Annotated in this window: 56 protein-coding genes and 1 tRNA gene (1 of these 57 cut by a window edge); 24 read left to right on the forward strand and 33 right to left on the reverse strand. The window is 69.3% G+C overall.

From position 1 onward, the window contains the following. Positions 1–403 precede the first annotated feature (403 nt). From LXT21_RS42350 to LXT21_RS42360, 3 genes are all read left to right on the forward strand, one after another. Entirely contained in the window at positions 404–742 is a 339-nt protein-coding gene (locus LXT21_RS42350; protein WP_254043941.1) for a hypothetical protein, read from the forward strand. A gap of 235 nt (positions 743–977) precedes the next feature. Further along, a complete protein-coding gene (locus LXT21_RS42355) occupies positions 978–1,757 on the forward strand; it encodes a hypothetical protein (protein ID WP_254043942.1) in 780 nt (259 codons plus the stop codon). A 551-nt stretch (positions 1,758–2,308) separates the two neighbouring features. Next, positions 2,309–2,608 carry a helix-turn-helix domain-containing protein gene (locus LXT21_RS42360; protein WP_254043943.1) on the forward strand — a complete coding sequence of 100 codons (300 nt, stop codon included), beginning with the start codon at positions 2,309–2,311 and terminating at the stop codon, positions 2,606–2,608. Positions 2,609–3,901: 1,293 nt separating this feature from the next. On the opposite strand, the gene LXT21_RS42365 is transcribed toward LXT21_RS42360, so the two are convergent. Together LXT21_RS42365 and LXT21_RS42370 are read right to left on the reverse strand one after the other, a co-directional pair. Then, a tRNA-Gln gene (locus tag LXT21_RS42365) sits at positions 3,902–3,973 on the reverse strand. Positions 3,974–4,191: 218 nt separating this feature from the next. After that, positions 4,192–4,599 (reverse strand): MarR family winged helix-turn-helix transcriptional regulator, encoded by a 408-nt coding sequence (locus tag LXT21_RS42370; RefSeq protein ID WP_254043944.1) that lies wholly within the window; start codon positions 4,597–4,599, stop codon positions 4,192–4,194. Between the two features lie 92 nt (positions 4,600–4,691). Here LXT21_RS42370 and LXT21_RS42375 point away from each other — a divergent pair, with 92 nt between their 5' ends. Further along, positions 4,692–5,777, forward strand: a complete 1,086-nt coding sequence (locus LXT21_RS42375) for an aldo/keto reductase (RefSeq protein WP_254043945.1) — start codon at positions 4,692–4,694, stop codon at positions 5,775–5,777. Here the strand turns inward: LXT21_RS42375 and LXT21_RS42380 are convergent. The 7 genes from LXT21_RS42380 to LXT21_RS42410 all read right to left on the reverse strand — a co-directional run bounded on the left by LXT21_RS42380 (position 5,771) and on the right by LXT21_RS42410 (position 13,470). Continuing rightward, positions 5,771–6,739, reverse strand: coding sequence for a hypothetical protein (locus tag LXT21_RS42380; protein ID WP_254043946.1), 969 nt, complete (start codon positions 6,737–6,739; stop codon positions 5,771–5,773). The genes LXT21_RS42375 and LXT21_RS42380 overlap by 7 nt on opposite strands. Positions 6,740–7,033: 294 nt before the next feature. Beyond that, positions 7,034–7,801: a subclass B1 metallo-beta-lactamase gene (gene bla / locus LXT21_RS42385; RefSeq protein ID WP_254043947.1), complete on the reverse strand. Its 768-nt coding sequence runs from the start codon at positions 7,799–7,801 to the stop codon at positions 7,034–7,036. 174 nt (positions 7,802–7,975) lie between these two features. Next, on the reverse strand, positions 7,976–8,356 hold the full coding sequence (locus tag LXT21_RS42390) for a nuclear transport factor 2 family protein (RefSeq protein ID WP_254043948.1): 381 nt from the start codon (positions 8,354–8,356) through the stop codon (positions 7,976–7,978). A 54-nt stretch (positions 8,357–8,410) separates the two neighbouring features. After that, on the reverse strand, positions 8,411–9,064 hold the full coding sequence (locus LXT21_RS42395; RefSeq protein WP_254043949.1) for a class I SAM-dependent DNA methyltransferase: 654 nt from the start codon (positions 9,062–9,064) through the stop codon (positions 8,411–8,413). A 204-nt stretch (positions 9,065–9,268) separates the two neighbouring features. Further along, a complete protein-coding gene (gene glgX, locus LXT21_RS42400; RefSeq protein WP_254043950.1) occupies positions 9,269–11,398 on the reverse strand; it encodes a glycogen debranching protein GlgX in 2,130 nt (709 codons plus the stop codon). A gap of 69 nt (positions 11,399–11,467) precedes the next feature. Beyond that, positions 11,468–12,742, reverse strand: coding sequence for a hypothetical protein (locus tag LXT21_RS42405; RefSeq protein ID WP_254043951.1), 1,275 nt, complete (start codon positions 12,740–12,742; stop codon positions 11,468–11,470). A 275-nt stretch (positions 12,743–13,017) separates the two neighbouring features. Continuing rightward, the gene (locus LXT21_RS42410; RefSeq protein WP_254043952.1) at positions 13,018–13,470 is read right to left on the reverse strand and encodes a hypothetical protein; all 453 of its coding nucleotides are present in this window, start codon (positions 13,468–13,470) and stop codon (positions 13,018–13,020) included. A gap of 126 nt (positions 13,471–13,596) precedes the next feature. On the opposite strand from LXT21_RS42410, the gene LXT21_RS42415 reads away from it, so the two are divergent. Next, positions 13,597–13,809, forward strand: a complete 213-nt coding sequence (locus LXT21_RS42415) for a hypothetical protein (RefSeq protein WP_254043953.1) — start codon at positions 13,597–13,599, stop codon at positions 13,807–13,809. Positions 13,810–14,092: 283 nt separating this feature from the next. On the opposite strand, the gene LXT21_RS42420 is transcribed toward LXT21_RS42415, so the two are convergent. From LXT21_RS42420 to LXT21_RS42435, 4 genes are all read right to left on the reverse strand, one after another. Then, entirely contained in the window at positions 14,093–14,584 is a 492-nt protein-coding gene (locus LXT21_RS42420) for a hypothetical protein (protein ID WP_254043954.1), read from the reverse strand. Between the two features lie 326 nt (positions 14,585–14,910). Then, positions 14,911–15,732, reverse strand: a complete 822-nt coding sequence (locus LXT21_RS42425) for an MOSC domain-containing protein (protein WP_254043955.1) — start codon at positions 15,730–15,732, stop codon at positions 14,911–14,913. Positions 15,733–15,756: 24 nt separating this feature from the next. Next, on the reverse strand, positions 15,757–16,167 hold the full coding sequence (locus LXT21_RS42430; protein ID WP_254043956.1) for an Erp protein: 411 nt from the start codon (positions 16,165–16,167) through the stop codon (positions 15,757–15,759). A 74-nt stretch (positions 16,168–16,241) separates the two neighbouring features. Further along, positions 16,242–18,725 (reverse strand): efflux RND transporter permease subunit, encoded by a 2,484-nt coding sequence (locus LXT21_RS42435; RefSeq protein ID WP_254043957.1) that lies wholly within the window; start codon positions 18,723–18,725, stop codon positions 16,242–16,244. A 449-nt stretch (positions 18,726–19,174) separates the two neighbouring features. Between LXT21_RS42435 and LXT21_RS42440 the strand changes: the two genes are divergently transcribed. Next, positions 19,175–21,643 (forward strand): efflux RND transporter permease subunit, encoded by a 2,469-nt coding sequence (locus LXT21_RS42440; protein WP_254043958.1) that lies wholly within the window; start codon positions 19,175–19,177, stop codon positions 21,641–21,643. Between the two features lie 17 nt (positions 21,644–21,660). Further along, positions 21,661–21,924: a hypothetical protein gene (locus LXT21_RS42445; protein ID WP_254043959.1), complete on the forward strand. Its 264-nt coding sequence runs from the start codon at positions 21,661–21,663 to the stop codon at positions 21,922–21,924. On the opposite strand, the gene LXT21_RS42450 is transcribed toward LXT21_RS42445, so the two are convergent. The 9 genes from LXT21_RS42450 to LXT21_RS42490 all read right to left on the reverse strand — a co-directional run bounded on the left by LXT21_RS42450 (position 21,925) and on the right by LXT21_RS42490 (position 30,423). Continuing rightward, complete coding sequence (locus tag LXT21_RS42450; protein ID WP_254043960.1) at positions 21,925–22,308, reverse strand: hypothetical protein; 384 nt, start codon at positions 22,306–22,308, stop codon at positions 21,925–21,927. Positions 22,309–22,349: 41 nt separating this feature from the next. Further along, positions 22,350–23,006 (reverse strand): hypothetical protein, encoded by a 657-nt coding sequence (locus LXT21_RS42455; RefSeq protein WP_254043961.1) that lies wholly within the window; start codon positions 23,004–23,006, stop codon positions 22,350–22,352. 61 nt (positions 23,007–23,067) lie between these two features. Next, positions 23,068–24,249: a cytochrome P450 gene (locus LXT21_RS42460; RefSeq protein ID WP_254043962.1), complete on the reverse strand. Its 1,182-nt coding sequence runs from the start codon at positions 24,247–24,249 to the stop codon at positions 23,068–23,070. A 169-nt stretch (positions 24,250–24,418) separates the two neighbouring features. Further along, a complete protein-coding gene (locus LXT21_RS42465; RefSeq protein ID WP_254043963.1) occupies positions 24,419–25,000 on the reverse strand; it encodes a protein-tyrosine phosphatase family protein in 582 nt (193 codons plus the stop codon). After that, positions 24,997–25,989 (reverse strand): hypothetical protein, encoded by a 993-nt coding sequence (locus LXT21_RS42470; protein ID WP_254043964.1) that lies wholly within the window; start codon positions 25,987–25,989, stop codon positions 24,997–24,999. Before LXT21_RS42470 ends, LXT21_RS42465 begins: the two co-directional genes overlap by 4 nt. Beyond that, positions 25,979–27,223 (reverse strand): GtrA family protein, encoded by a 1,245-nt coding sequence (locus LXT21_RS42475; protein ID WP_254043965.1) that lies wholly within the window; start codon positions 27,221–27,223, stop codon positions 25,979–25,981. Before LXT21_RS42475 ends, LXT21_RS42470 begins: the two co-directional genes overlap by 11 nt. After that, complete coding sequence (locus LXT21_RS42480; protein WP_254043966.1) at positions 27,216–28,142, reverse strand: phosphatase PAP2 family protein; 927 nt, start codon at positions 28,140–28,142, stop codon at positions 27,216–27,218. Before LXT21_RS42480 ends, LXT21_RS42475 begins: the two co-directional genes overlap by 8 nt. Then, entirely contained in the window at positions 28,120–29,454 is a 1,335-nt protein-coding gene (locus tag LXT21_RS42485; RefSeq protein WP_254043967.1) for an inositol-3-phosphate synthase, read from the reverse strand. Before LXT21_RS42485 ends, LXT21_RS42480 begins: the two co-directional genes overlap by 23 nt. A 444-nt stretch (positions 29,455–29,898) precedes the next feature. Next, positions 29,899–30,423 (reverse strand): pyridoxamine 5'-phosphate oxidase family protein, encoded by a 525-nt coding sequence (locus LXT21_RS42490; protein WP_254043968.1) that lies wholly within the window; start codon positions 30,421–30,423, stop codon positions 29,899–29,901. Between the two features lie 162 nt (positions 30,424–30,585). Here LXT21_RS42490 and LXT21_RS42495 point away from each other — a divergent pair, with 162 nt between their 5' ends. After that, positions 30,586–31,080: a hypothetical protein gene (locus LXT21_RS42495; RefSeq protein WP_254043969.1), complete on the forward strand. Its 495-nt coding sequence runs from the start codon at positions 30,586–30,588 to the stop codon at positions 31,078–31,080. On the opposite strand, the gene LXT21_RS42500 is transcribed toward LXT21_RS42495, so the two are convergent. Then, the gene (locus LXT21_RS42500; protein WP_254043970.1) at positions 31,081–32,013 is read right to left on the reverse strand and encodes an aldo/keto reductase; all 933 of its coding nucleotides are present in this window, start codon (positions 32,011–32,013) and stop codon (positions 31,081–31,083) included. It lies immediately after the preceding gene. Positions 32,014–32,163: 150 nt separating this feature from the next. On the opposite strand from LXT21_RS42500, the gene LXT21_RS42505 reads away from it, so the two are divergent. The 3 genes from LXT21_RS42505 (at position 32,164) to hpf (ending at position 35,255) form a co-directional block, all read left to right on the forward strand. Then, positions 32,164–33,645 carry an LA_2272 family surface repeat-containing protein gene (locus LXT21_RS42505; protein WP_254043971.1) on the forward strand — a complete coding sequence of 494 codons (1,482 nt, stop codon included), beginning with the start codon at positions 32,164–32,166 and terminating at the stop codon, positions 33,643–33,645. Between the two features lie 93 nt (positions 33,646–33,738). Beyond that, a complete protein-coding gene (locus tag LXT21_RS42510) occupies positions 33,739–34,740 on the forward strand; it encodes a zinc-dependent alcohol dehydrogenase family protein (protein WP_254043972.1) in 1,002 nt (333 codons plus the stop codon). 173 nt (positions 34,741–34,913) lie between these two features. After that, on the forward strand, positions 34,914–35,255 hold the full coding sequence (gene hpf / locus LXT21_RS42515; protein ID WP_254043973.1) for a ribosome hibernation-promoting factor, HPF/YfiA family: 342 nt from the start codon (positions 34,914–34,916) through the stop codon (positions 35,253–35,255). Positions 35,256–35,310: 55 nt separating this feature from the next. Here hpf and trhA read toward each other — a convergent pair whose 3' ends face one another. Beyond that, positions 35,311–35,967 (reverse strand): PAQR family membrane homeostasis protein TrhA, encoded by a 657-nt coding sequence (gene trhA / locus LXT21_RS42520; protein WP_254043974.1) that lies wholly within the window; start codon positions 35,965–35,967, stop codon positions 35,311–35,313. A 128-nt stretch (positions 35,968–36,095) separates the two neighbouring features. Here trhA and LXT21_RS42525 point away from each other — a divergent pair, with 128 nt between their 5' ends. The 6 genes from LXT21_RS42525 to LXT21_RS42550 all read left to right on the forward strand — a co-directional run bounded on the left by LXT21_RS42525 (position 36,096) and on the right by LXT21_RS42550 (position 41,187). Further along, the gene (locus tag LXT21_RS42525; RefSeq protein WP_254043975.1) at positions 36,096–36,785 is read left to right on the forward strand and encodes a TetR/AcrR family transcriptional regulator; all 690 of its coding nucleotides are present in this window, start codon (positions 36,096–36,098) and stop codon (positions 36,783–36,785) included. A 308-nt stretch (positions 36,786–37,093) separates the two neighbouring features. Then, the gene (locus tag LXT21_RS42530) at positions 37,094–37,531 is read left to right on the forward strand and encodes a response regulator (RefSeq protein WP_254043976.1); all 438 of its coding nucleotides are present in this window, start codon (positions 37,094–37,096) and stop codon (positions 37,529–37,531) included. Positions 37,532–37,832: 301 nt separating this feature from the next. Beyond that, positions 37,833–39,254, forward strand: coding sequence for a sensor histidine kinase (locus LXT21_RS42535; RefSeq protein ID WP_254043977.1), 1,422 nt, complete (start codon positions 37,833–37,835; stop codon positions 39,252–39,254). Next, a complete protein-coding gene (locus LXT21_RS42540) occupies positions 39,254–40,030 on the forward strand; it encodes a response regulator (protein WP_254044052.1) in 777 nt (258 codons plus the stop codon). The genes LXT21_RS42535 and LXT21_RS42540 overlap by 1 nt, the downstream gene beginning before the upstream one ends. A gap of 3 nt (positions 40,031–40,033) precedes the next feature. After that, positions 40,034–40,780: a sensor histidine kinase gene (locus LXT21_RS45290; protein WP_267145447.1), complete on the forward strand. Its 747-nt coding sequence runs from the start codon at positions 40,034–40,036 to the stop codon at positions 40,778–40,780. Further along, a complete protein-coding gene (locus tag LXT21_RS42550; RefSeq protein WP_046710657.1) occupies positions 40,780–41,187 on the forward strand; it encodes a response regulator in 408 nt (135 codons plus the stop codon). The genes LXT21_RS45290 and LXT21_RS42550 overlap by 1 nt, the downstream gene beginning before the upstream one ends. Here the strand turns inward: LXT21_RS42550 and LXT21_RS42555 are convergent, their stop codons facing one another. Then, complete coding sequence (locus LXT21_RS42555) at positions 41,188–41,598, reverse strand: nuclear transport factor 2 family protein (protein ID WP_254043978.1); 411 nt, start codon at positions 41,596–41,598, stop codon at positions 41,188–41,190. It lies immediately after the preceding gene. 310 nt (positions 41,599–41,908) lie between these two features. Here LXT21_RS42555 and LXT21_RS45595 point away from each other — a divergent pair, with 310 nt between their 5' ends. Further along, positions 41,909–43,900, forward strand: a complete 1,992-nt coding sequence (locus LXT21_RS45595) for an AgmX/PglI C-terminal domain-containing protein (RefSeq protein WP_254043979.1) — start codon at positions 41,909–41,911, stop codon at positions 43,898–43,900. Between the two features lie 31 nt (positions 43,901–43,931). On the opposite strand, the gene LXT21_RS42565 is transcribed toward LXT21_RS45595, so the two are convergent. Continuing rightward, the gene (locus LXT21_RS42565) at positions 43,932–45,356 is read right to left on the reverse strand and encodes an MATE family efflux transporter (RefSeq protein ID WP_254043980.1); all 1,425 of its coding nucleotides are present in this window, start codon (positions 45,354–45,356) and stop codon (positions 43,932–43,934) included. A 276-nt stretch (positions 45,357–45,632) separates the two neighbouring features. Between LXT21_RS42565 and LXT21_RS42570 the strand changes: the two genes are divergently transcribed. Then, positions 45,633–45,968, forward strand: a complete 336-nt coding sequence (locus LXT21_RS42570; RefSeq protein ID WP_254043981.1) for a (2Fe-2S) ferredoxin domain-containing protein — start codon at positions 45,633–45,635, stop codon at positions 45,966–45,968. Here the strand turns inward: LXT21_RS42570 and pdxA are convergent. The 4 genes from pdxA to LXT21_RS42590 form a co-directional block, all read right to left on the reverse strand. After that, positions 45,892–46,914 (reverse strand): 4-hydroxythreonine-4-phosphate dehydrogenase PdxA, encoded by a 1,023-nt coding sequence (gene pdxA, locus LXT21_RS42575; RefSeq protein WP_254043982.1) that lies wholly within the window; start codon positions 46,912–46,914, stop codon positions 45,892–45,894. The genes LXT21_RS42570 and pdxA overlap by 77 nt on opposite strands. Before the next feature lie 34 nt (positions 46,915–46,948). Then, the gene (locus LXT21_RS42580) at positions 46,949–47,917 is read right to left on the reverse strand and encodes a peptidylprolyl isomerase (protein WP_254043983.1); all 969 of its coding nucleotides are present in this window, start codon (positions 47,915–47,917) and stop codon (positions 46,949–46,951) included. A gap of 64 nt (positions 47,918–47,981) precedes the next feature. Then, a complete protein-coding gene (locus LXT21_RS42585; protein WP_254043984.1) occupies positions 47,982–48,971 on the reverse strand; it encodes a peptidylprolyl isomerase in 990 nt (329 codons plus the stop codon). Positions 48,972–49,250: 279 nt separating this feature from the next. Continuing rightward, positions 49,251–50,270 (reverse strand): alpha/beta fold hydrolase, encoded by a 1,020-nt coding sequence (locus LXT21_RS42590; protein WP_254044054.1) that lies wholly within the window; start codon positions 50,268–50,270, stop codon positions 49,251–49,253. 176 nt (positions 50,271–50,446) lie between these two features. Between LXT21_RS42590 and LXT21_RS42595 the strand changes: the two genes are divergently transcribed. The 3 genes from LXT21_RS42595 (at position 50,447) to LXT21_RS42605 (ending at position 51,615) form a co-directional block, all read left to right on the forward strand. After that, positions 50,447–50,734, forward strand: coding sequence for a CBS domain-containing protein (locus tag LXT21_RS42595; protein WP_254043985.1), 288 nt, complete (start codon positions 50,447–50,449; stop codon positions 50,732–50,734). An 80-nt stretch (positions 50,735–50,814) separates the two neighbouring features. Beyond that, entirely contained in the window at positions 50,815–51,069 is a 255-nt protein-coding gene (locus LXT21_RS42600; RefSeq protein ID WP_254043986.1) for a GIY-YIG nuclease family protein, read from the forward strand. A 171-nt stretch (positions 51,070–51,240) separates the two neighbouring features. After that, positions 51,241–51,615, forward strand: coding sequence for a hypothetical protein (locus tag LXT21_RS42605; protein ID WP_254043987.1), 375 nt, complete (start codon positions 51,241–51,243; stop codon positions 51,613–51,615). A gap of 3 nt (positions 51,616–51,618) precedes the next feature. Here the strand turns inward: LXT21_RS42605 and LXT21_RS42610 are convergent, their stop codons facing one another. Further along, complete coding sequence (locus LXT21_RS42610) at positions 51,619–51,927, reverse strand: hypothetical protein (protein ID WP_254043988.1); 309 nt, start codon at positions 51,925–51,927, stop codon at positions 51,619–51,621. A gap of 87 nt (positions 51,928–52,014) precedes the next feature. On the opposite strand from LXT21_RS42610, the gene LXT21_RS42615 reads away from it, so the two are divergent. Next, positions 52,015–52,296 (forward strand): hypothetical protein, encoded by a 282-nt coding sequence (locus LXT21_RS42615; protein ID WP_254043989.1) that lies wholly within the window; start codon positions 52,015–52,017, stop codon positions 52,294–52,296. 45 nt (positions 52,297–52,341) lie between these two features. Continuing rightward, complete coding sequence (locus LXT21_RS42620; protein ID WP_254043990.1) at positions 52,342–52,719, forward strand: hypothetical protein; 378 nt, start codon at positions 52,342–52,344, stop codon at positions 52,717–52,719. A 9-nt stretch (positions 52,720–52,728) separates the two neighbouring features. Here the strand turns inward: LXT21_RS42620 and LXT21_RS42625 are convergent, their stop codons facing one another. Together LXT21_RS42625 and LXT21_RS42630 are read right to left on the reverse strand one after the other, a co-directional pair. Then, a complete protein-coding gene (locus LXT21_RS42625) occupies positions 52,729–53,421 on the reverse strand; it encodes a radical SAM protein (protein ID WP_254043991.1) in 693 nt (230 codons plus the stop codon). Between the two features lie 195 nt (positions 53,422–53,616). After that, positions 53,617–53,875, reverse strand: the final stretch of a protein-coding gene (locus LXT21_RS42630) for an oxygenase MpaB family protein (protein WP_254043992.1). The gene runs 683 nt beyond the window's last position; 259 of the gene's 942 nt are visible here — the last part of the coding sequence; the start codon falls outside the window, past its right edge — the gene reads right to left on this strand; the stop codon is at positions 53,617–53,619.

Consider the following 53,875-nt stretch of genomic DNA (forward strand, 5'->3'; position numbering starts at 1 on the left):
CGTTTGAACTGCTCCCACCGTCGGTTCTTCGGTCGGTCCTCGAAGGGGCCGGCCACCAGCCTGCACTTCTCTTCCTCGGTCATCTCTCGCTGCTGCCCGTTCTGCTCTGCCATGTCCTGCCCCCTTGTTAGTGCTGTGCTTCGAGACGTCCTCGCTGGCCACCCAGCTCGCGCCCACCCAGCCCCGCTCTCCCTCCCGGGAGCCCCATCCGTCCGTCGAATCGACGAAGTGGACAGTAAAGCTACAATCTTTATTGGTCAAGATTGATTCGATATCGATGTCGGTTTGATGTAGATGTAGGCAAGATGGGTGCTGCGGTGGAAAGAGGCAGCTAGGCTCGTAAACGAGGGGTAACGTGGGACACAGAGCTACAGGTGCTGCCCATAAGAGGAGTGCAGAGCGGATGATTCCGACCAAGCCCTCAAAGAAGCGTGAGGAGGCATCTCCGGATGCAGAGAAACGCAAGCTCATCAATTTCGTCCCAGACCCGGACGTCGATGACTTCCTGTCGGCCATGAAGGAGCAGGGTGTCCCTATGCGGAAGACGATTCAGGACGCGATCCGCATCTGTCGCGATGCGGCAGAGAGGATGGGACGAGAGGCTTGGTTCGAGGTCGAGAAGCAGGCCAAGGTCCGAGGCGTGAGCATCGGTGCGATTCTTGCGGAGCTGGCAGGCCCAGCCTTGGGGGCGGCCATCAAGGAGAGCGGGCCGTCGGCATCAAAGAAGGGAGGCAAGGGCTGATGGCGACCAAGATCATCCGCAGACCAAGTAGGAGCCGGCATGTCGGGTCTATCGGCTATAGAGCGGCCAGTCGAGGAGCGAGCCGGACATGCGAGCAGGCGTGAATAATCGAGGAGGTGCTACGTCGGAGCCCGTGCGCGCAGGAGGGGAGTCGCGCGCGATTCCCGCTCCGGCTTGGGATGGCGGCCCGTTGGGGCCGTTCCACGTGAGTCGGAGACTTCATCGAGGCTCCGACATGTCGGTCTATGAGGGTCAAGAAAAGGAAACTGGCACGCCCTGCGTGTCGGTAACTCCCGGACGCAACAAGGAACAGTGGGGACCGCTCGAGCCGTTTCACGTCGAGGTGGTCTGCGGAGATTCACCTCCGCACATCACGATGGTGGTGAAGCGTTCTCCGGGCACCATCGAGGATGTGGCCGTGGGGCTGGGGAGGATCGCGAGTGGGTTGGCTCGTGTCGACACGCGCGAGGAGGTGAAGGAACACCTCCGGGGGGGCGGGAAGCGCCACCTCGAACGCGCACGGTCCCGGGTGACGTTTGTTCGACTCGCCGCGTCCGCAGCTGCGCTCTCTGGCGTGATAGCTGCTGGAGCAGGGGTGCTCAGCATGGATTCGCCAGAGAAGGAGTCCACCCTGAACCGCCCTGTTGTCGCGCTGCCCGGCGCGCAAGGCGATATGGCAGTGGCTAATGTCATCGACTCGACTTGGATGACGAGTGTTGCCGAAGCGGCTCTCACTGCACCTGAGCCAATCGAGGACCTCCCCCTTGTCGTCTTCTTCCCGCCTGACGCGATCCTTGCTCCGATGCCGAAGCCATGGAGTTGGCAGCTTCGCAACCCGGAGACCTGCGTTGGCGCGAAGAAGAAGTTTATCGAGGGTGGATGCTGGCGCGAGTTCAACGACGATCCTCCCTGCCCAGAATCGTATCTGCATGGCGACAAGTGCTGGATCCCGGTGGCGGCGCCAGGTCAGAAGCCGCCCAAGACAATTCCCCACGTCGCGGGCCCAGCTCGATAATGTCGACTTGATTTCCCCCGCTATCCAGTGGTAGCGGTGATAACAAGATTTTAGACGCGCACCCATCGCTGACTTCCGGCAGCGATTACAGCTCACGACTGTTGTCGCACGTGTAATGCGTGCGGCCGGGATGCGCCCCGCTAGGAGCCCGGAAGCCCTGGCGGGGCCATCTTCTTCGGAGGGCGTAGTGGGTCGCCGCCTTGCAGTTTGTCCCCTCAGTGTCGAGTCGGTGCGCGGTGAGTCTCTGTCTCTCCCGCTCGCCGTGTCTCCATTGACCTGGATGGTGCGTCCGTCCCCTGGACGAGTCCTTCGTTCCTCCATGCCAGATGTCTCTGTGCTCCTGGAGAAACACGTCTCACGACGTGTCGTTCCTGGGCGCTCCTGGGCGTACCTCCCGTCCCCCTGAGTTGGCGCAGTCGTTGCTAGTGGCGCAGGTGCGCTCTGCCGATTCTCGGCGTGTATCTCTTCAGGCACTCTGACAACCTAAGAGGTAAGGTAACAGAGTCCATACCTAATTTTTGTTCAGTGCGAGAGTCCGGGCAGGGATTGAGATGAATCAGGCAGAACTGGAAGCACTCTTCAGGCGAATCATCCGTGAGGAGATCGGTGCCGCGCTGGCTGGCACCGAACAGGAGCTTCTCTCTATCGCTGAGGCTGCCGCCCTAATCCGTGGTGGTGAGCGGACCATCCAGGGTTGGTTCCGCGATGGCTCGCTCAAACGACGAGGAAAAGGGCGGAAGGTGCTGGTGAGCCGAAAGGAACTGATGGCTGCGCTTGAGCGAGAGCCTGGAGCGCTCTCCGCAAGCGAAGTCGACGCTCGTGCCGACCATTTGCTTGGGAGGGTTGGCTGATGTCCGAAAAGAAGGAGCGAGCGAAACGGCGCGAGAAGGGCGCGGCTCGTAAAGGCTCCGTCTACCAGCGGGGTGACTCGCCGTTTTGGTGGCTCGCCTTCTACAACGAGGCGGGGAAGCGAAAGCTGAAGTCGTCAGGGACGGCCGACAAGGACGAGGCAGCGAAGCTCCTCGCGACCGTGGAGCGGAAAGTTAAGGCCGCCCAGGCTGTAGGCGTTGATGGTGGCGGCCGGCTCCTTGTCCGAGAGTATGCCGACCGATGGCTGGCAGTCCGTGAGAAGCGACGTCACGCCTCCTTCAAGCAGGAGCGAAGCAGGCTCCGCTACGCCATGAAGGAGATTGGCGATCTAGTACTGGCTGACGTGCGGTACCGACATATCCGCGACATGGTCCTGAACCTCAAGTCGTCGGGAGACCATGCACCGCGCTCAGTCCGCGCCATCTATGCGACGGTCCAGTCGTTGTTTTCGACGGCGCTTGAGGATGAACTCATCGGAGCAACACCCTGCACGATACGTCCGGCATCGAAGGTCCTGCCACCTATCGTCGACAAGGACCCCTACTGGCGCAAGACCGCCGTCTTCGAGCGAGGCGAAGTCGAGCAGCTCATCTCAAGTCGCCTGATTCCTGAGGACAGGCGAGTGCTCTATGCGCTCGCCTTCTTGGGCGACTTCCGAATCAGCGAGTCATCTGCCCTGCCGTGGAAGGCCTACGACCCCAAGAGGAAGCCGCTGGGCTCTATCACTGTGGCGCGCAGCTTCAGTCGGACCTTGAAGTCCGTGAAGGAGGTGAAGACGCGAGTCGTCCGCGAGATGCCGGTCCACCCCCTTCTTGCCCGGATTCTTGCTGACTGGTGGGAAGAGGGCTGGGAGCGCCTGATGGGCCGTGCTCCGACCCTGGACGACATTCTGATTCCATCCAGGAAGGGGAACAACCGGCGTGCGACGCGGTCTCTTGAGGCACTGCATCGAGACCTGGATCTCCTCGGATTGAGGAAGCGCCGCATGCACGACGCGAGGCGGACGTTCATCTCACTCGCGCAGGAGGATGGCGGGCGGCCGGAGATTCTCCAATGGGTTACTCACGGGAAGCCCCAGCGGCGCGACCTTGAACAGATGGGCGAGTACACCACGCTGCCGTGGAGCACGTTCTGCACAGAGGTCGCGAAGCTCAAGATCTCCTACCCGGGAAACATCAGGAAGGGTTCGTTTAGCTACGTCTCTGCTACGCAACTGGTTGGCTGGAAGAATCCGAAACAAAATCAGGTGATTATGAGCGACAGCCTTGGAAGAGGTCAGAACGAAGGATTCGAACCTTCTCCTCAAGATCCAATGTCTTGTGCTCTACCAGGTGAGCTAGTTCTGAGCAGTCCCTGGAAGGGGTTGCTCGCTTTGGCTTTCGCGGCGGCCGGCCGGACGCCCCGATGTGAGGGAGTCACCGCGGACGATGGACCCGGGGGACACCCTGTCCGGCCCACGAGCGCAGAGCGCCCATGCCCGGATTCGGGAGCCCGGGGACAGCCCCGTGACACCTCTGGAATGCGTCGGGGGCGAGGGACGCGGGCGCCGCGTCGGGGCTGACAGTCAGCTCATCTTCTCCAGCAGGGCCCGCAGCTCCGCCTGCTGTGCGGCGGTCAGCCGTCCGAGCTTCGTGCCGAACGCCTCCGAGAGCAGCGTCGTCCCCTGCTGCATGACCTTGCGGCCGGCCGAGGTGAGCTGCAGGCGGTGACGCCGCAGGTCCGCGGTATCAATTTCACGGCGCAGGAACCCCGCGGCCTCGAGCCGCTTCACGTACAGCGTCACCGAGGGCTTGGGGATGCAGAGGGCTGCCGCCAGCTCGGCCGGGTAGGGGTGCGCGTCCACCTCCGCCAGCACGAACAGCTCCTTCGTCTCCAGGCCCAACGCGGCGATGTCGGAGGCGACACTGGCTATCACCGACATCAACAGCCGGTGGTTCAACGACCAGATTCTCGCCGGGTCGATTTTCGACATGGAGCCTTGCGCGGAAATTGGTTCAACATTAACCCAGTTCCAGATTGAACTAAATCGTCGTCCTCACAATGTAGCACTCCTCTGGAGTCCACATGCCTCTCAACCACTACGTGACGCTGGGCCGCTCGGGCCTGCGCGTGAGCCCGCTGTGCCTTGGTGCGATGACGTTCGGTGAAGACCTCGGCTGGGGGTCGAGCGTGGAGGAGTCCCAGCAAATCATCGACCGCTACATCGAGCTCGGCGGCAACTTCATCGACACGGCGAACTTCTACACGAAGAGCCACTCCGAGAAGATCATCGGCGACCACGTCGGTCGCCACCCGGCCCGGCGAGACCGGCTGGTCATCGCGACGAAGTTCAGCGGGAATCTGTACCCCGGCGACCCGAACGGCGGCGGCTCCGGCCGCAAGTCCATCGTCGCGGCCTGCGAGAACTCGCTGCGCCGCCTGCAGACCGACTACATCGACCTCTACTGGCTGCACAACTGGGACATCCACACGCCGATTGAAGAGACGATGGCCGCGCTCGAGGACCTGGTGCGCGCCGGCAAGGTCCGCTACCTCGGCGTCTCGGACACGCCCGCATGGAAGATTGCCCAGGCCAACGTGATGGCCCACTTCCGCGGCTGGTCCTCGTTCATCGGGCTGCAAATCGAATACTCCCTGCTCGAGCGCAGCGTGGAGCAGGAGCTGGTGCCCATGGCGCTGGAGCTCGGGCTCGGCATCACCCCGTGGTCCCCGCTCAAGAGCGGCGCGCTCAGCGGCAAGTACACGCGCGCGAACGCCGGGCAGCAGAAGGGTGACCGCGGCGCCTTCGTGGAGTCGTACCTGAACGAGAAGACCTACGCGCTCGTCGACGCGCTCGGCGTCATCGCCAAGGAGCAGGGGAGCACCATCGCGCGCGTGGCCCTGGCCTGGGTGCAGGCGCAGCCGGGCGTGAGCTCGACCATCATCGGCGCCCGGCGCCTGTCCCAGCTCGAGGACAACGTGGGTGCCCTCGAGGTGAAGCTGAGCGCCGAGCAGCTCGGCCGGCTCGACGCGCTCAGCAAGCCGACCTTCGGCTTCCCCCAGAGCATGCAGCCCATCTTCCCCGCCATCCACAACGGCGGCACGACGGTGAACGGCGTCTTCATGGAGCCGTCCCCGTTCGGTGTGGTGAAGGGCGACAAGCCCTACTGAGGCGGGAGCCTGGGCAGCAGCGGCAGGGGCACCGAGGCCGTCGTCTGGGACTGCGCCGGAGTCACGAGCGCGGGCTCGGCCTCGGGCGGCTCGGTGGGAGTCATCGGCTGGCAGCTCGGGGGTTCCTGGGACGCGTTCGCCTCGCTCGACGGGGCGGACGCGGTGGTCTGTGAGGCGCCGCGCTTCGCGGGCAGCGAACACATGGACGCGGGCGTCGCCACCGTGGGCCGTGCCACGCGAGGCGGCGGCGCGTCACCACGCGAGCGCGAATCGCCTCGTGATTGTGAGTCGCTGCGGGTGTCCGACCTGCCTTCACTCGTCGACGAGGAGGTGGCCGTCGCCACCGCGGACGGAGTCGGACGCTTCGCCGCCTCGCCGAGCGCCGTCGCCAGTCGTCCGTTGCTCTCGTGCATCTGGTCTCGCGCGCGGTCCAGGCTCGCCTGTGAGTGCGCGCGCTGCTGGTCCATGCTGTCCTGGAGTCGCTCGCGCTCTTTCAGCAGCTCCGCCTGGGCGGCATCGCGCTGGGCATCCAGCTTCGTGCGGTACTGCTCCCGCTCCTGCTCCTGGTTGGCGCGCAGGGTGTCGCGCTCCTTGGAGACATCGCTGAGCTGCGCCTCCAGCGCGCCCTTCTCCGCGGAGAGCATCCGCTCCGTGGTCACCATGCAGGCCTCGAGCACCTTCTCGTCCGGCTCGCGCACGGGCAGGGGTTCACCCCGGTTCCACGCCACCATGGCGCTGCTCTGCCAGCGGTAGTCCGCGTGCATCACGCACTCCTGCACCAGTCGCGTGAGCCGGTCCGCGGACCACTCCGGCTTCGGTCGGGAGCATGGACCCACCTCTTCCCTGAATGTGGAGGGGAACGTGCGGGTCTGCTTCACCCAGCAACCGTCACGCTGCTCCACCTTCACCGATGCGCACCCGCTCGCAGCCACCACGAGCACCAACGCCGCCACTCGCCTCATGACGCCCCTCCTCCATCCCACCCGCCGGCCCAGGTTCCGCGCTTCGCCCCGGATGCACGGTAGGAACGTCACCAACACCTGCCCATTCGGCCCAGCCCTCACGCACAAGGCACGTGTCGCGGACTCGACGCCCGAAGGCAGACAGCCGAGCTCGCGCTGACCCATCCCCGTGTGCTGCCCAACGCTCCCGAGTGGAGTCGAGAGTGAGCAGACAGACGAGGGCCGTGTCCCTTGCTCGCGCACTTGGGGGCCCGGAATCTCATGCCTCCAGGGCCTCGTCGCGCGGCGAGACGCTCAGCGGAGCAGTGCCTGCGTGTGGCTCAGCAGCTCCGGGCCACCCGGAGCACCGTGGCCCGGGACGATGATGCGCGTGTCGGGATAGCGCGTCTGCACGCGCTCGAGGCTCGCGGGCCACGCGGCGACCACCGCGTCCCCCAGGTTGCCCAGGTCCTTCGCCGCCGCGTCCTTCACGAAGCACCCGCCGAACATCACCTGGCTGTCGCGGTGCACCACCACGATGTTGTCGGGCGCGTGGCCCGCACCGGGAAAGAACAACTCCAACGGACCGAGCGTCGTCGACTCCGTGAACGAGCGCGTGGGCACCGGCTTGCCGCGCTCCTTCGCGAGCTTCACGGTGTCCTCCAGACCGTGCACCGGGATGCCCCGCGCGGAGAGCACGGGGATGCCCGCGGTCCGGTCGTCGTGGAAGTGCGTCGCCACGGCCGCGTGGACGGGCTTGCCCAGCGTGTTCGCGGCCCAGTCGACGAGCTGCTCGGCCTGCCTCTGATTCCAACCCGTATCCACGAGCAGCGAGCCGTCCCCATCCTCGACGATGAGCCCGTTGGCGGGGATGAGGCCGAAGTCCTCGTCCGAGAGCGTCGTGTGCACCCAGACCCCCGGCGCGATGCGCCGCACCGTGATGTCCTTCGCGAGCGTGTACTCACCCGCTCCCGCCTCTCGCGTCGCCTCCGTGGCGGTCGGACGCACCGGCGCGGATGAGCAGGCCAGCGCCAGCGCGAGCAGGGGCGAGAGGACGAGGGCGCGAAGCGAGCGTGAGTTCATGGGGGCAGTCTCGAGAGAAGGTGGATGCACGGCTCTTCCAGCGGTGCACGCCAAGGCAACCTTCGGGCCAGCCCATTGCGCGCGACCCCGCGCGTCCTGAGGCACTCACGGGCCCCAGACGCGTCCGAGCAGCCACGGCGGCGTGTCCACCGGGCCGCGCTCGCGCCGGGGACTTCAGTTCGACGCATCGACGATGGCGGTGCACTGGCCCGCGACCACCTGGGGGCGCTCGTCCACCCACTGCCAGACGCGGGTGTAGCGCAGCTGGGCCGCGAAGTCGGTGCCCGCGTACCGGCCCGCGACCGACGCCTGCACGACGACCACCGCGCCCGCGGAGAGGAACCGGATGACCGGCTCCTCCAACTCCAACCGGGTGAGTCGCAGCGAGCCCGAGCCATGCCCCTCCAGGTCCGCGTCCTTGTCGAAGACCTGTCCCAGGTGATTGACGAAGACGAGGTCCTCGGAGAGGAGCTGGTCGAGCATGTCCACGTCGCTGGCGAGCATGGCCCGGCGCAGCGTCTCCTCCGCCGCCAGGATGTCTTCTTCCGTCATCATCCGCAGTGTGCTCCTGGTTGACCCGACCATGCAGTGTAACCCGACACGTCGGCGCTACCGACGCTCGACCTCCCACCAGCCGAACCACAAGGTCCGCTCCTCGGCGAGCTGCACCCACCCGGGCGCATGCACGTAGGCACGCGGCTCCAGCCCCGCGTCCGTGACGGCGCGCGCGGCCTCCTCGAAGGAATACAGGTGCAGCGTCACCGAGGGCCCCGCGGTCCGCACCTCGCGCGTGGGGGCCTCGTGGCCCTCGTGGCCGGGCCTGCGCTCCAGCGCGGTGAACAACAGTCGCCCACCCGGCGCCAGCATGTCCGCGATGTGCCGCAGCACGCGCCGCAGGTCATCGCAGAAGTCCAGACAGCCCAACGCCAGCGCCACCTGGAAGCGCCCCCACTCGGAGGGGAACGGCTGGTAGTAGTCGTGCGCGTACCACTCACCCGAGGGGCGCGCCTGCCGGGCCAGGTCCAGCATCTGCGGCGACAGGTCCGTGCCCACCACGTGCACGGAGGGCTCCAGCCCCTTGGTGTGCAGCCCCGGGCCGCAGCCCACGTCGAGCACCCGGCACCCCGGTGACACCGCGTCCGCGAGGAACCGCTCGACGCGGTCCTCGTACCGGCTCAGCACGGGGAAGAGGGCCTCGTAGGCGGGGGCAATCTCCCCGTAGATGGCCCGGACTGCTTCTTCCTGGGGACTACCGCGGGACATGGCGCTTCGCTCGCATGGGGACGGCCGTTCTACCGTGCTCCGAGCCCCACGGCGCGATGAACCTTCACCTGTGTCCACTGTCCGCGAGCCACTCGGACGCAAAGTCTCTTCACTCGCGCACGCATCGCGCTCCAGGCGAGAGGCCACGCGCCTTCCGACACGCGAGCACCCCGAGTCCCCCCTCGCTCGGGGTGCCACGCGCCCTCAGCGCTCCACCTGCCGGAACACCGCCATCGAGCGCCCCTCCAGCTCGAACCGGCCTCGCGCCGGCACCTTCTCCGCGCCCCGGGTGTCGTCCGCCGTGTACAGCTCCAGCTCCCACTTCTGTCCGTCCGTGAGGGCGGGCAGCGTGTAGGCCACCGGCTCGTGGTGGGCGTTGAGCAGCACCAGCAGCGCGTCGCCGATGATGCGCTGGCCGCGCTCGTCCGGCGTGGGGATGGCGTCACCTCCGAGCAGGAACGCCAGCGAGCGCACGAAGGGCTTCTTCCAGTCCTCCTCGCCCATCTCCGAGCCGTCCGGACGGAACCACGCCAGGTCCTTGTGCTCGGAGTCCCACAGGTGCGCGCCCTTGAAGTAGCGGCGGCGCTGCAACACCGGCTGCCGGTGACGGAAGTGGATGAGCTTCTGCGTGAAGGCGAGCAGCTTCTGACGCCGCTCGTCCAGCGACCAGTCCACCCACGACAGCGCGTTGTCCTGGCAGTAGGCGTTGTTGTTGCCCCGCTGCGTGCGCCCCATCTCGTCGCCGGCGACGATCATCGGCACGCCGGTGGACAGGAACAGCGAGGCCAGGAGGTTGCGCTTCTGGCGCTCGCGCAGCGCGACGACGCCCGCGTCCTCCGTCTCCCCCTCCACGCCGCAGTTCCAGGACTGGTTGTCGTCCGCGCCGTCGCGGTTGTGCTCGCCGTTGGCCTCGTTGTGCTTGTGGCTGTAGGTGACCAGGTCGTGCAGCGTGAAGCCGTCGTGCGCGGTGACGAAGTTGATGCTCGCCTGCGGCTTGCGCCGCGCCTCCGCGTACAGGTCCGAGTTGCCCGTGAGCCGGTAGCCCACCTCGCCCGCGAGGTTCTCGTCGCCCTTCCAGTAGCGCCTCAGCGCGTCGCGGTACTTGCCGTTCCACTCGCGCCACGGCGCGGGGAAGCCGCCCACCTGGTAGCCGCCGAGCCCCACGTCCCACGGCTCCGCGATGAGCTTCACCCGACTGAGCACCGGGTCCTGCTGCAGAATCTGGAACAGCGCCGCCCTCGGGTCGAAGCCGCCCTCGCCCGTGCGCCCCAGCACCGTGGCCAGGTCGAAGCGGAAGCCGTCCACGTGCATCTCGTCCACCCAGTAGCGCAGGCTGTCGATGATGAGCCGGGCGCCGTTCGGGTTGGACGCGTTGACGCTGTTGCCGCACCCGGTGAAGTCCAGGTAGTAGCGCGCGTCCGGCATCAGCCAGTAGTAGCTGGCGTTGTCGATGCCCTTGAGCGACAGCGTGGGCCCCAGGTGGTTGCCCTCGCACGTGTGGTTGTAGACCACGTCGAGGATGACCTCGAGCCCCGCGGCGTGCAGCGCGCGCACCATGGCCTTGAACTCGGCCACCGCGCTGCCCGGCGTCTTTCGGCTCGCGTAGTACTGCTCCGGCGCGAAGAAGCCGAGCGTGTTGTAGCCCCAGAAGTTGGACAGCTTCTTGTCGTCCAGGAACGAGTCGTCCGCGAAGGCGTGGATGGGGAGCAGCTCCACCGACGTGACGCCCAGCTTCTTCAGGTGCTCGATGATGGGCGGCGAGGCCAGGCCCGCGTACGTGCCGCGCAGGTGCTCGGGCACCTCCGGGTGGCGCATGGTGAGGCCGCGCACGTGGGCCTCGTAGATGACCGTCTTGCGCCAGGGAATCTCCGGCCGGCGGTCATTGCCCCAGTCGAAGGAGTCGCTCACCACCACGCTCTTGGGCACGCCCGCCGCGCTGTCGCGCTCGTCGCGCGCCAGGTCCTGCTGCGCATGTCCCAGCGGATAGCCGAAGACCGGCTGCTTCCAGTCCACCTCGCCGTGGAGGGCCTTGGCGTACGGGTCCACCAGCAGCTTGTGTGGGTTGCAGCGGTGGCCCTTGGCGGGCTCGTAGGGGCCGTGCACCCGCAGGCCGTAGAGCGTCCCGGGCTCCAGGCCGGGGACGTAGCCGTGGTGGACGTAGTCCGTCGCCTCCGGCAGCGTGAAACGTTCGATTTCGCGCGTCGGGTTCGCCGCATCGAAGAGGCAGACCTCGATGCGGGTGGCCGCCTGGGAGAAGACGGCGAAGTTGACTCCGGAGCCATCGAACGTGGCGCCACGCGGCCAGGGCTTGCCCGGCCAGACCTCCCTGCTCATGCGGACTCTCGATTCCTCTCAAGGAAAATGCCCGCTGAATGTGGGATGGCCCTCGCGGACCGGCAACCGTCAGGCAGCGGCGGCGTGGTCCAGTGAGCGCCATGTCCCCAGGGCCCAGTCCTCCTCCTCGGGGTCATCGAAGCTCACGACGCACAGCGCCCGGTGGCGCCCGGAGCTGCACAGGGCCGTCAGCCGGCACTCGCCCGGCTCCATGTGCAGCGACGCGCGGCCGCTCACCCGCTCGCCCTGGTACTCCAGCTCCAGCGCCCGGCGCTCCGCCGTGGTGGTGGCGAAGTGCTCCTCCGCGTCGTCCTCGAGTGGCACGAAGCGGACACTTCGCCGATGGTCCCGGGCCACCCACGTCCCGTCCTCCAGGTGCGCCTCCGCCAGCGAGCCGGGGATGCGGATCTCCCAGCCCGCCGGCAGCGCCACCTGCACCGCCCCGCGCCGGTAGCCGATGGACGGCCCGCGCGCCGCGTGCTGGTCCGCGTGGTGATGGACCGTCTCCGCCAGCGTGCCGCCCACGCCCAGGTAGCCGAGCACCTCGCGCCACTCGCGCCAGGGATAGGCCAGCTCCGGGTCCTCGCGCCACGCCAGCTCCAGCGAGCGGGCCACGTCGCGCAAGAGCCGCCGCTCCTGCTCGAGCAGCGGTGGGCGCCACGCCACCTCCGTCCACAGCCGACACAGCGCGCGTCCCAGCCGCGCGTGCGCGCCGACGCCCTGTCGCCACCAGGGGAACACGTCCATGCCCACGCGCGGGTCCTCGTACACGCGCCGCAGCCAGCGCTCGTCGCGAGGGCCCAGCGGCGTGAGCAGCGCGCCGGGGTGCTCGAAGATGTGGCCGAAGCGCATGGACATGGCGAAGCCGGACTCACCCAGGCTGCGCATGCGCAGCACCTGGGCCACCGTCTCCTGCAGCCACGCCAGCATGTAGACCTCCACGGGCCCCGCGTCGCCGGTGTGGAAGTAGCCGGTGGGGTCTCCGACGTCCAACGTGTCGTCGGCCTGCACCCACTGGATGTCGAGCGCCTGGCCCATGGCCTTGAGCGTGTCGCAGAGGAAGACGTGGTAGCCGGGGCCCACCGCGGACGTCTCCGCGGAGATGACCACGCGCGAACCACTGGCCGCGAGGAACGAGACCTCGCCCGCGGCCGGGTGCAGCCTCAGCCGCAGCTGGGGCGCGCCTCGGGGACCGGTGCCGAAGCGACTGCTCTCCAACCACTCCGATGCATTCGTCTGGAACCAACGCTCGACCTGACCCAGCCACGTGCGCGCGTTCTCGGATGTCGGCGAGTGCGGTGCGTCCCCCCCACGCCAGCCGGCCAGCAGCAACTTCAAACTCATCACGCCTCTCTTGGGTTTGGGGCCCCCCGCGCATCGGGGACCGGGCATGTCTCCGCGCCTTGTCAGGAAAGCGCGTTTCACATTGAAGGTGCCACCGACCCGGTGTGCCGGCCGGCCCGTGCTCCACGTCGCGCGAAGGCTCGAGCAGGCGACGGAGCGCTGGTCCGCTCGGCCGCCGTCGAGACGGGCCGAGTCAGGCGCGGGTCCTCCGCGCCCCGGCGATTCTGGGGCGCGGAAGATGAATGGTGATTCAGTTTTTCAAGAGAGGTGAAGCGTCAGTTCTGGGTGGTGGCGGCGGGAGCGTCCTTGCGGGCGTTGGCGGCGACCTTCTCGGCGATGCGGCTCCAGGCGGCGTGGGTGCGCACGGCCTCGAGCGAGGGCTCGGTGGTGAGGGATTGCGTGGCGGAGAAGCCCTCGTCGGCGGCGCGCTCGAGCCAGATGATGCACTCGTCGAGGCTGCCGGCGCGCGCGGCGATGACGCCAGCGTAATAGAGCCCGTCGGGGTGACGGAAGCCGTCGTTCCACGCGCGGCGGTAGAGGAAGAGCGCGTCCTCGTAGCGGCCGTCCTCGAGCAGCTTGTCGGCCTCGGTGCCCAGCCGGCGCGCCTCACTGGAGTCGGGCGGGACGGGGCGCGGCACGGGCGGCGTCGGGTTCTGCGGGTCGTTGGTGTGCGTGGTGGCGCAGGCGGCGAGCTGGAGGACGGCGAGGACCGCGAGGAGACGGCGCATGGCGTGGATACTCCGGGTTGCGAGGTTTTCCGGAGCGGACGCTGCCAAGGCCGGGGCCACCATTCAAGCAGGCGCACGCTGCTCGGGAGGCGCGGGGGTACCACCTTGCGAGGAAAGGAGGCCGTCATGAGCAAGAAGGACGTGTTGAACATCCCGACCGAGAACCTCCCCACCATCCCGAAGCATGACGCTGGCGCCGAGGACGGGCCAACGCGTCGTGCCCCCAAGACGCTGGACCCGCACACGGGGCCGGGAGGGACGCCGGGCGTGGATGACACCCCACGCATCATCGAGCCGAAGTCGACGCCGGGGCGCTACCCCGGCGTCAGCGTGAGCTGAGCGTCGACAGCGTGACGCAGGCGAGGAGGCCCATGCCCGAGTCGGGGCGTGGGCCTTCTGTCGTTGCGGAGTCGTGACGTGGGGCTCGACCTGGGCACGCGGCGCCTCGTGAGGTGGTGGCGTCGTGTCGCTCGGGCTTCGTGTGTCCACGGGCGGGGCGAGGGCGTGCGGCGGCCCCGCGTCGTTGCCTGGAAACACAGATGCCCGCGCCGGTGGGGGCGCGGGCATCGGGAGCTCCATTCGCCGCGGCGCTTCGGGTCAGCGCCTGGGCCGGGAGCCTGGCTTAGCGGCCGGACTCGGGCTCACGGGGCAGGGCGTCCGGGGCGTACGGGTCCTCGCGGTTGCTGGAGTCGGGCGCCGTCAGGTCGCCGTCGCCCGTGGTGCCGGGGTCCACGGCGGTGTCATCCGCGGGGTCCAGCGAGCCGGAGCCGCCGGTGCCCGGGTCCGTCGACGGGTCCATGCCCGTGGGCGGGTTGACCGGCGTGTCACCGGTGGAGGGCGGCGGGGCCCTGGACGGGTCGTCCACGCCCGTGTCGGGCGACGGGCTCATCGTCGGGTCATCCATGCCCGTGCCGCCCGTGCCCGGGTCCTGGCTGGTGCCGGACGGGGGCGTCGTCGTCGTGTCGGTCCCCGTCGTGGTGCCCGTGTCCGTCGTCGTGGGCGCCGTGGTGTCGTCGCGCTTGGCGCTCGAGTCGGACTTGCACGCGGTGCCAAACACGAGCGCGCCGGCGGCGAGCGAACCCAACACGAGCTTCGTCTTCATGAACTTCTTCATGGTGGTTCCCCTCATTGGAAAGTTCTGGAGTGCTGCGATGGTTGTGGCTGGCTGCTGCTGGCCGGGAACGTGAGCAGCCGGAACGCGGCGTGCAGGGAACGCTCCTCCGGCTGCCTGCTCTCCGGACGACGGCGGGTGCCCGACGCGGGGACGACTTGCCAGGGCCGAACTGTCAGCTGGCGCCCGCGGGCGGAGGCTGCCGCGGGCCGCTTGTCTCGAGACTGTTTCGAAGTGCAAGGGCGGAGTGTTTGCGATTGGCGCAGGCCTCTGGAGACACGTGTCTCGGGGGGCGTCGAGACCGTGTTCGAGGCGCCGCTTCGCGTGAGTCAGCCGTCGACGTTGGGCCCCGTGAGGCGAGGGGCGTCGTCCCCTCGATTCCCCCGCGCGCGGCGGTGCAGGGATTCGCGCCACTTGGGGGTGAGCAGGGGACACGCCGCCAGCGCCGCGGCGTCCTCCGGCCGGTGCTCGTGCATGGCCTGGTTGGCGAAGGTGACGGTGAAGCGGGGATGGGGGCGCTCCACGAGCTCCAGCGCATCCCCCGCGCGCACCTCGCCCTCCTGGAGGACGCGGAAGTACCAGCCGGTGCGTCCGGTGCGCTGAATCAGCAGCGCCAGCTCCTTGTGGCGCCAGCGCCGCGCGGGCTTCCAACAGGGTTGCCTCGGCTGCGACACCTGCACCAGGGCGGTGCCGACCTTCAGCACGTCGCCGATGCAGACGCTCTCCTCCGCGCCACCGGAGACGACCCAGTTCTCACCGAAGGCGCCCGGGCCCACCTCCTCGCGGCCGAGCTGCTCGCGCCAGAAGGCATGGTGTGAAGCGGCGTAGGCGAGCACGGCCTTCTCGGGGCCTCCGTGCACGCGCAGGTCCGCCTGTCCGTCACCCGTGAGCCCCGTGAAGGTCAGCCACACGGGCCCTGTCACGGGCTCCTTGTGGATGCCGCTGGTCCACGGCCGCTCCATCGGGTCGGCGGCGCCGGGCGTGCCGAGCTCGCGGGGCAGGCCGATGTGGAGCGAGAGGATGCGGGGCGTCTGGGTCTGCATCGGCTTCGCGACAAAGCAGGCGCGAGCGGGGCTGTCCAGCGTCCAGGCCCGCCTCGGAGGCGCGACGGGAGCGGAGACGGCTCCAGCGAGTCGTCTCCGCTCCCTCATGCCGCGCTCATGCGCGAAGGGACGTCAGTTCGTGCCGCCGTCCAGCACCGAGCCACCCGCGGGCGGCGTGAACGTGCCGGACGCGTTGTCGTCCGTGGTGTCGGGGACCGTGGTCGGGCCCGAGCCGCCCATGCCCGCGTCGCCGTCGAACGTGGGCATGCTGCCCGGCGCCGTGGACGTGCTGCCCGGGGCCGTGGTGTCACCCGGCATCGTCGTGGTGCTGCCCGGGTTCGTGTCCGGCGTGCTCGGCACCGTGCCCGGCGTCGACTGCGTCGGGTCCTGCGTCATCGGGTCCGTCGTCGTGGGGCTCGGTGTCGTCGTGCCCGAGCCACCCGTCGCGGGCTCACTCGTCGTGGTGCTGGGGTCCGCCTGGGCCACCATCACCGGCGCTTCCGTCGCGCTGCAAGCCGTGCCCAGCGCCAGGGTCCCCGCCATGGCACCCGCCCACATCCAACGCCTCATGTGCTTCACCATTACCGCCTCCGTTCGTGGGTGTGTGTTGCTTCAGCTCAAGGCGTCGCGTGCTCGGGCCCCGTGCCCCCCGCCGCCGCCCGTTCCTTCACCTCCGAGTCCAACCGCGCTCGCCGCTTGCGGTGCCCCCGCGCCGTCAGGACCAACAGCAGCGCGGGGAACGCCACCAGCATGACCAGTAGATTGGTGGCGAATCCCAGACTGGCCAGTGCCCCCACCGAGTTCAGGCCTGGATGCCTGGCCAGGAAGAGCGCGCCGAACCCCATGGCGCTCGTCAGCAGGCCTCCCGCAATCGCACGCCCCGTCTCCGAGTACACCGCCACGAAGTCACTGCCCGGCGACGCCAGCCGTGTCAGCAGATGCACGCCCGCGTCCACCGTGGTCCCGATGAGCACCGGGATGATGAGGATGTTCAGATAGTTGAACTCCAACCCCACCACCGGCATCAGCCCAATCAATGCCAGCAATGACACCACGGTGGGCAACAGGCACAGCACCGCCATGCGCAGCCCGCCCAGGGTCATCCACATGGCGAGCAGCACCGCCAAGGTCGTGCCCCCGAGGATGAGCGGCGCCTCGTGGGTCACCATGTCCAGGATGTCCGCCATCACCATGGACTCGCCCGCCGCGGACACGTGCCCACCCTCGGGGGGCGTGACGCTTCGAATCTCGCGCGCCAGCGCTCGCACGGCCTGGCCGTCCGACTGGTTCACCGCCGGGTACACCAACACGAAGCCGCCCGTCGTCCCCTCGCGTCCGGTGAACTGCTGGCGCACGCTCGCCGGCAGGTCCGAGAGCGTGAAGGGCTGCGCCTCCGTCTGCCGGCGCAGCTCCACCACCTGCGCGCGCTGCTCGGCGGAGAGCCGCTCCTCCGGGACGTTCTCCAGCAGCGCGTGGATGTCGCGCAGCACCGTCTGTTTCCTCGGCTGGTCCCGCGGCACCAGCGAGGACAGCGAGGCCACGAAGTCGATGGTGGAGTCCTCGCCCCGCTCCCGCTGACGCTGGGCGAGCGCGGACGCCATCGCGTGTTCCTCCTGCTCGTCCCGTGTGAGCACCACCACGGGCGTCTGCGAGTAGCCGATGATGTCGTTGACCTGTCGGTCCAGGACGAACGACGGCAGGTCCTGGTCCTCGAGCGTCCCGAAGTTGTAGTCGAAGCGCACCCGAGGCACCTGGGAGAAGAGCCCCAGCAGCAGCGCCGCGGAGACGAGGGTGATGACCCCGCGGTGGCGCACCAGCACCCGGCCCATCGCGGACTCGCGCGGCGCGACGCGCGCGTGCCGGGGGCGCCAGTCGAAGCGCGCGGTGAGGCCCAGCAGCGCCGGCAGCACCAGCACGTAGGCGGCGACGAGCACCACCATGCCGATGCCGGCGATGACGCCGAACTCCCGGAACGCGCGCAGCTGGGACGTGCCCAGCACGAAGAAGGTGAGCGCCGCCACCAGCGCGGACACCAGCGCCGCGCCGCCCGTGTGTGTGAAGGACTCGCGCGTGGCCTGCTCGGAGCTCTCCCCGTGGGTGCGCAGCTGGAGATAGCGGCCCACCAGGTGGATGCCGTGCTCCACGCCCAGGCCCCCGAGGATGGCGCCCAGGAAGCCCGTCAGGAGGTTCACCTGTCCGTAGACGAGCGCGACCAGGCCGTACGTCCACGCGAGCCCCGCGCCCACCGGCGCCAGCACCAGCCCCACCGCCACGGGGCTGCGGAAGTGGAAGAGCAGGTAGAGCAGCATCAGCGCCGTGGCCACGGCGGACGACACGGCGATGTCGCGGATGATCTGCTGCTGCTGGTCCAGCTTCTTCTGGAAGGTGCCGGTGATGTCGACCTTGAAGCCGGGGCCGTACCTGGACAGGTCCTGCGCGTCGATGAGCCCGCGCACCTCGTCCACGATTCGCCGCGAGTAGCCCAGGTCCGCGGACGTCGTCTCCGGCTTGGCCAGCACGACGACGCGCCCGGCCTTGGCGTCCAGGTAGTAGTCGTCTTTCGCTCCCGACAGCTTCTGTCCCGCCGCGCCGCCGTACTTCGCCTCCAGGTCGGAGAAGTCGAGCGACGGCTCCGGCTCGTCCACCAGCGGCACGTAGAGCGGGTTGGCCCGCTGCCGCTCCCACGCCAGCCGCGCGGCGAGCCGACGGTGGACCTCCTTCAGGTCCTCTTCCGACAGGAAGTAGAGCGCCCGGTCCCGGAAGAAGGCGCCCGTGCGCTCCTTCTCCACGAAGCGGATGCCCGGCAGCTTCTCCAACTGGGGCGCCAGGTCATCGGCGAAGCGGCGCAGCGACTCGGCGTCGCCTCCCTCGCCCACCACCGCCACCCAGCCGAGCGCGCCGAAGCGGGACTCGAGCTCTCCCAGGGCCTGCACGCTCTCGAAGGAGCGGGGAAGCAGGTCCACCAGATTGGCGTTGAGGCGGAGGTTGAGCGCGAGCACTCCTCCCACCGCCGCGAGCACCACCGCCAGGCCCAGCGCGAGCACCGGCCGCCGGTGGCTGCGCGCGGCCAGGGCACCGAGGCCCCGCTCCACGCGCTGCATCCAACGGCGCTCCCCCTGCGTCGATGTGGTCGGCTCCGAGTCCATCCGTCGCGCGGGCGTCCCAGCCTCCTGCCCCCGGAGAAGTCCGACGGCGTGGAAGGTGGCACGGCTTCCCCTCCCTCGGGTGTCCGCGAGAGCGGCCCCATGTGGGCGGGAACGTGGGGACGCGGCGCGGCACGTGCACTCCGCGCCGCTCGGCCGTCTGCCCTCCAGGAGGACGGTGGACCCGTCGCTCCCGTCCTGGATGCGCGGTGCGAGGCGATGCGCGGCGCGAGCCCGCAGGCCGGCCTGCGGACAGTCGGGCGGGCGACGTGGGACCGCGTTACAGAGGGAAAGTCATTCGGGGCCTTACATTCCGGCTTACGGCATAAACGCGTTGACTCCCCGGTTGGCGCATGCCCAAGGTGGGTCGCGGTTCGGCCCGCAAACAACACAGCAGGTGTCGCAACATGGGTGAGAAGCGTTGGTCGGAGCGGTTCGAGGGGGCGATGGGCCAACTCGCCGCGCGAAGCCATCGGCGTCCGATGCATGCGGTGGTGGTGGCGGTGGTGCTGACGCTCCTGGGGGTTTGGTTCGCCAGGAACCTGACCCTCAGCGCGGACTTCGTGGGCCTGCTGCCCAAGTCGTTCCCGAGCGTCCAGGACATCGAGAAGATGCGCAAGCGCTTCGGTGGCCAGGGCAACGTGGTGGTGGTGGGGATGGGGGCCGAGCCGGAGACGCTCAAGCGCTTCGTGGACGACATGGCGCCGAAGCTCGCGGAGCTGTCGGAGATTCGCTACGTCAACTTCCAGCGCCCCAGCGAGTTCTTCAACCAGCATGCGCTGTATTACGTCGACCTGGAGGACCTGAAGACGATTCAGGGCCGCATCGACGCGCGCATCTCCTGGGAGAAGGAGCAGGCCAACCCGCTCTTCGTCCGGCTGGACGAGGAGCCCGCGCCGTCGGTGGACTTCTCCGACATCGAGCAGAAGTACACGGGCCGCGCCAACCAGCGCCTGTCTGGCCAGGGTGACTTGTACTACCTGGATACGACGGAGCGGATGGTGGTGTTGATGGCGAAGCCGAAGGGCAGCGCCGCGGACCTGGACTATTCGAAGAAGGTCGTCACCCAGGTGGAGGACTTCCTGGCGAAGCAGGACCTGTCCAAGTACGGGCCGGGCTTCAAGACGGCGGTGACGGGGACCTTCAAGAAGAAGATCGACCAGCAGCGCGTCATCGTGGGCGACCTGGCCCGGGCGTCCACGCTGGCGATGGTGATGCTGGTGGTCTACCTGGTGTTCCACTTCCGCAGCGCGCTGTCGGTGGTGCTCACCATGGTGCCGGTGATGGCGGGCCTGGGGTGGACGTACGGCTTCGTGGGGCTGGCGTACGGGCAGGTCAATCTGCTGACGGGCTTTTTGGCGGCGGTGCTCGGTGGCCTGGGCGTGGAGCACGGCATCCATCTGTTGGGGAGATACGGGACGTTGCGCTCGGAGGGGATGACCTCCGAGGCGGCGGTGCAGGAGTCCTTCCGGCACACGGGCTTCTCCGCGCTCATCGCGGCGCTGGTGGCGGCGCTGACGTTCCTGAGCCTGGCGCTGTCGGAGTTCAGGGCGTTCCGCGAGTTCGGCATCATCGCGGCGGTGGGCATGCTGGTGAGCATCTTCGCGTACGTGCTCATCCTGCCGGCGCTGTTGGGGATGGCGTCGCGCTTCGGGTGGACGCCGCGCACGCAGGAGGAGGGCTCGGGGCCCATGGCGCTGTTGGGGCGCTGGCTGCCGCGCTCCTACCGCGGGGTGGCGGTGGTGATTGGGGTGGGCGTGCTGGTGCTCATCTCGCAGGCGTACCGCATCTCGTTCAACTACGACTCGCGCACGTTGGAGGACTACAAGCAGGCGTCGGCGGTGCTGGACCAGAAGGTGAACAACATCCTGGGCTACTCGCAGACGCCGGTGGTGGTGCTGACGGATTCGCAGGACATGGAGCGCGAGGTGGTGCGGCAGCTCGAGGCGCGCAAGACGGCCCGGGGCAAGGAGTCCACCATCGACTTCGTGGGCGCGCTGGAGGACCTGGTGCCCCGGCAGCAGTCGGAGAAGCAGACGGTGCTGGAGGCCATCCGGGCGCGGCTGGAGAAGTTGGATCCGGAGCGGCTGCCGGAGGACACGCGGGTGGCGTTGGCGCGGGCGTTGAACATGTCGAAGGCGAAGCCCTTCACGCAGGCGGAGCTGCCGGCGAGCGTGCGTCACCAGTTCGAGAGCCTGGATGGGAGCACGGGCGGCGTGGTGCTGGTGTACGCGGGTGGCGGGGTGAGCCTATCGGACGGCGAGGGGACGCGGCGCTTCTCCAAGGAGGTGCGCGGGCTGCAGATGCCGGACGGCAGTCAGGTGTCGGCGGCGGGTGAGGCGCTCATCCTGGCGGACATCCTGGACATGGTGTCGCGCGAGGGTCCGCGCATCCTGGCGGCGGCGGTGTTGAGCGTGCTGGCGGCGATGTGGCTGACGTTGGGGAAGCTGCGCACGGCGCTCATCTGCATGGTGCCGACGTTGTTGTCGGTGGCGGGGCTGGTGGGGTTGATGGCGCTGTTGGATTTGCAGTTCAACTACCTGAACATCATGGTGCTGCCGGTGCTGGTGGGGACCACGGTGGACGCGGGCGTGCACCTGGTGCAGCGGTTGGGTGAGCCGGGGGCGGACTTCATCTCCGTGTACGCGGAGACGGGGCGGGCGATTACGGGCGGCCTGCTGACGAGCGCGATTGGCTTCGTGGCGTTGGTGTTGGCGAAGCACCCGGGGTTGAACTCGATTGGCGACCTGGCGAATCTGGGGTTCGGGTTGAACCTCGTCATCGTGCTGTTGGGCTTCCCGTCGCTGTTGCTGCTGGTGGAGCGCTGGCGGCGCAAGCACAGCGCGACGGCGGAGGAGCCGGCGCCGGGGGCGTAGCTCTGGAGGGCAGCGTGATGATGCGAGGCAAGGCGCTCGGGTGGTGGTCGGCGGTGTCGATGGCGGTGGCCCTGGTGGGGTGTTCCCACGGGGGCCAGCGTGAGGAGAAGAAGGGCGACACGCGCTGTGAGGAGTCGCGGAACCTCTCGTGCATCACGGGCACGGAGTGTTCCATGGACCGCGACCGGGGCTGCGAGGTGTGTCGCTGTTCTCCCCCGGATGCGCTGACGCCCACGGACAAGCGCCGGCCCACGGCGATGGAGCCGGAGCGGCGCTGGTAGTCAGAGCTCCGCGAGGATGCGGCCGCGCGCATCGATGGCGTAGACCGCCCCTGCATCCATGATGGGTGTTTCGAGGTCGATGCCGCAGCGTGAGAGCCTCGGGAGGAAGCTGACGAAGTAGAGGTCGTCGTTCTCCTTCATCACGGTGGTGTCGTAGGTGTCGCGACGCGCGAGACATCGCGCGAGCGCCTCGTCGCGTGCCTCCGGGCGACGGTCGGGTGGCAGGAACGCGTTCATGGCGACCTCGAGCGCCGCCATGGCGGGGCCGTCCAGGTGCGTTCCTTGCTCGAACGAGTCGGGGAACGCCACCTTGGCCGACTCCACGGGCGGTGCTCGCTCGGCCTGTTTCGGCTTGTAGTAGCCCAGCAGAGAGCACCCGCTCATGAGCGCCGCGCCACAGACGAGGGCTGTGAGTGAGGTCTGCTTCATTGGAGGTCCCATCCCATTCCCTCGAGCATGCGGATGTTCCCGTTGTCGTCGTAGACCTGCCCGATTTGAATCCACTGTCCGCTCCTCAAGGCTGAGACCACCCGAGTCGCGTAGTTGAAGCTGTAGACGGTACAGGGAGCACTGCCTCTCCGATTGAAGACGAAGAGTTCGCGATGGAAGACCCGTCCGGTCCCCTCCGCGACGAGTCTCGTGGGCGACCACTTGCCGCTCAAGTCGCCGGGTGAGAATCGAGCGTTGTGGGGATGCGTATGGTCGCCGCCCGTGATGAGGGCGTTCCTTCGCGCAGGGTCGTTCAGGACTTGCGGCATCGAGCACGTCTTCGCTTCACGTGAGTCCTGCCGCTCTTTGAAGTCAGACAGATAGCTCAGATAGAACGCATCCTCGCCAGGGGCGTAATAGTTGAGTGCGCAGTACTCGGACCCTAGCGGTCCTGAGGATGCTCCACCTTGGCCGGTCATCAGCTCACACCCGGCGAGGGCCAACTCCTCAGTGGTCTTGAAGGGGCCGGCGAGTGGTCCGTCGACTTGGAGACGGCCATTTTCCAGGCGACGGACACGGACGTTGGGGTTCGAGCTGCAACCGATAGGGGTTGTGAGCACCACAGCCATCACGAACCACGACGTGGTGCTCATCGCTTTCCTCCCTCCGGGCTGATGAGCGTAGCACCCGGAGCCCCAAGCGAGGACTGGCTGTTCAGCGCCGCGTGCCAGGCTCGAAGCGCAGTGGCAGGCGTTTGGGGCCGTGGATGTGGAGCGCCTGACGCGGCTCCCACGGGGTGTCGCTCGCGAGCCTGAAGTCGCCCAGCGCCTCCAGCAGATCCGTGAGCGCCACCCTTGCCTCCATCCGTGACAGTGCCGCCCCCAGGCAGAAGTGGATGCCGTGTCCAAAGGCGAGGTGCGGATTCGGCTCCCTCCCGATGTCGAACCGCTCCGGCTCATCGAAGTGTCGCGGGTCCCGGTTCGCAGAGCCCATCATCGGCAACACGAACTTCCCCGCAGGAATCACCCGCCCGTTCAACTCCACCGCCCGCTTCGTCGACCGATACATCGACTGCGCCGGCGACCGGAATCGCAGCACCTCCTCGATGGCCGAGCCCATCAGCTCCGGCTGTCTCCTCAGTCGCTCCAACTGGTCCGGGTGCTCGAGGAGGCACAGCAGCGCGTTGTCGATGAGGTCCGTCGTCGTCTCCGTCCCCGCCGCCAACAGCAACTGGAAGAAGCCGAGGATCTCCTTCTCATTCAACCGCTCCCCATCCACCTCCGCCTCCACCAGCCGCGTCAGCAGGTCATCCCTCGGCGCCCTCCGTCGCTCCTCCAGGATGACCGAGAGATACCCCCGCATCTCGTCGCGCATCGCCGCGTTCTCCGCTCGCGCCCGCTCCGCCTCCTCGCCCTCGGAGATGGTGTGGCTGAGCTTCTGGATGATGTCCCCCCACTCGAGGAACCGCCCCCGGTCCTCCACCGGAATCCCAATCATCTCCGCGATGACCATCGTCGGCAGCTGACTCGAATACTCCGCCACCACGTCCAGCTCCCCGCGCCCCACCAGCGGCGCGAGCAACCCACGCGACAGCTCCCGCACGTGTGGCTCCAGGTTCGCGATGGAGCGCGGCGTGAACGCCCTCATGATGATGCCGCGCAGCTTCGTGTGGCGGGGTGGGTCCGAGAACAACAGCCAGTCCGGCGTCCTCCCCGTCACCGTCGTCACGACGGAGCTGAACACCTCATGGTCCTGCAGCGCCCGCTTCACACTGTCGTAGTCGAACAGAATCCACAGGTCCGCCCGTGGCTCGTGCAACAGCGGCGAGCGCTCACGCAGCTCCGCATACAGCGGAAAGGGATTCCGACGCACGTCATCGGTGAAGAGCTCCAGCATGACGGGTGTCTCCCGTGGTGGAACACGTCGAGCGTGCGTCCGGACATTCCCTCCGAGAATCCGTCACGCCCTGACTCCAGCGTAGGAGCCCGGGGCCGCGGAAGCGCAGTCCTCCCGAGCTCAACTGTCCGCTGGAGTGCGGGGCCCCACGGAGCCGCGAGTCGACGCGCTACGCCGCGCGCCCGGACCGACGGGCCGCCCACGCGGTGACGAAGTCCGCGAGGCCGCCGAGCTGCCGGTCATTCAACGTGCACTGCCACCGGGCCTTCCTCAGCGCGCGGTACGCGGCCGGCGCCTCCCAGCCCTTCGCCACCATCACCGCCAGGCCCATCAACGGCCCACGCCCCACGCCGTGCTCGCAGTGCGCGTACACGTGCCCGCCCTTCTCCAACCGGGGCAGCGCCCACTCCACACCCTGCACCAGCTGCTCCACCGACGGCGGATACCGGTCCGTCACCGGCAGGTTGAGCAGCTCGATGCCCAGCGCCGCCAGCGCCTTCGCGTCGTCCACGCGCTCGGCGCGCAAATCAATCACCGCCGTGATTCCGCGCGCCTTGAGCTCCGCGTACCGCGACGGCGACACCGCGCCACCCACGTGCAGCCACTCGTTCACCTGCGACACGTTGAGGCCACGCCCCGGCAGCTTCGTGCTCCACTCCACGCAGCGCGCCACCGAGCGCAGCACCTGCTTGCGCACCCAGCCGCGAACCCCCGGCACGTGGTGCACGTCCCGCAACAACGACACGCTCACAAATCACCCTCGAGCGTCACTTCCATCAACCCCGCCACCGGCGTCTTCCCCGCGCGCTCCAGCACCGCCCGGTGCAGGTACGTCACCGGCGAGCCCACCACCGGCTTGATGAGCCCACCCAGCATGCCCAGCTCCTCCACGGGCGCGCTGCGCTGCAAAAGCGACGTGGACTTCAGCACCATGGCCTTCGCGCCATCGCCGCCGAACACATCCACCGTCCACACGCTGCGCTCCTTCGCGCCCTCGCGGCTGAGTGTGAACGACTCCATCGCGCTCGGCGCGCCACCCTCCGTCCACGAGTACACCGGGCCGAACTCACCGTCTTGTCCCTCGCGCGCCAGGAGCACCATCCGCTCGCCGCCGTCGCGCAGCGCCCGGAAGCGCACCCACCGCCGCGCCAGCTTCCCCGGGGGAATGGTGGAGCGCGTGTGGTCCGCGTACCCGCCTCCCGACAGCGTCACCGCCGTGCCCTTGGGCTGCTGCACCGTCGCCTTCAGCGGGCTGAACGCCAGCGTCACCTCGTGACGGTAGCGCGCGCTGCCCACCTCCACCTCGGAGCCCTCCGGCGAGCGCGGCTCCACCTGCGCCGCGTACTCCAGCACCACCCGCCCGCCCTCCAGCCCCGCCTCCACCTTCGTCACGCCGTCCGCGGAGCGCGCCGAGCACGCCCCCACGCGGAAGGTGCTGGTGGCCGCGTCATAACTCCACTCCTTCGCGCCCACCTTCTTCTGCGGCGTCCACGCGCGCTGCCCCGGCTTGAGCACCGTCGCCCGGCAGATGCCCGTGCGCGAGCCCGGGCCGATGTTCGTCACCTGCAACTGCACCAGCACGAAGGTGCCGTCCTCCAGGTCCCCGATGAAGGTGAAGCTCTCCCCGTAGTTGTCGCTCGAGGAGAGCGTGGGCTCCAGCGCCGCGCCCGCCGCCGCCACGGTGGGCAGCAGCAGCGTCAGCAGGAGTCCCAGGACCTGGAGCCGCCCCTCACGCCGCATGGGGGCGCTGCTCCATGAGCGCGTCCGACGAGTTCGTGTCGTTGAAGACGTAGTCGCGCTGCAGGGGCAGGTTCCACGCGAAGTACACCACGCCGCGCACCAGCCACCAGCCCAGCGTGTAGGCCAGCTGCGGATGCAACGTGAGCAGCGCCACGCCGCCCGCGTTGAGCAGCGCGCTGGTGCCGCTCACCACCGCGTAGCGCATCATCTGCCGGCCCACCGCCGCCGTGCTGCGGAAGGTGAGCACCCGGTTGATGGAGTAGTTCACCACCGCGCCCAGCAGCGCGCCCAGCACCGTGGCCCACGCGGGGAGCAGGCCCATCCACTCCACCAGCGCCAGCACCACCGCGAAGTCCGCCACCGTCGCGATGGCGCCCGCCGCCGCGTTGAGGCCCACAATCGCCTTCTCCGAGCGCGCCTCCTGACGCTTCGGCGCCAGCGCCTTCACCAGGTTCCGGAACCGGGAGATGGCCGTCAGGTTGCTCATGATGGCGACGAAGACGAGGCCCACCACCGCCATCCAGTGCATGGGGTGCTTCTCCTCGGGCCAGAACACCGCCTCGAGAATCGGCGACAGCGCCGTGCCCGCGCCCAGGAAGAGCACGCGCTCCAGCCGCTGCATCGCGCCGTCGCGCACGTTGACGCCCAGGCCCTCGCCCTTGGCGCGCACGTACGGCACCAGCGACGAGCCCAAGAGCGCGCCCAGCGCCGGCAAGAGCACCCACGTGTCCCGGTAGTACCAAGCCAGGCCCATCAACATCGCCGAGTCCACGTACCGGTCCAGCACCGAGTCCAGCGCCGCGCCCGCGGGGTTGGCCTCCTTGCGTGTGCGGGCGATTCGCCCGTCCATCACATCCAGGATGCCCGCGGCCAAGAACAGCCAGCCGCCGAGCGCGAAGCGCCCCGCCGCCACCGCCACGCCGGAGGAGATGCCGAGCAGGCCCGACAGCATGGACAGCGCGTTGGCCGGAAGGCCCGAGCGCAGAATCACCGCCCACAACGGCTGGATGACCCAGAAGAAGTAGTGGCGCAGGAAGTAGCCCACGAAGCCCGCGTTGCCTCGCTTGACCGTCTCCTCGTCGCGCGGCACGCCCTTGAAGGCGACGCGGATACAGAAGATGAGCAACCCTCCCAGGAAGTACACACAGGCGAGGATGGCGGGCGCGAGCGCGGTCCAGATGCGCGCCGACGGAGACAGGTTTCCGGTCAACCAGTCGACCAGGTTCTCAAGCACGGGTGTCCCCTCCAGGTGTCAGCGGCAGCGAAACAGTCATGGGCGCGCTCTTGCGCGAGAACGCGAGCTCCACCACCAGGAAGGCGGCGAGCGCGAAGGCGAGGCCCGCGAGCACGTCCAGGACATAGTGGTGCGTCAAATAGACGGCGGAGAATGCGACGAGCAGGGCGAACGCCCCGGTGGCCACCCGCCACTTCCACCCATCCCTCCACACGAACAGCATCACCATGAAGGGGTAGGCCGCGTGCAGCGAGGGCATGGCGCCGAACACGTTGGGATTGCGCGCGTAGAAGCCGGCGAAGTAGTGGATACCCAACAGGGCATCGAAGCGCGCCGTGCCCGCGGGGCTGGGCAGGGCGGCCAGGTTGGCGGGGCCCGGGCCGTAATCCAGGATGTACCAGGGTGGCGCGGCCGGATAGAGCAGGTAGGTGACCACGCCCAGGGCGTTCACCACCAGGAAGGCCCAGCACAGCTTCTCGAAGCGCGCGTCCTTCTTCACGAAGAAGAAGATGGCCATCAAGAAGACTTCGTAAAGGTAGGCCGCGTAGGCGAAGCCGCACAGCAGGTCCAACAGGACGTTCGAGCGGGTGCTCCACCACTGGGGCCAGTTGACACCGCCCGGGGCGGGGAACCACTGCGTCTCCCACACCCACAAGTCACCTGTGTGGATGGGGCCGCGCAGGAACAGCCAGAGCCCCTGGCTGTCCAGCAGCATGCCGGTCAGCCACAGGGGGAACCCGCCGAAGAGGAACCGACGCGTGCGGGGGCCCGCCCAGGCCACCCCCAGCAGCGCGGCGTCCGCCGCGACGTGGTCCCACCGGAGCCGACCGGTGGCCGTCACCAGCATCAAATGGCCCATCGCCAACAGGGTGACGAGCCAGATGAACGCCGGAGTCTTAGCGAGCGAGCGGGAGGTCATCCCCGTAGTAGTCGAGTCCGAGGTGGGTGATGGGCTCCTCACCGGCCACGACGCGCAGCGTGTTCTTCAGCTTGGTGAGCTGGATGAACAGGTCGTGCTCGACGGGCAGGCCCGGCTGCGCCATGGGGCTCTTGAAGTAGAAGGACATCCACTCCTGGATGCCGCGCCACTCCAGCCGCTTGGCCAGGTCCAGGAACAGCGCGATGTCCAGGACCAGCGGCGCCGCCAGGATGGAGTCGCGGCAGAGGAAGTTGACCTTGATCTGCATCGGATAGCCGAGCCACCCGATGATGTCGATGTTGTCCCAACCCTCCTTCGCGTCGCCGCGGGGCGGGTAGTAGTGGATGGACACCTTGTGCGAGTACTTGCTGTACAGCTCCGGGTAGAGGTCCGGCTGCAGGATGGTGTCCAGCACGCTCGACTTGGTGACTTCCTTGGCCTTGAAGGCCGCGGGGTCGTCGAGCACCTCGCCGTCGCGGTTGCCGAGGATGTTGGTGGAGAACCACCCCTCGAGGCCAAGCATGCGGGCCTTGAGCGCGGGCGCGATGACCGTCTTCATCATCGTCTGGCCGCTCTTGAGGTCGCGGCCCGCGATGGGGACGCCCGCCTGCTTCGCCAGCTCCTGCAGCGCCGGCGTGTCCACGCTGGCGTTGGGGGTGGCGTTGGCGAAGGGCACGCCCTCCTTGATGGCCGCGTAGGTGTAGAGCGCGGTGGGGTTGATGTCCGTGCTGTTCTCGTCGAGCGCCTTCTCGAAGGCGGCCAGCGTCTTGAAGGACTCGGGCAGCGGGCGGAAGGTCTCCACGCTGCTGCACACCACCATCACCGCGCGGGTGGCGCCGAGCTCCTTGATGAAGTCACGGATGTCCTGGCGCAGCGCCTCGACGCTCTCGCGGTGCGTCTTGGTGGACTTGGTGTGGTTGGCCTCGATGCGGCGGACGAACTCGGGGTCGTGCACGCCCTTCTTCGGCTTGATGCCCTGCAGGAACGGCTTGACCTGCTCCAGGTGCTTGTCGTGCAGCACGCCGGAGCGCACCGCGACCTGGTACGCGTCCTCGCTGATGATGTCCCACGCGCCGAAGACCACGTCACCCAGACCCGCCAGCGGCACCAGCTCGCCCAGCTTCACGGTGCGTCCGTCCGTGCGCTTGCCCAGGCGCGCCGTGCCCATCTGCGTCAACGAGCCGATGGGCGCGCCCTTGCCCTGCCGCGCCAGCTCCACGCCCGCCATCAGCGTCGTGGACACCGCGCCCAGTCCGGGCACCAGCACCGCCAGCTTGCCCTCGGGCTTCGTGACCGACTTCTTGTTCTCCATCGTGGGGTTCCTTAAGGGGGGCGGGGGAGCCGCCCTGTGGTGAGTCTTCTCGGACTTGCCGCTGCGCACCGACTGGATGCCGTGGGGTTTGCGGAAAATCTCGGATGCGGATGGTTGATACGCTAAAGCGTTCGTGACTTCAACGTCATGTGGGGGAGGCTGGTTAGCACGCCATGGGGCGGACTGATGGATCAGCGCAGCCCCAGGTACAAGCCGACGCGAACGCGCCTGTCAGAGAAACACCAGGTGGTGAGAAAAATGACACCTACCTGACCATCCATGGGCACGGAGGGTAGGTCCGGGGTCGCTAGGACCCGGGGTGAAACGGCGGGGTGAGTGTCGAGGGGTGGGGGAAGCCTTCGAGGGGGGTGGGACGGCCCGGAAGCCAACGGTCGGCTGCGGGCCTGTCATGGCGCCCATGTCGTCGTGGCGCAACCCCAAGTGTCAATGGGAGCGAGAGCCGCCGAGCTCCAGGGCCTGGTGGTCGCCCGGCGCGTAGCTCTTGCCGGTGAGCGCGGCCTTCACCATGCCGACCAGCTGCACCATGCGGCTGGAGGGCGTGTCCCAGTACTCGGCGCGCTCCACGCTCACGCACAGGAGCGCGAGCTCGGGATCATCCATGCCGTCGGGGAACCAGGCCTTGAGCGGGGGGCTCCACAGCTCGCGAATCTTGCGGGCGTCCTTGACCAGCCGGCAGCGGCCGCTGATGGAGACGTAGCGCTCGCGCGTGGGGTCGGAGAAGGCGACGTTGACGTGGTGGTCCTGCTCCACCGCGTCCACCTTGTGCGAGTGCTCCCGGGTGAAGAACCAGAGCTCTCCGTCGAAGTCATGGTCCTGGGTCCACATGGGGCGGCTGTGCAGGCTCCCGTCGGAGTCCACCGTGGTCATCATGGCGACCTTGATGCCGTGGATGAGCTCCCCCAGGTGTTCGACGGCGCCGCGCGTGTCCTGCTCCTGCTTCTTGCTCATGTCTGCCTCCTGACCCTGAAAACTAGGCAGTGTCCGGAGGCCCGGGCGGGTGAGGCCGGCCGGATGGCGCCAGGGCAGGCGGGCGGTGTGGTAGTGGGCTTCGAAAAGCCCTCACGGTGGCGGGGTGGTTGCCGTGCCCGGGGATGGAAAGCGAGTGCGACGATGCTGAAGACCGCGTGGAACGAGTGGTGCCTGAAGGCGCTGCAGATCGAGACGGCGCTGCTGGCGCTGGAGGAGATCGAGCTGCCCGAGGAGATGCACGGGCTGCAGGACGCGGCGGAGGAGAAGCTCCTGGAGCTGGGGCGCGCGTGGAAGGAGCGCCAGCCGGCGAAGGACGGGCGTCGGTGGGAGAAGCAGATCCTGGACAAGGGCACGCCGAGCGACGCGGAGCTGGAGGAGATGGTCGGCGAGTTCCGCGAGGACGGCAAGGCGTGGACGCTCTTGCGCGCCACCAGCGACAAGCAGGAGGTGGTGGAGACGTTGGTGTCGGAGGGGCGCGCGTGCATGGTGGCCGGCGGCTCGTACTACCTGGGCCAGTGGGACGCGAAGGACGAGGTGCTGGAGGTCGGCCGCGATGACGACGCGGGTGAGCCGGGCACCGGCGTGGTGCTCGCCGCCACCGGTGAGGTGCAGTACACGCCGGACCCGGAGCTGTAGCTACGTGTCGAGCACGCGCGCCATGCGCTCGCGTGTCTTCGCGTCGGGCAGGCGTCCGAAGCCCGCGCGCACGTTGTCGGCCACGTGTCTGGGATTGCTCGTGGCGGGCAGCGGGCAGTTCACCGCGGGGTGGCCGAGGATGAACTTCAGGAAGAACTGCGCCCAGCTGTCGCAGTCGAACTCCTGGGCCCACTCGGGCAGCGCGCGGCCCTTCACCCGGCGGAAGAGGTCGCCGGTGGCGAAGGGCTGCATGACGAGCACCGCCACGCCGTTCGCGGCGGCGGCGGGCAGCAGCCGCTTCTCCGCCTCGCGGTCCGTGAGGGAGTAGGGCAGCTGGATGAAGTCCAGCGTCTGCTCCTTCAACAGGCGCTCCAGCTCCGGGAAGGCGCTCTTCTGGTAGTGGGTGATGCCCACGTAGCGCACGCGCCCTTTCGCCTTCCACTCGCGCAGCACGGGCAGGTGGGTGCGCCAGTCGACGAGGTTGTGGACCTGGAGCAAATCCATGCGTCCGCGCCCCATGTCGCGCACGGACGTCTCCAACTGCTCGAGCCCCGCCTCCTTGCCGGTGGTCCACACCTTGGTCGCGAGGAAGGGCTTGGGCGCGTCCGGCAACTGCGCGAGCACGTCGCCCACCACGCGCTCGGCGCGGCCATACATGGGCGAGGAGTCGATGAGGCGCGCGCCCGAGTCGAGGAAGCGCTGCAGCACGTCCTTCAAGGGGGCGCGCTCGGCGGGGGAGGCGCCCACGTCGAAGGTCTGCCAGGTGCCCAGGCCGATGACGGGCAGCGCCTCGCCGGACTTGGGGATGGGGCGGGTGAGCATGGCGGGCTTGGGGATGGGGGTGGCGGCGTGGGCGAGCGGGGACAGCAACGCGGCGCCGAGTCCCGCGACGAGCACGTCCCGACGCGAGGGTGGGGAAGGGGGCTGGGACATGGCTGGATTCTAACGGGTGACAGTATTTCGTGGGGCCGGTGTTCCGTTGCGTGAAGGGGGCGTCACGGCCCCCGCGAAGCAACCGTGGCTCGTGTGCCCGCGTCAAGGTGGGCCGAGCCCCTCTTGGAAACAACTCAGGAAGGTTCAGCGATGAAGCGCAAGGTCTCGGTGTGTGCGGGCGTCATGGCGGCCATGGTGGCGATGGCCGCGGGGGCCGAGGAGGTGAAGGCAGGCGACCCGGCCCCCGTGGCCTCGGCGGGAGGGGAGGGGGTGGTGGAGGGGCCGGGCGCGGAGCGGGTGATGGCGCCGCCTCCGCTGGTGGAGGCGACGATGGTGGGGAGCACCGCGGCCGCTGACGCGCCGACGGCGGTGCAGGCCAAGGCCACCGTGGAGGGGGCCGAGGAGGCGGAGGTCCATGTGCCCTTCAGCTTCACCGTCCTGCCGGGGCTGAGCACGTCGGGCTTCAGTCAGAAGAACCAGGTGCACGACGTGTCCATCGGCCTGCTCGCCACCCACGCCAAGCGGGTGCGGGTGATGGGGTTGTCGCTGGGCGGCAACTGGGTGACGCATGGCGCGAGCGGCGTGCTCGCCTCGGTGGGCGTCAACGTGTCGGGCGGACCGGTGAACGGGACGCTGCTGACGGTGGGCGGAAACGTGGTGGGGGCGGACGCGGAGGGGCTGCTCGCGGGCGTGGGCGCGAACATCGTGCGCGGCGCGATGCGCGGCACGCAGCTCACGGTGGGCGCGAACGTGGCGACGCAGGCGTTGGACGGCGCGCAGATGGGCGTGGGCGTGAACGTGGCGGGCGGCGACGTGATGGGCGCGCAGCTCTCGGTGGGTGGCAACCTGGCGGGGGGCACGCTCAAGGGTCTGCAGATGGCGGTGGGCGCGAACGTGGCGCGCGGCGTGTCCCGAGGCGTGCAGATGTCGGCGGGCGTCAACGTGGCCTCGGAGCTGACGGGCATGCAGATGTCGTCGGGCGTCAGCTACGCGAGCAAGCTGGCCGGCGCGCAGGTGTCCATCATCAACGTGGGCGGCGACGTGGACGGCGCGCAGGTGGGCCTGGTGAACGTGGCGCGCCACATGGGCGGCGCGCAGGTGGGGTTGCTCAACTTCGCGGGCGAGACGGAGGGCGAATCGGTGGGCCTGCTGAGCTTCGTCGGGAACGGCCAGGCGCACGTGCAGGTGTGGGCCAGCGACGTGGCGCTCACCAACGTGGGCGTGAAGCTGGGCGGACGTCACCTGTACACGCTGTTCACCGTGGGCCTCAACCCGCCGATGGGCGGAGAGCGGCGGCGCTACACGTTGGGCGCGGGCGTGGGTGGGCACATCCCCGCGGGGCGGTTCTTCTTCGACGTGGACCTGCTCGGCTCGAGCGTGCACGCGAACCGGCTGTTCGACTTCGACGACGACACGAACCACGTGCTCGGGCAGCTGCGGGTGATGGCGGGCTGGCAGCTGTCCAAGCGCTTCGCGGTGTTTGGCGGCGTCAGCGCCAACACGCTCGTCACCTGGAACGGGAGCGACCCGTGGAAGGACCTCGGCATCGGTCCGGAGTGGAGGGAGGTCTCCGACAGCGGGCGCACCATCGTGCGCACCTGGCCGGGCATCCTCGCGGGCGTGCAGATTTGAACGGAGGGGCGGGCGCTTCCCGACGCGGAGGGCCCTCCCCATGTTCCCCTCGGACGCGCCCACCTGGAGGTGGGCGGTCCGGGGGGCAGGCCCATGCAAGGCACCATGCGCGTGATGGCGCTGCACGCGCCGGGACAGCCGCTGCGAGAGGAGCGCTGGCCCATCCCCCGTCCGGGGCCGCAGGAGGTGCTGTTGCGCGTGCGAGCCTGCGCGGTGTGCCGCACGGACCTTCACCTGGTGGACGGTGAGCTGCCCCGCCCCAAGCTGCCCGTCGTTCCCGGCCACGAAATCGTGGCGAGCGTGGTGGAGGTGGGCGCGGAGGTGCTGGGGCTGGAGCCGGGGACTCGCGTGGGGGTTCCCTGGCTCGGCTGGACGTGCGGCCAGTGCCGCTTCTGCGTCTCCGGGCGTGAGAACCTCTGCGACTTCGCGCGCTTCACCGGCTACCAGGTGGATGGCGGCTACGCGGAGTACACGCTGGCGCATCACGCGTTCTGCTTCCCGCTGCCGGCAGGGCTCGATGACGTGCACGTGGCGCCGCTGATGTGCGCGGGGCTCATCGGCTATCGGAGCCTGCGGATGGCGGGCGAGGGCGCGCGACTGGGGATGTATGGCTTTGGCGCCGCGGCGCACCTGCTCATCCAGGTGGCGCGTCACCAGGGGCGCAGGGTGTTCGCCTTCACCCGTCCCGGTGACGAGGCGGGCCAGGCCTTCGCCCGGGAGCTGGGGGCCGAATGGGCGGGCGGCTCGGATGCCCTGCCACCGGAGCCGTTGGACGCGGCCATCCTCTTCGCGCCCGCGGGCAGCCTGGTGCCGGCCGCGCTGCGCGCCGTGGACAAGGGCGGCGTGGTGGTGTGCGGCGGCATCCACATGAGCGACATCCCCTCGTTCCCCTATGCGTGGCTGTGGGAGGAGCGCGTGGTGCGCTCGGTGGCCAACCTGACGCGGGCGGACGCGGTGGAGTTCCTGGCGCTGGCGCCCCGTGTGCCGGTGCACACGCGGGTGCAGGTGTTCCCCCTGTCGTCGGCGAACGAGGCGCTCCTCGCGCTGCGTGAGGGGCGAGTCCACGGCGCGGCCGTGCTGGACGTTCGCGGGTAGGTGGGGCGATTCGCCCCGCAGGCCCTGCGCGCTGTCCCATTCCTCCGCAAAGCCTGCGGGCCTCCGTGCGCCCGCCCCTGACATTCCGAGGGGTTGGTGGTGGCAGGGGTGATGCAGTGGGAAGAGGTGCAACCCGAGCCCCGCGCAAGCGGGGACAGCACCCGAGGCCGACGATGAAGCGAGCGTTGCAGATCACCTACCGGGGCATGGAGACGAGCGAGGCACTGAACGAGCACATCCGCGACCACGCGGAGAAGCTGGAGCAGTTCTTCGACGGCATCGTCGGATGCCATGTGGTGGTGGACGAGCCGCATCGACACAAGCACCAGGGCAACCACTTCCGGGTGCGCGTGGACCTGCATGTGCCCGGCAAGGACCTGGTGGCCGCCAGGGACCCCGACGAGCACGCCGCGCACGAGGACCCGTACCAGGCCGTGACGGATGCGTTCGAGGCCGTGCGTCGGCAGCTCCAGCACTACACCGGGGCGATGCACGCGCATCACCGACACGGCTGACGGTGTCGTGAGTCGCATCAGGAGAGGGCCCCGCGTGAGGGTCCTTCTCCTGGTGCTATGCGGCCGCGCGCACCATGCCCAGCACCACCACGAAGTGCAGGGCCGCGGCGACGAGCGTCAGCGCGTGGAACACCTCGTGGTAGCCAAAGACGCCAGGCAGGGGGTTGGGGCGCTTGAAGGCATACGCGAGCGCGCCCAGCGTGTACGCGAGCCCTCCGGCGAGGATGAGCAGCGTGGCGCCGAGCCCCACCGCGCGGAAGACGTCGCCGAAGTACGGCATCATCGTCCACCCCACGCCGACGGCCAGCGCCGCCGTCACCCACTTGGGCGCGTTCACCCAGAACATGGACTGGAGGATGCCCAGGAACGCGCCCGTGTAGAGCCACGGCATCAGCTGGTTGCCCACCTCCGGCGGCAGGCCCAGCAGCATCACCGGCGTGTACGTGCCCGCGATGAGCAGGAAGATGGCGGCGTGGTCCGCCCGGCGCATCCAGGTGCGCCCGCGCGGGGACCAGTTCACCCGGTGGTACGTCGCGCTGATGGTGAACAGGGAGACCAGGCTCACCGCGTAAGCGCCGGAGGCCACGGCCGTGCGCCACGTGGGCGCCATGGCCACCAGGACGATTCCAGCGCCCACCGCGAACGTCGCCGCCCACTGGTGCAGCACGCCGCGCAGCCTGGGCTTCTCCCCCGCGAGCACCGCCGTGGTCATGGCTTCACCCCGCCGGAAGCGATACCCATCCAGACGGAAGCATCCATGACGTCGGTCCTCTTGGTTCGTCCCTACCGCATGGTAGGTTTCGGTCGGGTAAGTTACTGGTGAGTAGGTTCGAGGTCAACGTGAAGAAGAGGCAACGGCTCACGGGCGCCGAGCGCCGGGTCCAGTTGATGGAGATTGGCCGGGAGGTCTTCGCGGCGAAGGGCTACGAGCCCACCTCCATCGAGGAGGTCGCGCAGCGGGCCGGCGTGTCCAAGCCCATCGTCTACGAGCACTTCGGCGCGAAGGAGGGGCTCTACGCGGCCATCATGGAGCGGGAGATGGACGACCTGGTGGCGCGCGTGTCGTCGAGCATCACGGAGGGCTCGCCGCGCCAGCGCTTCGAGGGCGCGGTGCTCGCGTTCATGGCCTACGTGAAGGACGAGCCCGCGGGCTTCGCGGTGTTGACGCGGGATTCACCCCTGGCGACGGCGCGGCGCGGCCTGACGCGCGTCATCGATGACCTGGCCCACCGCGTGGGGGATGTGTTCCGCAGCGAGTTCGAGCGCGCAGGGTATCCCTCCAAGGTCGCGCCCATCTACGCCAACGCGCTCGTCGGGATGGTGACCCAGGTGGGGCACTGGTGGGCCGCCGAGGGGAAGTCGTTCTCCACCGAGAGCGTGGCCCGTCACGTCGCGGCGCTCGGCTGGATGGGCCTGCGCCACCTGCCCAAGGCCCCGTCGCTGCCCGCGCGCGAGGAGGACGGGGACGGCAAGCTGGTGAAGGCGAAGGCCCCGCGAAGAGCGCCGCGCGCGAAGCCCCCGGGGCGGTGAGGCGCGCGGGCGCGAGCACCTCCGAGGTGGCGCGATGCCTCGCCCGCGAGTCGCCACGACGGTGATGGGCGATGCGAGCGCGTCCGCCGGGCTCCCATCGAATGGCGGGGCTGCCCCGCATGGTTCATGCCCCGAGGCGCCGACGTCGTGTGCGGGACGTCCGTCGGTGGACTCCCCGCACCTCCCTCTCGCGGGTGTGGGTGCTCGCCTTCTAGCGCTCGTGTGCAGGGTGTCAGTGGGTGGCGAACAGTCATGCGCATCCGCGGACGCGCGTGTCCACGGATCGTTATCCTCGCCGTCTCCCCGTCATGAACGCTCCGCGGCTCCAGGTGCTGGTGGTGGATGACGAGGCGCCCGTTCTCGCCACCACCGCCGCCGTGCTCTCCGAGGACTTCGAGGTCCAGACCGCGCGCGACGCGTTCTCCGCGCGCCGGTTGCTCGCGCGTCATCCGTTCGACGTGCTCTGCACGGACCTCCACATGCCCGGGCCCAGCGGCATCCAGTTGTTGCGACAGTCGGTCACCCGAGACCCCTTCCTCGCGGGCGTGCTCGTGACGGGCTCGCGCGAGTACCTCGACTGGAGGGACCGGCTGGACACGCAGGGCCTCTTCTATCTGGTGCTCAAGCCCTACCAGCCCGCGGACCTCATCGGGATGATCCGCCGCGCCGCCGAGTCCGCCCGCCTCAAGCGGGAGATGAGCCAGCTCTCCCTCGGCCTGGCCGAACACAAGTGGGGGCCTCGATGAGCCCTCCCTCCGGTCCGCCGGGGGGAGGTCCACGACGAAGCCCCCTCGACACGCGGCGCTCGCAGCCAGGCCTCGCGCCCTCGTGCCGACATCCCCTCACCTTGGGCCGCCCCCACGAGTCGTCCTCCACCCTGGCTCGCGACGCACGGCGCCGTGTGTCCCCCGAGGCCCCAGCTCCCGGGGGAGCGAGCAGGCACGCGGGGTTGCAATCATCACTTCCGGACATTCCTTGGCCTATGATGCGAACGGTCTACGGCCCCGTACCGGAGGAACCGCCCGCGGCCCGGGCCACGAACACCCCATGAAGCCCACGGAGGATGCCAGCGGCCCCACGGTGGCACTGAAGGAACGCGCCGTCCTGCTGTTCCACGAACACCTGGGCGCCGTGCGCCGTCGCACCGACCGGCTGTTCGCGGGGCTGATGCTCGCGCAGTGGGCCGTGGGTGTCCTGGTGGCGCTCTTCGTGTCGCCCTATGGCTGGTCCGGCGAGGACCGCGCGCTGCATGCGCACGTGTACGCGGTGCTCTTCCTGGGCGCGGCGCTCACCGTGTTCCCCATCGCCCTGGCGCACTGGCGGCCCGGGGCCACCTCCACCCGGCACGGCGTGGCGCTGGCGCAGGTGCTGTGGTCCTCGCTGCTCATCCACCTGACGGGTGGGCGCATCGAGACGCACTTCCACATCTTCGTCTCGCTCGCCTTCCTCTCGCTGTATCGCGACCCGTGGGTGCTGCTCACGGCGACATGCGCGACGGTGGCGGACCACATCATCCGAGGGCTGCTCTGGCCGGAGTCGGTGTACGGCCTGCCGAATCCGGAGTGGTGGCGCTTCCTCGAGCACGCGCTGTGGGTGGGCTGCCTGGACCTGGTGCTGCTGCACGCGGGAAGGGTGATGCGGCGGGAGATGCGCGAGGTGGCGGTGCGGCGCGCGGAGCTGGAGCTGGCGCGCGAGCGCGAGGAGGAGAAGTCCGCCGAGCTGGACCGCGCGCTGCGCGAGCTCAGCGGCTTCCAGGAGCACCTCATCCGCGTGGAGAAGCTGGCCGCGGTGGGTCAACTCGCCGCCAGCGTGGGTCACGAGCTACGCAATCCCCTGGCCGCCGTGCGCAACGCGCACGCCTACCTCTCCCGACGGTTGAGCCGGGATGCGATTGGGGCCGCGGATGACCCACGCGTGCCCCAGTTCCTCGGAGTGATGGAGCGCGAGCTGGGGGCGTGCGCGAAAATCATCTCCGACCTGCTCGACTTCGCGCGCGAGCGTCCCCCCGCGCTGCAGCCGTGTCCTTTACGACCTCTGGTGGACGAGGCCATCGGCGTGGTTCCCTCCCGGGAGGGCGTGCGCATCGTCAACGATGTCCCCGAGTCATTGCCCGTGCCCAGCCTGGACAAGGAACAATTCCGTCAGGTGCTGGTGAATCTGGTGCAGAACGCGGTGGAGGCCATGCCTCAGGGAAGGACGGGGCAGGTTTCAGTGCTGGCGGAAGGTGGAGACGCGGGGCCCTGGGCCATTCGCGTGGTAGATGACGGGACGGGCATCCCACCGGATGTGCTGCCCAAGATTTTCGAACCGCTGTTCACAACCAAGACGCGCGGCACCGGCTTGGGGCTGGCCATTGTGGCCAACATGGTGCAACGTCACGGAGGCACAATCTCTGTGCGAAGCGAAGCCGGCCGGGGTAGTGAATTCCATATTCATCTCCCGGCAACCGCGGCGGCGCAGGCCGCATGATGGAGGACGTGGCTTTGGGCCCCGCTCGCATCCTTTTGGTCGACGACGAGGAGGGGCTGCGCATCACGCTCGCGGCGAACCTGGAGTTGGAGGGCCACACCGTTCTGGAGGCCTCCAACGGCGAGGAAGCGCTGCGCCTCCTGGGTGAGCACCCGGTGGACGTGGTGCTCAGCGACATGCGCATGCCGGGCTTGCACGGGGTGGACCTGTTGCGCCGAATCAAACAGGCGCGACCGGACATGCCCGTGGTGTTGATGACCGCCTTCACGGCGGAGGAGCTGGTGGAGGACGCGCTCGCGGAGGGCGCGTTCACCGTGCTGCCCAAGCCCTTCGACGTGGCGCACGCGCTGGACACCATCCTGCGCGCGGCGCGGGCGCCCCAGGTGTTGGTGGTGGACGACACGGAGCCGGTGGCGCGCGCCATGGTGCGCGCGTTGAGCACGGTGGGCCTGCGGGCGCGGGCCGTGTACAGCGGCGAGGAAGCGCTGACGTGGCTGCGCTCGGGCGACTTCGACGTGTGCGTGCTGGACCTGGTGATGCCGGAGATGAGCGGGCCGGAGCTGGTGGCCAAGGTGAAGGCGGCGGACCTGTCGGTGGCGGTCATCGCCATGTCAGGCCATGTGGTGCCGGAGCTGCTCCGGAAGGTGGCGGCGCAGGGGGCGGTGGTGTGCATGACGAAGCCCGTGCCGTTGCGGGAGCTGGTGCAAGCGATTGCCCGGGTGAGGGGTCAGCCGAGGGCGCAGGGGCCCACGGGGACCCAGGGCGCGAGGAATTGACGGATGGGCGCGCGCGCAGACCTCCAGGCTCGGGAGCGGGCCGCGGTGGCGGACGTCGTGGCCTCCACGTTGCGGCATGACCTGCGCAACAAGCTGGCCAGCGTCCGCAATGCCTCGTTCTACCTGATGCGGAAGATGCAGAAGACGGACGCCTGGGGCGCGGATGCCCGGGTGGAGGCCTTCTTCCAGCTCATCGACCGGGAGCTGGCGGCCGCCGAGGAGGTGCTCACGCGCCGCGCCCCGGTGTCGAGCAGTGACCGGCCGCTGTGTCATGCCAGCGAGGCCGCCGAGCGCGGGCTGGCGGAGGCGCGGGTGCCGGAGCACGTGCGGGTGGTGCGCGAGCTGAAGGCGCGCGACACGGTGCCGTTGGACGTGGAGGACCTGGCGCTGCTGGTGCGCTGTCTGGTGGACAACGCCGTGGAGGCGATGCCGCGCGGCGGAATGCTCACCCTGCGGACCTGGGACGTTGAGGAGGGTGAGGGCGGCGTGGGGATTCGCGTGGAGGACTCGGGAGAGGGATTGGCGGCGGAGGCGTATTCGCGTGCCTTCGAACCTTTCTATTCCACGCGTCCGGGACACGCGGGGTTGGGTTTGAACATCGTGCAGCGGTTGGTGCTGCGCCAAGGGGGGAAGGTGACGTTGGATGGGGGGCCCTCCGGGGGGACCCACGTCGAGGTCGTCTTTCCCCATCGCCCGGAGGCGCGCGGCCGGACGCGGCTGGGGCAAGAAGAGATACGGGGGAGCAAGTGATGGAGACGAGTTGGACCTTCGGGCGATGCCTGCTGCTGGTGGAAGATGACCCGTCCAACCGGATGACGCTCGCGGCGCTGCTGGAGGAGGCGGGGTTCGCGGTCGTCACGGCGGGCTCCTATTCGGAAGCGGAGCGGTGGCTCAACCAGCCGCGCCCCATCGACGCGGTGCTGTTGGACCAGAGTCTGGGGGATGGCTTCGGGACGGGGCTGATTCCGCTGGTGCGTCACCACATGCCGGGCGCGAAGGTGGTGTTCGTCACCGGCGCGGACAGCCCCATCGACATGCCGGTGGACGCGGTGTTCCGCAAGGGCGACCACTTCGACAACCTGCTGGCCTTCCTCTTCAAGTTGTTGCCGCAGCGGCCGCTGGGGATGTCGTCGTCCTCGGGTCCGCGTCGTCCGTAGTCAACGTGGCGCTGGCGCCGTGTCCCCGGGCGCGGCGATGTTGTGCGCGAGGACGACCCACCAGTGGCCGTCTCGCCGTTGGCACACGTCGGTGAAGTACCCCACGTCCGTCACCTCGGTGCCGTCGGGCAGCCGCACGCGAGCGCGCTGCGTGCCCATGAGCACACCGGTATCGCCGAAGACGTGAGCGCTCACCGACTCGGTCTCCACCGAGAGGAGGGTGCCGGGGATGGACGCGACGTTGTCGAGGAACGTCGCGCGGTCTGTCTGCGTGTCGCCCATCCGGAAGACCAGGTCCTTGGCCATGAGGCCCTCCAGGGCCCGGGTGTCGCGTGCGTGGATGGCGCGGACGATGGACTGCTCGAGGGAGAGCAGGGCCTGGACATCCTCGGTGGGCTGCTGGGGCGTCATGGGGGGGAGCTCCTGAGTAGGGACGTGGGTTGGGGTTGTACCGATTCTCATGCCGGGTGTGATGACCCCGTGCGCGCGTCGAAGTGCTCCGCGGTGTGATGGGGTGCGAGCGGCTCGCTGGCGTGGGATGTCGGTGTGCAGGCGTGTCGCGTCGCCGTGTTCGTGCATGGGCGGTGATGCAGCGGACAGCGAGCGCGGGCCCGAGTGGTGAAGCGTCTCGCGGTGGACAGACGCGCTGGCGTGCGCCGGACCCATCCCTACGTTGCGAGCCCTGGCGCGAAACGGGTCGCGCGGTCGAGGGGAGGGGTGTGTGGGCGAGCTTCTGACTGGAGGCGAGGAACAGTTCCGTGCGCGGGACATGGGTGCTCCGGAGACGGAGGGCCTGGGGCCCGAGGATGCGAACGACGCGCTGAACGTGATGGAGGCGCTGGAGGGAGACCTCGACGCGTACCTGGACCGTGAGCTCACGGTGGGCGAGGTGGTGGACTCTCCGTCGCGCGAGGTGACGGAGGGCATGCGCGCGCTGCTGGAGCTGGCCGAGGAGGAGACGCGGTGGCTGGCGGACCTGCCCGCGCCCTCGTGCTCCGATGAGGAGTCGGAGGCCGTGGTCACGATGGAGTCGGTGCCCGTGGTGATCCCCGAGTGGATGCGCGCGAATCCCCAGGTGTCCGTCGCGGACCCCGTGCGGATGGCGTGGTCGTACTCGAAGGAGGCGCCGCGTGGCGTGCGCGCGACGCGCACGTCGGAGGCTCCGCTCAATCTGCAGGAGCGACCGTGGGGGATTCCCCTGGTGCCGCCCTCCGAGCAGGAGGGGAGTGGCGCCGAGGGCGCGCGCAATGATTGGGATGGCGCGATTGCACCGGGCATGTCGAACCCGTGGAGCGCGACGAAGGGGCTCGTGGCGCACGGGAGTGGCGCGCAGGCGTCGCGTCGGAGCCGTGATGTGGTCTCCGGGGTCCTGCTCGGTGTCGCGGGCGTGGGCGTCGTCGCGGCGGGGATGCTCGTGGTCGCGAGCGTGCGCATCTGGGAGCAGGGCTCGAGCCTGTCGGCTCCGGATGCGCGCGCGGGAGTCGGTGATGCACGTGCCGCGCTCGCAGTGGGGAGCGTCGCGGGCGCGTCTGTGAACGCGGCGGCTTCATCGATGCAAGCCGCGGGTTCGTACGCCGGGGGCGCCGCAGGTGCGTCACCCAGCGCGGCGGATGTGCGGGTGGATGGCCTCGCGGGCTCATCGATGCAAGCCGCGGGTTCGTACGCCGGGAGCGCCGCTGGTGCGTCACCGAACGCGATGGGTTCGCAGGTGGTGAGCCTCGCGGGCTCCTCGCCGCATGCCTCGGGTTCGTACGTCGGTGGGGCACCGAACGCGATGGGTTCGCAGGTGGGGGGCCTTGTGGGCCCCTCGCCGCATGCCTCGGGTTCGTACGTCGGTGGCGCTGCTGGTACGTCACCGAGCGCGGCTGTGATCCCCGGCGTGTCCACCTGGGTGGGCATCGGCTCGACGGGCTCCGTCGGTGTCCTGCGCCCCGTGCCCTCCGAGGCGTGGTCCCTCGGCGGTGTCCCGGGTGTCTCCGGGGGCGCTGCCCTGCCGCGCCTGGCGGGTGTCGGCGCCCAGGGCTCCCGTGTGGATGCGAACGCGCATCCCACGGCGAACATGGGCCCCAGCAACGCGGACCTCATGGCCCGCCGTGACACGCAGGCCGTGAAGAACGGCGAGCGCCGCTCCCGCGTGGAGCCGCCCGCGCCCGTGCCCACCGCGAAGCCCGCGGCTCCCGCCGTGGCCGCTGTCGCCACCGCCGCCGTGCAGGAGATGACCTTCGACGAGCCCGACACCAGCAACGACGCCTACACCGCGCCCGCCGACACCGGGGATGATCCGGACGCCGCCAACGAGCCGGAGTCCGAGCTGGACGAGGAGTTCGCGCGCGAGCTGGGCTTCACCGCGGAGGCCGACGCCCAGGCCGAGGAGGACACCGCGCCGACCCGCACGGTGTATGTGCCTCCGGCGCTCGAGGCGAAGCAGCACCTGACGCCGGACGACGTGAAGCAGGTGGTGCTGGCGAATCAGCCCGCCATCACCACGTGTCTGCGCCAGCACGCGGCGGACACCTCCGCCGAGAAGAGCGGACGCTTCGTGATGCGTTGGTCCGTGCAGCCCAGCGGCGAGACGACGAACGTGGGCATGGACACGCAGGCCCTGCGCGCCACGCCGCTCGCCGGCTGCATCGAGGGCGTGGTGCGTGGCTGGAAGTTCCCCGTGCACACCGTCCGCATGCAGGAGCCCATCCGCTTCCCGTTCGTCTTCTAGTCCGCGCGTCGACGAGGGGCGGGGCCGTGCTTCAGGCCTCGCCCGTCTCGTGCCCGAAGACCTCGCCGGGGTTCGGCGCGGCGGGGCCTTCCGGCGCCTTCTTGACCAGCGGCGTGCGCCACCGGCCGGAGAAGTAGTAGGCCATGCTCACGGCCAGCGACACCGCGAAGCTCAGCGCCATCGCCAGCCACACACCCGTCACGCTGTTCATCCGGTGCGACAGCCAGTACGCCACCGGCACCCGCACCACCCAGAGGCTCACCAGCGAGAACACCGTCGTCACGAACGTGCGCCCCGCGCCGTTGATGATGCCGTTGCTCACGAAGATGAGCGCGAACAGCACGTACGTCGTCCCGACGATGTGCAGGTACGAGACGCCCGGCGCGATGACCGCCGGGTCCGAGATGAAGATGCGCAGCAGCGCCTCCGGGAACGACACCGCCACCAGCGAGATGAGCAGGGTGATGCCGCCGCTGAACAGGCAGCCCCACTTGAATATCTCTTGAACGCGGTCATACCGGCCCGCGCCCAGGTTCTGCCCCGCCAGCGTGGACACGGCCATGCCGAACGTCATCGCCGGCATGAACGCAATCTGGTCGATGCGCGACGCCGCGCCGAAGGCCGCCGTGGCCACCTCGCCGAAGCTGTTGACGATGCCCGTCACGAACACCATGCCGATGGACACCAGCGACTGCTGCACCGCCGCCGGCACGCCGATGCGCAGCGTCTTCAACGTCGTGGGCCCCAGGTGGCCCAGCCGGGGCATGCGCGGCGCGACGGGCACGTCCTTCTTGCGCAGGTAGAGGATGAGCGCGGTGAGCGCGAGCAGCTGCGAGACGACCGTGGCCCACGCCGTGCCGTTCAGTCCCAGCTTGGGCAATCCCAACCATCCGAAGATGAGAATCGGGTCCAGCACCGTCGTCAGCAGCAGCGACGCCGCCTGGAAGTACAGCGGCGTCTTCGAGTCCCCCACGCCCTGCAGCAGGCTGCGCGTCAGGAACAGGCCGAAGCCCAGCGGCATCGAGAGCAGGAAGATGCGCAGGTAGCTGACCGACTCCGCGTGAATCTCCGGCGGCGTGGCCATCAACGTCAGGATGGTCGGCGCCAGCCACTCGCCCAACAGCGTGAGCACCACGCCCAGCGCGTAGATGAGCAGCGTGGAGCTGTCCACCACGCGGCGCAGCTCGTCCATCCGCTTGGCGCCGTAGCTCTGCGACACCAGGATGCTCGTCGCCATGGTGAGGCCCATGCCGATGGAGAACAGGACGAAGACGACGGGGAAGCTCACCGTCACCGCCGCCAGCGCCTCGGTGCCCAGGAAGCGGCCCACCCAGATGGCGTTGACGAAGCTGTACGCCGTCTGCAGGAAGCTCCCCACCAGCATGGGGATGGAGAAGGCGACGATGTGACGGGGGATGCTGCCGGTGGTCAGGTCGCGACCGAATGAAGGTTTCATGAGCCGAAGCTCTCGTTCAGGGGGTCCATCGAAAGTCCCTCAGGAGCGGCCCTCACCCGAGCATGGGCCATGAAAGGAACTCGCCAGGAGCCTGAGCGGGCCACGCGATTCCAGCGGAGGGTGACGTCGTCTTTCCGGGTCCGGGCGTCCCTCGACACCCATGAAGCAGCTTACGGAGCCCCCCTGGCCTCGCAAGGTCTTTCGTGGGCGCGCCAGGGAGCCTGTCAGGCGAGCATGTGTGCGGCGCTCGGCGCGCGTTGGCCTTAATGTTTCGAAATGTCGCGCAAGCCACCCCCACCCGAGGCACCGCCTGGCGCTCCCGCGACCGAGCTGCACGTCTGTCACAACTGCATGGTGCGCCTGGACTCGAGCCTGGGCGGCGTGGACCTGCCGCGCCGCATCCGCGAGGCCGTGGCCGCGCGAGGCCTGGGGCCGACGACGCGCGTGTTCTCCTCGGGGTGTCTGGGCGAGTGTCCGCGCGGCCTCGTCACCGTGCTGGTGCTGCCTCCCAGCGGCACGGGCTCGCGCGTGGAGCTCATCGACGCGGAGAAGGACGGCGAGGACCTGGCCGAGCGCCTCGCGAACCCACCGCCGCCAGCTGGGCGGCCTTGAGCAGCGCCTCCACCATGGGCACGCAGCTCGCCTCGCCCTTCCCCGCAATCGCGTAGGCCGTGCCGTGGTCCGGCGACGTGCGCGGCACCGGCAGCCCCAGCGTCACGTTGACGGTGCGCTCGAAGTCCAGCGCCTTGGCCGGGATGAGCCCCTGGTCGTGGTACATGGCCAGCACCGCGTCGTACCTGCCGGCGATGTCATCCGGCCTCGCGAACAAACCATCCGAGGGGATGGGCCCGTGCGCGTCCACCTTCGCCGCGCGCGCCCTGCGGATGGCGGGGCCGATGACCTCCACCTCCTCGCGTCCCAGCAGGCCGCCCTCGCCCGCGTGGGGATTGAGCCCGAGCACGGCGATGCGCGGCTTGTGGCCCACCACCGGCTCCAGGCTGCGTGACAGGAGCTTGAGCTGCGCGACCAGCTTCTCCACCGTGAGGAGCGAGGACAGCGCGGAGAGCGGCACGTGGTTGGTGGCCAGCGCGATGCGCACGCGCGGCCCGTCCATCATCATGAGCACGTCCGCGCCGAAGGCCTCCGCGAGCACCTCCGTGTGGCCCATGAACGGGATGCCCGCGCGCGAAATCTGCTCCTTGGACACCGGCGCGGTGCACAGCGCGTCCATGTGTCCGTCGCGCATCGCCTCGATGGCGCGGGTGATGAACGCGAACTGCGCGCGGCCCCCGACGCGCGAGGGCTTGCCCGGCACGCGCTCCGCCTCGTTCAGCCGCGTCACCTCCACCACGGTGGGGGACTCGACGCGGCCCAGCGCGGCCAGCTCCACGCGGGCATAGCGACGGAAGAGGGGGAAGCGCTCCAGCGTGGGCCCATCCCCGAAGATGACGGGGATGAGCGCGCGACGCACTGCGGGGCGGGCCAGGGCGCCGGCCGTCACCTCCGGCCCGATGCCCGACACATCACCCAGGGAGATTCCGACGAGGGGGAGGCTCACGCACGCGAGCATCCCCCGCCGAACCTCCGTCCGGCTACATCTTCACTTCGACGTTCGCCTTCTGCCGCAGCTCCTGCACGTACTGGTCGAGGAACTTGTCCGTCTTCTCCTGGAGCAGCTTGTTCTCCAGCTTCGGACGCATCTCGTCATACGACGTGGCGGACACCGAGCGGCGCTCCTCCACCTTCAGGATGTGCCAGCCGAAGTTGGTGCGGACCGGCTCGCTGACCTCGCCCTCCTTCAGGTTGAAGGCGGCCTTCTCGAACGCGGCCACCATGACGCCGCGCTTGAACCAGCCCAAATCGCCGCCGTCCTGCGCGCTGGGGCCCTCGCTGCGCGCGCGCGCCAGGGAGGCGAAGTCCATGCCCTCGCGGCGGGCCTCCTGGGCGATGCCCTCGGCCTTCTTGCGCGCGGCGGCCACCTGCTCCTCGGTGGCCTTCGGGTCCACCTGCACCAGGATGTGGCGCGCGTGGACCTCCGAGTCCTCGCCCTCCACGCGGGCGTACTGGTTGTAGGCGGCCTTCAGGTCCTCCTCGGTGACCTTCACCTTGGGGCCCACCTTCATGCGCAGCAGGCGGTCTCTCAGGATGCGCTTGCGCAGCATGTCCCGGTAGGCCTTCATCGTCAGGCCCTCGGCGGCGAGCACCTGCTCGAACTGCGACGGGTCCGTGATGTTGTTCTGGCGGCGCACGTCGTTGACCAGCTCGTCCACCTCGCCCTCGGTCGCGGAGATGCCCATCTCCGTGATTTCGGACTCCATCAGCTTCTCGCCGATGAGCGTGTCGAGCGCCGTCTTCATCAACTGCGCGCGCATCTCCGCGCGCTTGCGCGGATCAGGGTCGTTCAGGCGCGACACCTCCGGCGCCGCGCGCTGCTGCACTTCCGACAGCGCGATGACGTCGCGGTTCACCACCGCGGCCACCTTGTCCACCAGCTCCGCGCGCGCCGACGTGGCGCCCCCCAGGAGCGCCGCCGCAGCGACGAATGCCACCAGCTTCTTCATTCCGTGCATCCTTCCGCACCACCCAGGCGCCGTCCAACCTTCCGACGACCCCCTGCATTTCCCGTCACTTCGCCGCCTGCGGCACCACCGCGGGCACTCCGCGGATGGCCTGCAGCGTGGCCTCGTTCACCTGGACCTGCGCCTTGTCCCGCAAATCCTTCTCGAAGGCTTCCTGGGCCTCGGTGCGCTTGTGCTCCAGGAGCTTGGACTCCATCCACTGCCTGGCCTCGGCGAAGTCCCGCTTGCGGGCGGGCTTGCGCTCCAGCACCTTGAACAGGTGGTAGCCGTACTCGGTGGACACCACGTCCGAAACCTGCCCGACACCCAGCTTGAATACCACCTCGTCGAAGGCCGGCGGCATCTGTCCTCGGGGGAAGAAGCCCAGGTCGCCTCCCACCTTGGCGTCCGCGCTCAGCGAGTACCTGCGCGCCAGGTCCGCGAACTTCTTGCCCGACTTGAGCTGCGCCTGCACCCGGCGGGCCTCGTCCAGGCCCTTCACCACGATTTGCGCCGCGTGCACCTGCTCGCTCTCGTTCAGCTCCGCCTCGTGCTCGGCGTAGTACGCGCGCAGCTCCTCCTCCGTCACCGCCACGCGGGAGTACACGTGGCTGGCGAAGAGCTTCTCGATGGTGAGCCGGCTCGCCTCGCGGGAGCGCAGCTCCGCCATGGACAGCTGGCCCTGGGCGAGCACCTCGTTGAAGTTGCCCGCCGGGTAGTCGCCCGACAGCCGCAGCACGCCCCGGTCCACCTCTTCAGGCGTGACGGTGAGGTTGTTCTTCCGGGCCGCCTGCAAGAGCAGCATCCGGTGGATGTACGTGTCCAGCAGCGTGCGCTTGAAGGGCTCGATCTCCTCCGGCGTGCGCTGGGACACGTCCGTGGACGCCAGCTCCCGGGCCAGCTCCTGCTCGAAGTCCGTGCGCGAGAGCACCTCGCCGTTCACGGTGGCCACCACCGTGTCGTCCGGCGCGGACTTGGGCGGGGTGTTGCAGGCCGGGCCCAGCGCCAGGGCGAGCACCAGGGACAAGAGGGGGGCGCGGGTGGGAGAAAGGCGCATGCGCGACGTCCTGGGGGAAGGGTGGGGGCGACTCCCAAAGGTGGGGATGGCCCCCCGAGCTGGCAAGCGAGCCCTCATCGGCTCCGCGCCCTTTCGGACGCCCCGCGGTTGCGCCGCCCGCCGGTCCACCCCCGTCCATCCGGCAGGCCTCCGCCAGGGGCGGCGGCCAGCGGGGCGAGGCATGGGAGGCGGGGGGACAGACTCATGGGGGAGAAGACTGGCGGGGTAGCACGCGGCCGAGGAGGGGACAACCCGGGCCCGTGGCCCCCGTCGACCGGCTCACGGCCGGGTGGCATGCGCGGAGAGGAACGCCTCCACCAGGGGGAAGATTTCATCCGGGGCGCGCCGGCCCAGCACCAGGTCCGCATGCCCGTAGTCCGCGCCGAAGCCGTGCCCTCGCCCGGCCACGAGGAACTTCACCGGGCCTCCCAGGGCCTCCTTCGCCCGCGCCACCGACATGGGCGGGGCGAGCAGGTCCTTGCTGCCCGCGAGCAGCAGGAACGGGATGCGCACGCTCGAGAGCGCCTCGCGGTAGTCGAAGCCGCCGTCGTAGGTGGTGAAGCGGTTGGTCGAAATCCAGCGGGCGAACTGGCGCCCCACGCCGCCGGCGATGTTGGCGGGCACGTTGGCCAGCGCGCGCCGCACCACGTCCGGCTCCATGTTCTCCGCCAGCATCATGTACCGGCTCAACGGCCCGGGCGGCGCGCCGAGCAGCGCGATGCTGGTGACGCGTCCGGTGGGGATGACCTTCAGCCGGAGCAGCGGCTCCACCTTCTGGATGAAGGTGCGCAGCCCGGGCTGCACCGCGAAGGTGAAGGGGCTGCCGAGGATGGCCGCCGCCCGCACCGGCGCTTGCGGATTTCGCGCCAGGTGGGCGTAGAGCATCAACCCACCCTTGGAATGCCCCACCCAGAGCACTTCCTTGGAACCGGTGGAGACCACGGTGCGCAGCGCGGTGCGCACGTCGTGCTCGGCCTGATCATCGAACGTGAAGTCCGAACAGTCGCCCGCGAGCCCCCGGCCGCGCAGCTCCATCACCCAGGTCTCGAAGCCCGAGCGGGCCAGGTAGCGCGCCAGGCTGTACTGCTCGTCGAAGTCCAGGTGGAAGCGGTTGGCGCCCAGCCCATGGCAGAGGATGACGGGCTCGGCGTGACGTCGCTCGCCTCGGGCGTGGTAGCGCCCCAAGGAGATGGCCGCGCCGTCGTCCGTGGGCACCCGATAAAGCTCGTCCGGGCGGAACGTCAGCGTCAGCAGCCCCTCTTTTCCGCGCGTCATCGTCCGCGAGAAGAGGTCCGCCATCCGCCCCAGCCGCGCCGCCTGTCTACGTGTCACACCCCCACTCTACGCCGGTCCAGCGCGTGTTGCCGTGTTCAATCCCGGGCAGTCACCCCTGCCGGCAGGGTGGTTGCAAGGAGATGTAGGCATATTCGTCCGGAGGAAACTGGATGCGGCAAAACAGGGCAATCAAGGAAACGTTGTCATCCTTCATCGCCACCGTTTTTCCCACAGACACCCTCCTGCGTGCCCTGAGGGTGATGGAGCGGCACCAGGTGCAGCTGGTGGGCGTGGTGGGGGAGGGCGGCGGTTTGATGGGGTTGGTGAGCGAGCAGCACATCCTGGCGGCGTGGCGGGGAGATCCGCTGGCCCCGGTGTCGGCGGTCATGGCGAGGGTGGAGACGCCTGCCTCGGAGCGGCGGCGCTTCCGGCTGAGCTTGCCGAAGCTGACCCTGCGGCGTGGGGGCAAGGGGCGCTCGCCCTCCTGACGTGAGGGGCGCGGCGGGCACGGCGTGGCGCTACAGTGGCGCCCCCCGTGCCGGACGACGCCCCCCGCTGGACTGTCTACATGCTGCGCTGCCGTGATGGCTCGCTCTACACCGGCGCCACCAACAACCTGGAGCGCCGGGTGGCCACCCATGGTCGGGGGCGGGGCGCGGCCTACACGCGGGCGCGGCTGCCGGTGACGCTCGTCTGGAGCGAGGCGGCCGAGGACCGGAGCGCGGCCCTGCGGCGGGAGGCCGCCATCAAGCGCCTGTCCCGAGGCGACAAGCTGCTCATGGTGGAGGCGGTCCGTCCGCCCTCCCGGCGCCGCAAGCGCTGAAGCCGGTCCGGCGCCCTCATACCGGAGAGCGGGGATGTCTGTTGCTGGGTGAGCCTTTGCTCACGCATGTGTTTTCATCCCGGAATCCGGGTCTTTTCCGTTCCGGGTGCCGATACACGAAACCCGTCCCACGCGTTACCGTGCAGGCATTCCACACAGCAGGGGGCGGTCATGCTTCGGTCTCGTTCGGGAGTCTTCCTCGCGTTGGTCATCTCCGCCCTGGGCACTGGCTGCGGGATGGTGGTGAACCACTCTCCCGAGGTGCGCGCCGGGCCCATCCCCAGCCCGAAGACGGTGGCGCCGGGCGAGGTGGTGCAGATGCTGTTCGAGGTGCAGGACCCGGACGGGGACGGCATGGAGTACCACTGGACGCAGTCGCCTGCGGAGCCCGCGGGCCGGTTCAGCGACCCGCGCTCGCGCGCGCCCACGTGGACGGCGCCGGAGGTGGATGGGCCCAAGCACTTCCTGCTGCAGGTCAACGTGGTGGACAACGAGGGAGGCGGCGTGCTCGGCACGGCGCCGTCGGTGCTGGTGCGGGTGCCGTAGTCCTCAGGGCGCCGTCTGGGGCGCGGCCGGGGGCGGCGCGCCCAGGTCCTTGGCCTTGCGGTTGGCGCGCAGGACGAAGAGCACGCCCAGCACCAGGAAGACGAGGGCGCCCACGCCGGCGCCGATGGTCTGGTAGTGGATGAGGTCCGTGGTGACGTTGCGAATCACCTCGGGCAGGTTGCACATCGTCTGGGTGGCCAGCGGCGTCTCGTTGTACCAGCCCAGGTAGTTGGGCCCCACCCAGGACGCCACCAGCACGCCCAGCAGCGTTCCCAGCAGGACGAAGTTGAGCAGCGTCTTGGCGGCGTTCATGGGCAAGCACCTCGGCAGGAGGACGGCGGGCCGTGCTTAGTATGTGCACGACGCGCGGGCCAGGGGGGAACGTGTTAAGGGAGGGGCGTGCCGCTGCTCCCGCTCGCCCTCCTGTTCAGTCTCATCGCGGTGGTGTGCGCCGCCTTCCTCCTGGTCCACGCCTTCCGTCGCAGCGTGGGCACGGGGGTGATGGTGCTGCTCATCCCCTGCTACGTGTTCTTCTACGCGTTCAGCCAGTTCGAGCACCGCCACAAGGGCTTCATCGTCGCGGGGTTCGTGTCGTGCGCGGCGCTGGCGGCGGTGTTCCTGGGGCTGGGGGCGCACGCGCTCGCGCCGCCGCCCATGCGCTTTCCGCCGCCGGGCTTCTGACGCTCCGTCGTGGCGCTCTGCGGCCTTCATCCGGAAGCGCCCGCGGTGGCCACCTGCGCGCGCTGCGGCACCTTCCTGTGCGCCGAGTGCGTGGAGCTGGTGCCGGAGGGCTCGGTGTGCGAGCCGTGCCGGGCGCGGCTGCGCATGGAGGGGCCCGCGTCGCGCGTCGCCTGGGGCGCGCTGGCGTTGGGCGTGGCGGGGCTGGTGTTCCTGCCGTGCTCGCTGGGGATTCCGCTGCCGACGCTGGTGGCGGGCTCGGGCGCCCTGGTGCTGGGCCTGCGTGAGACCGCGCGCATCCGTCGGGCCCAGAGCCCCGTCCGCGGGAAGTGGCCCGCGCGGCTCGGGTGGGTGCTGGGAGGGCTGACGCTCCTGCTGGTGCTCGTCTGGGTGGCGATGTTCCTGTTCCTCACCATCAACAGGTGAGGCCGGACGTCAGACGCCCCGCTCGTTCGGGTCCCACATGTACTTGTGCATCTGGAGCTGGAAGCGGACGGAGAGCCGGTCCTCGATGGTCCACTCCGCGAGCTCGCGCGGGTGCAGCTTGCCGAACACGGTGGAGAACAGCACCGAGAAGGGCTTCTCGGTGAGGCGGTGCTCGGTGATGAGCGCCTTGGACCACTCGTAGTCCTCGCGCGAGCCGATGACGAACTTCACCTCGTCGTTGGCGTTCATCGACGTGAAGTTGCGCAAGTCGTTGCGCGCGCACTCGCCCGAGGACGGCGTCTTCATGTCGACGATTTTGTGCACCGCCGGCGGCACCAGGCGCACGTCGATGGCGCCGCTGGTCTCCAGCAGCACGATGAGCCCCGCGTCGAGCATCGACTGCATCAGCGGATAGACGCCGGGCTGCAGGAGCGGCTCTCCGCCCGTCACCTCCACGCGCGGCGTGCGCAGGGCCTTCACCTGCTCCACCACGTCCGCGTTCTTCATGCGCGTGCCGCCGTGGAAGGCGAACTCGCTGTCGCAGTACGTGCAGCGCAGGTGGCAGCCGGTGAGGCGGACGAAGGCGCACAGCAGGCCCGCGTGCGAGGACTCGCCCTGGAGGGAGAGGTAGATCTCCTTCACCACCACGGAGTCGGCGGCGGGGACCAGACGGGGCTCGATGTGCGGACGCGCGGCGGGCATGGCTTCTTCGTGAGACTGGGAGGAGCGGCGCTTCAACCCCAGTCAGCCCACGAGGTCAAGCCGCTCCCCAATCCGGAGCCAACGCCCCGGCCGCGCCGCCGGATTCCCCGCCCGCCCAGGAGGGAGCCTGGAGGCGGGAACCCCGAGCAATCTGGAGCACTTGCGGCTGTCCGGACGCTCGGGCGCGCCGAGCCTTCAAGTCCCGGCGGTGCCCCGACGGGGCGGGGCGACCTCCGGCTCCGTCTGGGGGGCGGCGGCCGCGCGGTGGTGATGCACGGGGCAGCCCTGGGGGAAGGTGCCGAGCTTCTCGACGTCGTAGCCCTGGGGGTAGGTGCGCAGGTTGGCGCCCTCGCGCCCGAACTGCGGCGTCTTCCGAGGCGGCAGCGCGTAGCGCACGAACCGGCCGCGCAGCCAGAGCGCGGAGCGGAACACCTTCCGGCTGAGAGCGGAGGGG

The organism is Myxococcus guangdongensis (genome assembly GCF_024198255.1).
Taxonomy (GTDB): domain Bacteria; phylum Myxococcota; class Myxococcia; order Myxococcales; family Myxococcaceae; genus Myxococcus; species Myxococcus guangdongensis.

What these genes read in the sequence shown, in the direction of transcription:
- LXT21_RS42505 (WP_254043971.1), top strand. Translation starts at nt 32,164, where the DNA reads ATGAAGCGCAAGGTCTCGGTGTGTGCGGGCGTCATGGCGGCCATGGTG.
- LXT21_RS42375 (WP_254043945.1), top strand. Translation starts at nt 4,692, where the DNA reads ATGCCTCTCAACCACTACGTGACGCTGGGCCGCTCGGGCCTGCGCGTG.
- LXT21_RS42610 (WP_254043988.1), bottom strand. Translation starts at nt 51,927, where the DNA reads ATGAACGCCGCCAAGACGCTGCTCAACTTCGTCCTGCTGGGAACGCTG.
- LXT21_RS42460 (WP_254043962.1), bottom strand. Translation starts at nt 24,249, where the DNA reads ATGCTGGAGCTCTTCACCGATGACGTGCGTCGGAATCCCTTTCCGCTG.
- LXT21_RS42350 (WP_254043941.1), top strand. Translation starts at nt 404, where the DNA reads ATGATTCCGACCAAGCCCTCAAAGAAGCGTGAGGAGGCATCTCCGGAT.
- LXT21_RS42490 (WP_254043968.1), bottom strand. Translation starts at nt 30,423, where the DNA reads ATGAGCAAGAAGCAGGAGCAGGACACGCGCGGCGCCGTCGAACACCTG.
- LXT21_RS42500 (WP_254043970.1), bottom strand. Translation starts at nt 32,013, where the DNA reads ATGTCCCAGCCCCCTTCCCCACCCTCGCGTCGGGACGTGCTCGTCGCG.
- LXT21_RS42480 (WP_254043966.1), bottom strand. Translation starts at nt 28,142, where the DNA reads ATGACCTCCCGCTCGCTCGCTAAGACTCCGGCGTTCATCTGGCTCGTC.
- LXT21_RS42535 (WP_254043977.1), top strand. Translation starts at nt 37,833, where the DNA reads ATGAAGCCCACGGAGGATGCCAGCGGCCCCACGGTGGCACTGAAGGAA.
- LXT21_RS42530 (WP_254043976.1), top strand. Translation starts at nt 37,094, where the DNA reads ATGAACGCTCCGCGGCTCCAGGTGCTGGTGGTGGATGACGAGGCGCCC.
- LXT21_RS42580 (WP_254043983.1), bottom strand. Translation starts at nt 47,917, where the DNA reads ATGAAGAAGCTGGTGGCATTCGTCGCTGCGGCGGCGCTCCTGGGGGGC.
- LXT21_RS42355 (WP_254043942.1), top strand. Translation starts at nt 978, where the DNA reads ATGTCGGTCTATGAGGGTCAAGAAAAGGAAACTGGCACGCCCTGCGTG.
- glgX (WP_254043950.1), bottom strand. Translation starts at nt 11,398, where the DNA reads ATGAGCAGGGAGGTCTGGCCGGGCAAGCCCTGGCCGCGTGGCGCCACG.
- LXT21_RS42485 (WP_254043967.1), bottom strand. Translation starts at nt 29,454, where the DNA reads ATGGAGAACAAGAAGTCGGTCACGAAGCCCGAGGGCAAGCTGGCGGTG.
- LXT21_RS42510 (WP_254043972.1), top strand. Translation starts at nt 33,739, where the DNA reads ATGCAAGGCACCATGCGCGTGATGGCGCTGCACGCGCCGGGACAGCCG.
- LXT21_RS42380 (WP_254043946.1), bottom strand. Translation starts at nt 6,739, where the DNA reads ATGAGGCGAGTGGCGGCGTTGGTGCTCGTGGTGGCTGCGAGCGGGTGC.
- LXT21_RS45290 (WP_267145447.1), top strand. Translation starts at nt 40,034, where the DNA reads ATGGGCGCGCGCGCAGACCTCCAGGCTCGGGAGCGGGCCGCGGTGGCG.
- bla (WP_254043947.1), bottom strand. Translation starts at nt 7,801, where the DNA reads ATGAACTCACGCTCGCTTCGCGCCCTCGTCCTCTCGCCCCTGCTCGCG.
- LXT21_RS42495 (WP_254043969.1), top strand. Translation starts at nt 30,586, where the DNA reads ATGCTGAAGACCGCGTGGAACGAGTGGTGCCTGAAGGCGCTGCAGATC.
- LXT21_RS42625 (WP_254043991.1), bottom strand. Translation starts at nt 53,421, where the DNA reads ATGCCCGCCGCGCGTCCGCACATCGAGCCCCGTCTGGTCCCCGCCGCC.
- LXT21_RS42405 (WP_254043951.1), bottom strand. Translation starts at nt 12,742, where the DNA reads ATGAGTTTGAAGTTGCTGCTGGCCGGCTGGCGTGGGGGGGACGCACCG.
- LXT21_RS42470 (WP_254043964.1), bottom strand. Translation starts at nt 25,989, where the DNA reads ATGCGGCGTGAGGGGCGGCTCCAGGTCCTGGGACTCCTGCTGACGCTG.
- LXT21_RS42395 (WP_254043949.1), bottom strand. Translation starts at nt 9,064, where the DNA reads ATGTCCCGCGGTAGTCCCCAGGAAGAAGCAGTCCGGGCCATCTACGGG.
- LXT21_RS42570 (WP_254043981.1), top strand. Translation starts at nt 45,633, where the DNA reads ATGTCGCGCAAGCCACCCCCACCCGAGGCACCGCCTGGCGCTCCCGCG.
- LXT21_RS42550 (WP_046710657.1), top strand. Translation starts at nt 40,780, where the DNA reads ATGGAGACGAGTTGGACCTTCGGGCGATGCCTGCTGCTGGTGGAAGAT.
- LXT21_RS42590 (WP_254044054.1), bottom strand. Translation starts at nt 50,270, where the DNA reads ATGGCGGACCTCTTCTCGCGGACGATGACGCGCGGAAAAGAGGGGCTG.
- LXT21_RS42390 (WP_254043948.1), bottom strand. Translation starts at nt 8,356, where the DNA reads ATGATGACGGAAGAAGACATCCTGGCGGCGGAGGAGACGCTGCGCCGG.
- LXT21_RS42415 (WP_254043953.1), top strand. Translation starts at nt 13,597, where the DNA reads ATGAGCAAGAAGGACGTGTTGAACATCCCGACCGAGAACCTCCCCACC.
- LXT21_RS42430 (WP_254043956.1), bottom strand. Translation starts at nt 16,167, where the DNA reads ATGGCGGGGACCCTGGCGCTGGGCACGGCTTGCAGCGCGACGGAAGCG.
- LXT21_RS42420 (WP_254043954.1), bottom strand. Translation starts at nt 14,584, where the DNA reads ATGAAGAAGTTCATGAAGACGAAGCTCGTGTTGGGTTCGCTCGCCGCC.
- LXT21_RS42555 (WP_254043978.1), bottom strand. Translation starts at nt 41,598, where the DNA reads ATGACGCCCCAGCAGCCCACCGAGGATGTCCAGGCCCTGCTCTCCCTC.
- LXT21_RS42540 (WP_254044052.1), top strand. Translation starts at nt 39,254, where the DNA reads ATGGAGGACGTGGCTTTGGGCCCCGCTCGCATCCTTTTGGTCGACGAC.
- LXT21_RS42435 (WP_254043957.1), bottom strand. Translation starts at nt 18,725, where the DNA reads ATGCAGCGCGTGGAGCGGGGCCTCGGTGCCCTGGCCGCGCGCAGCCAC.
- LXT21_RS42605 (WP_254043987.1), top strand. Translation starts at nt 51,241, where the DNA reads ATGCTTCGGTCTCGTTCGGGAGTCTTCCTCGCGTTGGTCATCTCCGCC.
- hpf (WP_254043973.1), top strand. Translation starts at nt 34,914, where the DNA reads ATGAAGCGAGCGTTGCAGATCACCTACCGGGGCATGGAGACGAGCGAG.
- LXT21_RS42440 (WP_254043958.1), top strand. Translation starts at nt 19,175, where the DNA reads ATGGGTGAGAAGCGTTGGTCGGAGCGGTTCGAGGGGGCGATGGGCCAA.
- LXT21_RS42425 (WP_254043955.1), bottom strand. Translation starts at nt 15,732, where the DNA reads ATGAGGGAGCGGAGACGACTCGCTGGAGCCGTCTCCGCTCCCGTCGCG.
- LXT21_RS42600 (WP_254043986.1), top strand. Translation starts at nt 50,815, where the DNA reads ATGCTGCGCTGCCGTGATGGCTCGCTCTACACCGGCGCCACCAACAAC.
- LXT21_RS42360 (WP_254043943.1), top strand. Translation starts at nt 2,309, where the DNA reads ATGAATCAGGCAGAACTGGAAGCACTCTTCAGGCGAATCATCCGTGAG.
- LXT21_RS42370 (WP_254043944.1), bottom strand. Translation starts at nt 4,599, where the DNA reads ATGTCGAAAATCGACCCGGCGAGAATCTGGTCGTTGAACCACCGGCTG.
- trhA (WP_254043974.1), bottom strand. Translation starts at nt 35,967, where the DNA reads ATGACCACGGCGGTGCTCGCGGGGGAGAAGCCCAGGCTGCGCGGCGTG.
- LXT21_RS42455 (WP_254043961.1), bottom strand. Translation starts at nt 23,006, where the DNA reads ATGAGCACCACGTCGTGGTTCGTGATGGCTGTGGTGCTCACAACCCCT.
- LXT21_RS42450 (WP_254043960.1), bottom strand. Translation starts at nt 22,308, where the DNA reads ATGAGCGGGTGCTCTCTGCTGGGCTACTACAAGCCGAAACAGGCCGAG.
- LXT21_RS42445 (WP_254043959.1), top strand. Translation starts at nt 21,661, where the DNA reads ATGATGCGAGGCAAGGCGCTCGGGTGGTGGTCGGCGGTGTCGATGGCG.
- LXT21_RS42410 (WP_254043952.1), bottom strand. Translation starts at nt 13,470, where the DNA reads ATGCGCCGTCTCCTCGCGGTCCTCGCCGTCCTCCAGCTCGCCGCCTGC.
- LXT21_RS42565 (WP_254043980.1), bottom strand. Translation starts at nt 45,356, where the DNA reads ATGAAACCTTCATTCGGTCGCGACCTGACCACCGGCAGCATCCCCCGT.
- LXT21_RS42585 (WP_254043984.1), bottom strand. Translation starts at nt 48,971, where the DNA reads ATGCGCCTTTCTCCCACCCGCGCCCCCCTCTTGTCCCTGGTGCTCGCC.